Raw genomic sequence first — 56646 nt, forward strand, 5'->3', positions numbered from 1 at the left:
CTCTGCGAATCACCGTCACCTGAGCACAACCGCATCGCCCGACGCCTCGCAGGCGCCATGGAAGACCTGCCGAGCACCGAACCGTGCATCCGCGCCGAGACCGACATCGACGTGGTGCTCTGGCGGGTTCTGAAGTTCACCTTCCGCCGTCCCGATGTCACGGTATACCGATGCCTGCAACAGCCGGGAGACAAGCCGGAGGCAGGCGACGCACTGATCGTGGTCGAGGTGTCGTCGCCGTCGACAGCGGCCGAGGACTTGCTCGACAAGAAGGCGCAGTACGCGCGAGTCGGTATTCCGCTCTACCTCGTCGTCATGCTCGACCCGAAATTCGCGATAGCGGAGGTGCTCGAGTTCCGGCTCGACGCGCACGCCCGCGAGTATCGGCTCCACCAGATCCACCGCGACGGGTTACTCCGGCTCGAACACGTGATCGTCGGGGACATCGCCTTCGCCGAGCTCACTCGCTGAACCAACGCGGCCCGGTCGGTTTCGACCGGGCCGCAGGGGTTTTCAGGGTCAGGGCAGGACCTGCGGGATGATGTGCGGTGCGGCCACGCCGACCACGGCGCCGATCAACGCGCCGATCAACGCGTTCGGGAGACCTACCAGGCCGACGCACGGCAGGTAGAGGATCATCGTGGTGATCATCGGGATGCACACGACGGCGGCGACGAGCGCGCCGATGCCTGCGCCGATGGCGGCGGCGTTCTGGACCGGGTCGGGGAATTGCGCGGTGGGGGTGGTCGCGATGGTCTTCAGTTCGTCGCTCGCCTCCGCGGTGGGCCGCGGTGTCACCGTCATGCTTCGCCCGTCGGCCGCGATCTCGGTCGCCAGGGCGATCACATTGCCGCTGACCGTGGTGAACGAGGTGGGGACCTCCCCGATCGGATCGCCGGTCGCGGACTCGACGATGACCCGGGCCCGGTCGGGTGCGAGCAGGAACCGGCCCTCCTCCACCGAGGCGGCTACGGTGCGCAGGTCCGGTGCGACCGTGGTGCGGTAGCCCTGCCCCGCACTCGACAATCCCGCCGCGTACTGCGTCTGCTGGTCGACCTCCGCAGACGCGACCCCGGCCACGCTCACCGCCACGGCGATGGGCAGCGCCACGGCCAGCGCACGGCGAACAACCTTGTGTTGGAACATGATCGAGAATCTCCCTCCCGAAACTCCCGAAGAACCCGGCCCCGGGCGAATCGAACAAGTCACTGTCATGGACAACGCATTGGAAACGAATCACACGGGAGCCGTTGGGCTCCGTCATACGCGGGGCACATTACCCCGCGGCTCGCGAGGCGGGTGCCTTACCCCTGAAACAGCAACGGCCCGTGCCTCCCTGAGGAGGCACGGGCCGAAATGCGGTGAGATCAGTTCGCGTTGAGCAGGTCGATCACGAAGACCAGCGTCTTGCCGGAGAGCGCGTGGCCCGCGCCCGCGGCACCGTAGGCGAGGTCCGGCGGGATCACCAGCTGACGACGGCCGCCGACCTTCATGCCGGGGATGCCGTCCTGCCAGCCCTGGATCAGGCCGCGCAGCGGGAAGGTGAGGGACTCGCCGCGATCCCAGGAGGAGTCGAACTGCTCACCGTTGTCGAACTCGACGCCGACGTAGTGCACCTCGACGGTGCCACCGGCCACCGCTTCTTTGCCTTCGCCCTCGATGAGGTCGGTAATGACGAGCTCGGTGGGCGCGGGGCCCTCCTGGAATTCGATCTCCGGCTTGGTCATGCGGGCTATCCCCTTCGATAGATTGCTGTACCCAACAAAGTTGCCGACAACGGCGGATCGAAACTAGCGGTTGTCGATCGCGCGGTAGTCGCGTTCACCGTAACCGGTGTAGATCTGGCGCGGGCGGCCGATCTTCAGCGGCTCGGAGTGCATCTCACGCCAGTGCGCGATCCAGCCGGGCAGCCGGCCCATCGCGAACAGCACGGTGAACATGCGGGTCGGGAAGCCCATGGCCCGGTAGATGACGCCGGTGTAGAAGTCGACGTTCGGGTACAGACGACGCGACACGAAGTAGTCGTCGGTGAGGGCGGCCTCTTCGAGCTGCTTGGCGATGTCGAGCAGCTGGTCGTCGCCGCCGATCTTCGACAGGATCTTGTCGGCGGCCTGCTTGACCAGCGTCGCGCGCGGGTCGTAGTTGCGGTAGACGCGGTGCCCGAAGCCCATGAGCTTCACGCCGTCTTCCTTGTTCTTGACCTTGCGGATGAATTCCTTGACGTCGCCGCCGTTGGCCTTGATCTCGTCGAGCATCTCGAGCACGGCCTGGTTGGCGCCGCCGTGCAGCGGGCCCCAGAGCGCGTTGATGCCACCGGACACCGAGGTGAACAGGTTGGCGTCGGAGGAGCCGACGAGGCGCACGGTCGAGGTGGAGCAGTTCTGCTCGTGGTCGGCGTGCAGGATCAGCAGCATGTCGAGCGCGGCGGCGACCTCGGGGTCGACCTCGTAGGGCTCGGCCGGGAAACCGAAGGTCATCCGCAGGAAGTTCTCGACCAGCGACAGCGAGTTGTCGGGGTAGAGGAACGGCTGACCGACCGACTTCTTGTACGAGTACGCCGCGATGGTCGGCAGCTTCGCCAGCAGGCGGATGGTCGACAGCTCGACCTGCTCGGGATCGCGCGGGTCCAGCGAGTCCTGGTAGTACGCCGACAGCGCGTTCACCGCGGACGACAGCACCGGCATCGGGTGCGCGTTGCGCGGGAAGCCGTCGAAGAACCGCTTCAGGTCCTCGTGCAGCAGGGTGTGGCGACGGATGCGATCGGTGAAGTCGTCGAGCTGGGCCTGGGTCGGCAGCTCGCCGTAGATGAGCAGGTAGCTGACCTCGATGAAGGTCGAGCGGCCCGCCAGCTGGTCGATCGGGTAGCCGCGGTAGCGCAGGATGCCCGCTTCACCGTCGATGTAGGTGATGGCCGACTTGGTCGACGCGGTGTTCATGAAACCGGGGTCATAGGTGACGTAACCGGTGCTGGCCAGCAGCTTGCCCAAGTCGAGCCCGTCGTTACCCTCCGCGGCCTTGGTGACCGAGATCGGGAACTCGCCACCGGGGTACTGGAGTACCGCCTTGGCGTCTTCGGTGACGTTGGTGATGTTCTCAGCGGGCACGGAAGGATCCCTCTCAGGCTAGAACCGTAGGCACCGGTGCGGTCGGCACAGGTGCGCTTGCGCTAACGCTAGCTGTTGTTCGGTCAGGACGAGCAATCAGGGTTGTCCTGTCCTGTTCTCACACCGGTCACGTGCGGCGGTGAGGTCGGCGCAGGGCCGGGGACCTGCGCCGATCCCGTTTTCCACACCATCAGCGCGGCGGTGCCCGACGATTGCCGAGCACACGGATCCGGTTCCCGAATCCCCTTGCCGCGCAAGTCAATTCACAGCCACGGCGGAGTGCGCACGAGTGACCCGGTAGCGCACGAAGGCGGGGAAGGCCAGCGCGGCGAGCACCACGCCGATCACCACCAGTACGCCGCCACCGGCAGCCGCTACAGCAGTACCCATGCTCGCCGCGGCGAAACCGTGGGCAACGTCACCGATCCGCGGCCCACCTGCGACGACCACGATGAACACGCCCTGCAACCGTCCCCGCATCTCGTCGGTGGACACATTGAGCAACATGGCCGTGCGGAACGCCGCCGAGACCATGTCGACCGCGCCGCCGAACGCCAGGAAGGCCACCGCGATCCACAGCCACACGCCCAGTCCGAACCAGTGCCCGGCCAACCCCACCGCGAGCCCGAAGCCGACCATCGCCACACCCCACAGCGCGATGCACACGATCACCGCCAGCCCCTGCCTGCGCACCCGCGGTATCCACCCGGAGAACACGCCGCCGATCACCGATCCCGCCGCGATGGCCGCGAACAACAGGCCCAGCGCCACCCCGCCTTCGGCCGGATCGTGGAACGTCTCGTGCGCGATCTGCGGGAACAGCGCGCGCGGCATGCCGAACACCATGGCGATGATGTCGACGACGAACGACGCGAGCAGGATGCGCTGACCCGCGAGATAGCGGAATCCGTCGAGTACGGCGCGCAGCCCGGCCCGGCGCTGCTCGCCAGTCGGCGGGAAGGCGGGCAGCCGCCACACCGCCCACAGCGTCGCGAGCAGGGCGATCGAGTCGATCAGATACAGCATCGGCAACCCGATCACGGGGATCAGGACACCGGCCAGCACCGGTCCCGCGATCATGCCGACGTTCTGCACCGTCATGCTCAGCGAACTGGCCGAGGCCATCAGCTCCGGCGGCAGCAACCGGGCGATCAGGGCGCTACGAGTGGGCTGATTGACCGCGAAGAACGCCTGCTGGGTGGCGAACAGCCCGAGGACGAGCCACACATTGTTCACCCCGAGCGCGGCCTGCACCCAGAACGCGACCGCGGTCAGGCCCGTGCCCGCCGTGGTGATGACGAGCAGGGTGCGCCGGTCCATCACATCGGCGAGCGCGCCGCCCCAGAGCCCGAACACCACCAGCGGAACCAGTCCGAACAAACCGGCCAGCCCGACGTAGCCGGAACTGCCGGTGATCTGGAAGATCTGCTGCGGTACCGCGACCACCGAGAGCTGAGCGCCGATGACGGTGACGATATTGGTCGTCCACAGTCTGCGATAGTCGCGATTACGCAGGGGTTCGGTGTCGGCGAGCAGCTTCACTCAGCGCAGATTAGCCACTGCGGCCCGGTCATCCCATGTTTAGGCGCAGTGACATAGGCCACCGCGCGTTACGGCTGCAAACGTTGGACCGTTGTGGTGTTCCCGTCGATCCGCAGCACGATGCGGTTGTGCAGCCTGCCGCGCCGACCCTGCCAGAACTCCACCTCGTCGGGTCGCAGCAGGTAACCGCCCCAGAACGGGGGCACGGGAATGTCGTCGACATCGGCGAAACGGGCCGTCGTCTCGGCCAGCACGCGATCGAGTTCGGCCCGCGTGGCCACCGGCTGCGACTGCTGCGAAGCCCACGCGCCCAGCCGCGACTCCCGCGGCCGCGCCGCCCAGTACGCCGCGGTCACCGCGGCGGACACCCGCTCGGTCACGCCGCGCACGTGCACCTGCCTGGCGAGCGCGGGCCAGACGAAACTCGCCGCCGCGTACGGGTCGGCGGCGAGCTGGGCGCCCTTGGCCGAGTCGTAGTTCGTATAGAAGGTGACGCCCTCGGGCGAGAGTCCTTTGCACAGGACCGTGCGCGCCACCGGTCGCGGGGCGGGGCCGGTGAGCGAGACCGTGGCCAGCACCATCGCGTTGGGTTCGGCGACTCCGGCGCCGCGCGCCTGCTCGATCCAGCTGCGCAGCAACGGTTCCCAGCCACCGGCCACCCAGGTCTCGTCGAGATCGGGTTCGGTGGCAGCGACGATCAGGGGATTGCCGTAGTCGACACGCATCGCGGCGAGGTCGGGCGCGGTGGTCGCGGCGGGGTCCAGGTCACGCATAGGGGCGAGATTACTCCGCGGTATGTCCGGGTCTAGGGTTCAGAAATATCGGCATGCCCCTGCAAGGAGAGTCACCATGACTACCAGCTCGGTACCACAGGATTTCGTCAGCGGATTGGAAGGCGTGGTGGCCTTCACCACCGACATCGCCGAGCCGGACAAGGACGGTGGCGCCCTGCGATATCGCGGCGTCGACATCCAGGATCTGGTCACCGATCAGGTGACGTTCGGCGACGTGTGGGCCCTGCTGGTCGACGGTGAGTTCGGTCGCGGCCTGCCGCCCGCCGAGCCCTTCCCGCTGCCGGTACACACCGGTGACGTGCGCGTCGACGTGCAGGCCGGCCTCGCGATGCTCGCCCCGATCTGGGGCTACGAGCCGCTGCTCGACATCGACGACGAGACCGCCCGCGAGAACCTCGCCCGCGCCTCGGTGATGGCGCTGTCGTATGTGGCGCAGTCCGCCCGCGGCATCTACCAGCCCGCCGTTCCGCAGCGCAAGATCGACGAGTGCGACACCGTCACCGAGCGGTTCATGACCCGCTGGAAGGGTGACCCGGACCCGCGCCACACCGAGGCCATCGACGCTTACTGGGTGTCCGCGGCCGAGCACGGCATGAACGCTTCCACTTTCACCGCCCGCGTCATCGCCTCCACCGGCGCCGATGTGGCGGCGTCGCTGTCCGGCGCGATCGGCGCCATGTCCGGCCCGCTGCACGGCGGCGCCCCGGCGCGCGTGCTGCCGATGATCGAGGCCGTCGAGCAATCCGGTGACGCCCGGGCGCTGGTCAAGGGCATCCTGGACCGCAAAGAGAAGCTGATGGGCTTCGGCCACCGCGTGTACCGCGCCGAGGACCCGCGCGCCCGCGTGCTCCGCGCCACCGCCCAGCGCCTCGACGCCCCCCGCTTCGAGGTGGCCGCCGCGCTGGAGCAGGCCGCACTGGCCGAGCTGCGCGAGCGTCGCCCGGATCGCGCCATCGAGACCAATGTCGAGTTCTGGGCCGCGGTCATCCTCGACTTCGCCGAGGTTCCGGCGCACATGATGCCCGCGATGTTCACCTGTGGCCGGACCGCCGGTTGGTGTGCCCACATCCTCGAGCAGAAGCAGCTGGGCAAGCTGGTCCGCCCCGCCGCGATCTACACCGGGCCCGGCCCGCGCACCCCGGACGAGGTTCCGGGCTGGTCCACCATCTCGCAGCACTGAGTCGTCGAACCGGGCGCCGCGATCTCGGCGCCCGGTTCATTCTCAGCTATTTGCGGTGTCTAATGATTCACCTGCTAGAACGTGTTCGACGAGCACCGCGACAGGTTCGGCGATAACATCCCAGCGAACATGTTCGTGAGGGGTGGATCGTGCACAGCAATGGTTTGTCGCGGCGTCGGCTGTTCGGCGCCTGCGCTGCTCTCACCACCGCGGCTGCCACAGGATGCGCTGTCGCACAAGGCGATTCGACCGCGCCCGAGTCAACCGGTCGCACCGATGGGCTGTCTGTCGCACCGGTGAGCGCGCACCCGATCGCCACCCCGGAGGCGTTGCCGACCCCCTTTCCCGCCCAGGTGGCCGCCCGGCACGCGGGCGCCGTCCCGCATCAGTGGGGCGTCGATCTGCCCGGCATCACCAGCGGCTTCCCCGCGGGCGGCAAGCGGTTCGCGCTCACGTTCGACGCGTGCGGCGGTCCCGGCAACAGTGACCTCGACCAGGCCCTGATCGACCTGCTGATCGCCGAACAGATCCCGGCCACCCTGTTCCTCAACAAACGCTGGGTCGACGCCGATCCGGCTCGGGTCCAGCGACTGGCGGCGAATCCGCTGTTCGAACTGGCCAATCACGGTGGCGCGCACAAGCCGCTCTCGGTGTCGGGCCGGTCCGCCTACAAGGTTGCGGGCACCGCCTCCGCCGAGGAGGCCGCGTACGAGGTCTGGGACAACCACCAGCGGATCATCGAGCTCACCGGCCGCGCGCCGCGGTTCTTTCGCGCGGGCACCGCGCACTACGACGAGGTGGCGGTCGCGATCGTGAACGAATTGGGCGAGACCCCACTGGGTTTCACCGTCAATGCCGACTTCGGGGCAACCGCATCGGCGGCACAGGTGCAGCGGGCGATGAGCGCGGCCACTCCCGGCGGTATCGCGCTCGCGCATCTGCACCGTCCCCGATCGGGGACCGCGGCCGGAATGGCCGCGGCGCTACCGGCCCTGCGCGCAGCGGGTTTCACGTTCGTCCACTTGTAGCGGACGCCGCCCGCGCAGCGTCACGCGGCCGGCGCGCTCAGCGCGTCAACGCCGCGAAATCGATCGCGACAGAGGCCCCTCGGTCGACGGTGAAGAACGCCGCCTCCAAGCGCGTTCCGAGTTCGATCTGGCCGACCGCCGCGAGCGGCACCGGCTGAATCAACCGCACCCGCCACGGCAACGGCTCGTCCCAGGCCCGCATCTCGAGATCGAGCCGGAGCACCGGATCGTCGCGTCCGGTGTAATCCGCCGCGATGGGCGCCACCGCGAGCACGATGGCCTCCGCTCGCCGCCCATTGGCCAGAATCTTGGCCGCGGCCTTGCGCCCCGACTCCGGCGCCTCTGGCACGAACAGCACCACTCGCTCCCGGTCCCCCGGGTCCACCCGGCAGCCGACCACGTCGCCGGTCTGCATCCACTCCAGGTCCTGGCTACGCACCCGCTGCCGGACCCGCGCGTCGTAGGCCAGCTCCCCCGGCACCGACACCCGCACGCTGAACCGATAGCCACCCTCCCCCCGGCGCGTCCGTATCGACAGCACGCTCGCCATCGCGGGCAGCCCCCTGATCAGTAGTTCCCGCCGCGCTCCCTCGGACAGCAACCCCGGCCGCCGGCCGAAGGCCCACACACACCGGTCGAGCAGGGTCCGACCCGAGTCGGCCACAACGAGGCTCATGGCAGAAGGGTAATGCGAACGCCCTTCGCACAAGGGCAAATTCCTCGCACTCACCGCATCCACGCGGTCAGCCGAGGGCGGCGATCCCGGCGAGAACGAAGTCGATTCCGGCGAGGAATTGTTCGCGGTCGTCGTGCTCGCGCAGCTGCTCGGCGATCTGATGGGCGAACGGGAATTCCGCCGGGTCGTGCTGTGTCCAGCGGGCGGCGACGGACCGCAGGAACGCCGAGCGGTCGCCCTCGTGCACAGCGAGTCGAGCGTTCGCCGCGTTCTGCCCGGCGACGCCGAGGATGTAGTTCACCAGCGCCGACGCGGCAGTGAACAGCGACGGTTCGGGGACGCCGAGTATCCGCAACTGCGCGCCGACGCGCTCGTAGATCTGCACCATCGCCAGCTGCCACGGCTCCTGGACGAGCTGGGCGCCCACCCACGGATGGGCGTCGATCGCGTCGAACATCCCGAGCGCGACGGCACGGATCGCGGTGAAGGGCTCCGCGCTGTCGTCCGAGCTCGCCAGGACCCGGGCGATGACGCCGCCGGACGCGGCGGCGAGCAGATCGCTCTTGTTCTCGACATGCCAGTAGATCGCCCCGCTGCCGGTCTCCAGACGCGAAGCCAGTGCACGGAACGTGAGCGCGCGCTCGCCACCGGCGTCGAGGATCTCGATCGCGGCGTCCACGATCCGCTGCTTCGACAGCGCGTCGCTGCGTCGGGTGGCCCGTGGGGGACGTGTCGCCATGCACACCATCTTGACACTTCTGGAACATCGTTCCAAACTAGGTTGATGGAACGCCGTTCCAGAATCGGAAAGGAAATCGCTATGACGACACCGGTCACGATCATCGGCGCCGGCCTCGGCGGCCTCACGCTCGCCAGAGTCCTCCACGTCCACGGCATCGCCGCGACGGTCTACGAGGCCGAGCCGTCGGCGGGCGCTCGCACCCAGGGCGGCCAGCTCGACATCCACGAACACGACGGCCAATTCGCACTCGCCGCGGCGGGCCTCACCGCCGAGTTCCGCGCGATCATCCACGAGGGCGGCGCGGCCTCCCGGATCCTCGACCGCCACGGGGAGCTGCTCCTCGACGAGCCCGACGACGGCGGCACCGGACGGCCCGAAGTCCTGCGCGGCGATCTGCGACGCGTCCTGCTCGACAGCCTGCCCGCGGGCACGGTCGAGTGGGGCCGGAAACTGACCGAAGTCGCCGCTCTCGGCGACGGCCACCACGAGCTGACGTTCGCCGACGGTTCGATCGTGCGCACCGAGCTGCTCGTCGGCGCCGACGGCGTCTGGTCCAGGATCCGCCCGCTGCTCTCGACGGCGCGACCCGAATACGCGGGCGCCGTCTTCGTCGAGACCTACCTCTACGACGTGGACAACCGGCACCCGGCGGCGGCAGCGGTGGTCGGCGACGGTGGCATGTTCGCGCTCGCACCGGGCAACGGCATCTCCGCGCACCGCGAGGCGGGCGATGTCATCCACACCTACGCCGAACTCGCCCGCCCCGCCGACTGGCTCGACGGCATCGACTTCACCGACCCCACCGCCGCGCTCGCTCGGGTAGCGGACGAATTCGACGGATGGGCGCCCGAGCTCACCGCACTGATCACCGACGGCGACACCCCGCCGGTCGCGCGCACGATCAACACGCTCCCCACCGGCCACCGCTGGGACCGTGTGCCCGGCGTGACCCTGCTCGGCGATGCCGCGCACCTGGCGCCACCCGCGGGCGAGGGCGCCAATCTCGCCATGTTCGACGGTGCCGAACTCGCCGCGGCGCTCGCCGCGCACCCCGGCGACCGGGAAGCGGCACTCACCGCCTACGAAGCGGCCCTGTTCCCCCGCAGCGCGAGGGCGGCCTCGGACGCGCACCGCATCCTCGACCTGTGCATCGGCGACAGCGCGCCGTTCGGGCTGGTCGACTTCATGACCGGCGTGTCCTGAGGATCCCCCGGCGAACACGAGTGGGCCGTCTCACAGCCGGTTCCCGACCCCGCCCCCGTGCGCGTACGGGCTTCGGCCGACCACTAAACTCGCCCCCATGACCAGTGCGTTCCCGACCATTCCCGCCGACCTCAAGCCCGCCGACGGACGGTTCGGCTGCGGCCCGTCCAAGGTCCGCCCGGAGCAGCTGCAGTCCCTGGTGACTGTCGGCGCCTCGGTGTTCGGTACCTCGCACCGCCAGAAGCCGGTCAAGGACGTCGTCGCGCGCGTGCGCAACGGCCTGCGCGAGCTGTTCTCCCTGCCCGACGGCTACGAGGTCGTGCTCGGCAACGGTGGCACCACCGCGTTCTGGGATGCCGCCGCCTTCGGCCTGATCCGCGAGCGTTCGCTGCACCTGACCAACGGCGAGTTCTCCTCGAAGTTCGCCTCGGTGGCCAAGGGCAACCCCTTCATCGGCGACCCGATCGTCGTCAAGGCCGAGCCGGGCAGCGCGCCCGAGCCCGTGTCCGACCCCTCGGTCGACCTCATCGGCTGGGCCCACAACGAGACCTCCACCGGTGTGTCCATCCCCGTGTCGCGTCCGGTCGGTTCGGAGAACGCCCTCATCGCCATCGACGCCACCTCGGGCGCGGGCGGTCTGCCGGTGAACATCGCCGACTCCGACGTGTACTACTTCGCCCCGCAGAAGTGCTTCGCCGCCGACGGTGGCCTGTGGATCGCGATCATGAGCCCGGCCGCGCTGGCCCGCGTCGCCGAGATCAAGGAATCGGGTCGCTGGACCCCGGAGTTCCTGTCGCTGCCGATCGCGGTCGACAACTCCTCCAAGGACCAGACCTACAACACTCCGGCGCTGGCGACCCTGCTGCTGTTCGCCGACCAGATCGAGTGGATGAACGCCAACGGCGGCCTCGACTGGACCGTGAAGCGCACCCTGGATTCGTCCTCGCGGCTGTACTCGTGGGCCGAGTCGAGCTCCTTCGCCACCCCGTACGTGTCGAACCCGGCGCACCGCTCGCAGGTCGTGGGCACCATCGACTTCGACGACGCGATCGACGCGGCCCAGGTGGCCAAGATCCTGCGCGCCAACGGCATCGTCGACACCGAGCCCTACCGCAAGCTGGGCCGTAACCAGCTGCGCGTCGGCATGTTCCCGGCGATCGACCCGGAAGATGTTTCGCAGCTGACCCGTTCGATCGACTGGGTCGTGGGTCAGCTCTGAGATAAGACCGCGATAGGGCCGGTGCCCGGTGAACCCATTCGGTTCGCCGCGCACCGGCCCTTCTTGTTCGGACTGCACACATTCGCAATATTCGCCGAGTTTCGACAGATCTCGGTATCGATATTTGATGTTGATCTATCACCAAAACCCCTGCACACAAGCTGAATTCGGGTGGTGAGCCGCTCAGATTAGCCCCCTGGGCACGGCTGGTGCGCGATTTAAGTCGTGCGTGTCTGCTGCGGCGGCCAAGTAATGTGCACTACTGTCTAGGAAAGTGGGCGGTGTCGTAGCCGACGCGATAGGGAGGTAACGGTGCGTGAACTTCGAGTGATCGGGGTGACGCCCGACTCCACGCACATCGTGTGCAGCGACACCGAGTCCGGTACCAAGTTCCGGTTGCCCGCCGACGACAAGCTCCGCGCGGCGGCGCGCGGCGACCTCGCACGATTCGGCCAGATCGAGATCGAAACGGAGGCGACTATGCGTCCTCGCGATATCCAGGCCCGTATTCGCGCTGGAGCGTCCGTCGAGCAGGTCACGGCAGAGTCCGGCATGCCGGAATCCAAAGTCGAACGATTCGCCTACCCCGTCTTGCTCGAGCGTGCGCGCGCCGCCGAATTGGCGCAAAAGGCGCACCCGGTGCGTCCCGACGGCCCCTCGGTGGAAACGCTGCACGAGATCGTCACGGCGGCCTTCGCCGAGCGCGGCCACACCATCGAACAGGCTGAGTGGGATGCCTGGAAAGACGAGAAGGGTTTCTGGGTCGCCCAATTGCAGTGGCGCCACGGTCACTCCGAGATCGCCGCGCACTGGCGCTACCAGCCCGACGCGCACGGCGGCTCGGTGTCGCCGCTCGACGACCCGGCCAACGACCTGATCGATCCCGACTTCGGCCGCGCGCTGCGTGGGCTGGCGACGATCCTGCCCACGCCGGTTCCCGCCGCCTCGCCGGTGCTCGAACCGCCGACCCCGGTGGAGCCGCGTCCGCGCGAGCAGATCGCCGCGCCCGCGGCGCGTCCGCAGAGCCGGCCCGCACCGAACGTGGACGAGTACTACGAGCAGCGTCAGGTCGCCGCAGGCGGTGGCACGGCGGCGATTCCGGCCGCACCCATCCCCGCCGCACCGATCCCCGCCGCGCCCAAGCCCGCCGCCCCGAAGCCCGCTGTTCCCGCCACGCCGAGCCAGCCCGCGGCGCAAGCGGACAAGCCCGCCGAGGAACCGGTAGCCGAGAAGCCCGCACCGAAGCCCGCGCGCACCAAGCGCGGCAAGGCGCCCATGCCGTCCTGGGAAGACGTTCTGCTCGGCGTCCGTAGCTCCGGCAACTGAAAGCTTGCGGACGGTCACGGGCCCGGTCGCCATATCTCGCAAGAACATGGGTAACTCGCCGGGAACGAACTGACGTACCACGTCCGCCAACCGTCAGCCGCCGACGCCATCGAGCCACCCACCTGAGTCTGGCTTGAATACACGGAGAGGCGGGAAGCGAGGCGGGACAGCGAGGCGGGACAGGGAGGCGGGACAGTGGCTTCTACGCTCTGGTATGTCGATACGCCTGATCCGGTGGCGGTGCTGACCGGAACTATCGAGTCCGATCCTGTCGCGGCGGCGGCGTTGGCCGGGCAGTTGTACGGCGACCACGACGTTCGGCCGCACATGGTCGGGACGCTCGCCGGGTGCGCCGCACCGGATCGGGACGAGGTCTATATCGGGTGCTATCCCGGATTGACCGTGGTGTGTACGGCCGAGGCCGCGCTGGTCCATCCGACGAAGCTGCCCGATCTGCTGGTGCGCCCGCTCGCTTCCGAGCACACCTACCTGGTGTCCTACGACACGACACTGCACTGGGGCGCGTTCGCGCATTGGGAACGTGGCGAATTCCGGCGGTCGTTCAGTTCCACGCGGGTGGACATTCTCGAGAACGAAGGACTCCCGATGGTGTGGGAGCGCACCTTCTGGGCGGGAGAGCATCCGGTGCCGTGGCGGGGTTCGGACCATCCCGAACCCCAGTCGCTGCCGTTCGATCCACCGGATTTCGCCGATGCCGCCAATGACGAATGGCTCGGTTTCCGCTACCTGACCCCGGCCGCTTCCGGCCGACTCACCCCCGGCGACCTGCCGGTCTGCGGTTTCACGCTGTATCCGAAAGGCCAGGCACCGGAGCAGAAGCGCGTGCCGGTCGGTCGTCCCGGGGCGGCGACGCGGCGCAAGCGCGGGCTCTTCGGGTGGTTGCGCGGTGCCGATCGGGTGCTGTGAGCGTCAGCTGAGCTGGTAGACGATCACGGCGATCCAGCCGAGCACCACCGCCGCGGCCGCACCGGCCAGCACCCACCGCACCACCGGCGTGAACCGCCACCGCCACGCGGTCGGCGCCACCCCGATCGCCGCCACCACGTTCACCCCGATCGCCAGCAGCGGATTGACCGCGGCCAGCGCGCAGCCGAAGGCGTAGACCGCGACCCCGCCGAGCAGCGCGACCAGCACGACCACGGTGCAGCCGGCCGCCCATGGCACCGAATCCGCTTGCGCCCGATACGGTCCCTCACATTCCTTGCTCATGACGTGCGCACTCGTTCGTAGAACGCCATCGCCGCCGCGGTCGCGACGTTGAGCGAATCGGTTCCGGGTGACATCGGGATGCGCGCGCGAACATCGGTGGCGCGCATGGCTTCTTCGGTCAGGCCGGGCCCTTCGGCGCCGAGCAGCAGCGCCACCTTCTCCCCCGTCATCGCCGTCGCCAGGTTCACCGCCGCGGGGTTCGGCGTCAACGCGATGATCTGGAAACCCTTGTCCCGCACGAGGTCCAGGCTCGCCGGCCACTGCGGCAGTTGCGCGAAGGGCACCCGGAGCACATGCCCCATCGACACCCGTACCGCCCGCCGATAGAGCGGATCGGCGCACCGGTCGCCGAACAGCACCGCGTCCGCGCCGAGCCCGGCGGCGTTGCGAAACATCGAACCCAGGTTCTCGTGGTCGTTGACGCCCTCCAGGACCGCCACCGTGCGGGCGCCGTCGAGCACCTCGTCGACGGTGAGCTCCGCCGGACGCGGCGCCACGGCGAGTACGCCGCGATTGAGATGGAAGCCGACCACCTCGGCCATCACCTCCGCGCTCGCGCGGTAGTACGGCAGATCGCGATCGGCCAGATCGCCTTCGAGGGTCTCGAAGCGCTTCCCGACGCCGAGCAGGGCGCTGGGCGCGAAACGCGAGTCGAGCATCCGCTGCACGACCACTACGCCCTCGGCGATGACCAGGCCTTTTCGGCCCGGCAGATCCGGCCTGCGGTCGGCATTGGACAGGTCACGGAAGTCGTCGACGCGCGGGTCGGTGGGGTCGTCGATATCGATCACTTCGGCCACCGGCTAATCCTGGCATGCTGGAAGCATGAAGATTGTCCAGTTGATCTTGAACGTGCTCTGGGTGGTGCTGTGCGGGTTCTGGATGGCACTGGGGTACCTGCTCGCGGCACTGATCTGTTTCATCCTGATCGTCACCATCCCGTTCGGGATCGCCTCGCTACGCCTGGCCGGGTACGTGCTGTGGCCGTTCGGCCGCACCGTCGTCGACAAACCCGGTGCGGGCGCGGGCTCGCTGATCGGCAACGTGATCTGGTTCGTCTTTGCGGGCTGGTGGCTGGCGCTGGGCCATGTGTTCACCAGCATCGCGCTGGCGGTGACGATCATCGGTCTGCCGTTCGCCTGGGCGAATCTCAAGCTGGTGCCGCTGTCGCTGTTCCCGCTCGGCCATGACGTGGTCTCGGCCGACGCGGCGCGGCAATCGAGCTGATCACTCCGATTCGGCGACGATCTGGTTCATGATGCCGACGGCTTCCCCGAGCACGGCGATCTGCTCGGGGCGCAGTCCGGCGAGCTGACCGGTCATCCACACCTCGCGGGCATTGGTCTCGTCGGCGATCAGCGCGCGACCGGCGGGCGAGAGCGAGACGATGATCTGCCTGCCGTCGGTCGGATGCGGGCGGCGCTGGACCAGGGCGAGGTCGGCGAGCGAGGCGATGACACGGGTCATCGACGGTGGTTGCACGCGTTCTTTGCCTGCCAGCGCGCCGGGCGTCATCGCGCCATCACGAGCCAGCGTCGCCAGAGCCGACAGCTGAGTAAGCGAGATCTGCGCGTCGGAACGGCGTCCGCGCAGGTGTCTCGTGAGCCGCACGACGGCCAGTGAAAGGTCACCGGCCAGGGCACGGACGTCCGATGGCATTGTCACAGTGCAGAACTCTACGGTAAATCCGGCTGTGCTGACGGGTTTCACACGGCTACTGTTTGGGTATGGACGCCGGACCTGTCAGTCCCGAGATACCGCAACTGCCCCGATTCCTGGTCGACCCACGCCCCGTGGTGCTGGGTGGCTTCGCCCTGTGGGTCATCGCGACCGCGGCCGTGTGGATGAACGCGAGCTGGGCCGATGCCCGCCCGGTGTGCCTGATGGGGCTCGTGGTGGGCGTGCTGGGGTCGTCGATCTTCCTGTTGCAGCGGCGTTCCGCGCGGCGCGGTGACAAGGGCGCCCAGGTGGGCCTCGACACCGACTAACTCACCGCGAATTCGTCGCTGGTCCCGATAACCGGGCGAAGCGTGCCGTCGGCGCCCAGCGCGTCGGCGTAGTGCACGAATCGGTGCACGCCGGGTTCGGCCGTCGCGGGGATATCCCAGGTGAAGCGGGCGATCGAGACCGAGGCGCCCGCTGTGCGCCAGTGGAAGCGGACGTCCCATTCACCTTCGTTGGCCACCCGATCCCAGCCCGTCGCGGTCTTTCGCTGCACGTGCAGGAAGGTGTCACCGCGGCGCGGATTGTGTTTCGGATGGGCCGAGACGAACTCGACAGCCGCCTGTTCGCCGCGTCGACAGGCTGCCGGCTGGATCAGGACGTCACCGAAACCACGGCCGGGCGGGGTCGCGTCGGGCCCTGGCGCGGCGGCGAAGTTCGGTTGCAGCGCGGAGACATCGCGCGGCGCCGGACCGCGCCCGACCTGCTGACCCGCGGCGAACGCCGCAGCCAGTCTGGTGAATTCCTGCACATACCCGCACAGCGTGTAGCGGCCGAACAGCGTCGAAGCGCCCTCGTACTGCTGCGAGTCGTATTCCTCGGGGGTGGTGACGTATTCGTGGTAGCTGTTCGAATAGCCCTGTAGCAGCACCTGTTCCAGCTCGACGCCGAGCGCTGCCGCCACCGCGCGGCGCACCCGCAGCCCGGCGACGATCGTGAATTCCGCGCCCGCGGCGGCCAGATACAGGTCACCGATGCGAATCAGCTGGATCGGCACCACATTCGGAACCCACGGTACGGGCGGCATCAGCCCGAGCGGGGCGAAGATCGCCTTGGGCGCCTGGGCGTCGGCGAGCCAGGCGGGGTGCGGGTGGTCGATGCCGCCGAGGAAGTCGACCATCGGATTGCGCACGCCTTCGGGGATCGGGCCGCCGGGCAGGCCGGGACCGTCCTCGACGCTGCCCGCCGCCAGCGAGACGCCCGCCGCGGCCGGGGAGGTGCGTCGCGGGGCGCCGTCGGGGGTGAAGCGGCCGTCGATCGTGAGCGCGGCGAGATCGATGTAGCAGAGCATCGAGGCGACCTCGGCCTGCTGTACGGCGGCCTGCGCCGCCGCCTCTTTCGCCGCGTGATGCTGGCGTTCGCCCAGGATCCTGGTGTTGTCGAACTCGTCGGTGGTCGGTCCGTTGCCGGGCGTGAGGCCGAGATTGGGCGACATGTCACCGGCATTGGTCTGCGCGAACGCGGCGAGGAAGCCGGCGCCGTCGAGGTGGCGGACGCCGTGCTCGAGGTGCTCGGCGGCGTAGCTCGCGTAGCCCTTGTTGTCGGAGCTGATCAGGCGGTTCGCGTTGGTCATCGAGGTGTTGTGGGTGGCGAACCAGCTGAGCGCGCCGACCTGACGACCTTGTCTGGCGAACACCAACGTGGTCACCGCGGGGTCGATCGCGTCGGGGAAGACCGCGCGATCGGCGGCCGGATTGCGCTCGAAGGCCACGCGCGAGCGGTTGACACTGGCGTCGTGGAGTTCTGCGCGCCCCAGGCTGATGGCGCCCGGGGCGAAGTCCGCGTCGGCCGCCACGATCGCCTCGACGATTCCGTCGACCTCGGCGTCGAAGACCTGCTGCTGAAATCCCAGCGTCGCCAGCGTGTAGGCGTAGTCGTGCGCGGAACCGCCACAACTGGCGTGGGTGTGCGTGGAGGTGAGAACGACATTCCGCTCGGAATACCGGTCACCGAAACGGCGGGCGAGCGCGAGCAGCACCGCGCCGTGCACCGAGGCGAACACCGCGCCGTTCTCCACCGCGACGAACGCGATCCGAAATCCGCGCGCACCGATGACGAACGCACGCGCGCGGGGGCGCAGATGAATTCCCGCGGTTGTCTGTTCGAGTTGGGAGTAGCCCATCATGCCGCATTCCGCGGCCGGGCCCGTGAGATCGGCGCTACCGAGCCCGAATTCGAATCCCTCGGGATTCGCGTGGGCGACCGGCATTCCCCTCTGCGAGATGACGGGCAGTGCCGTGGCACCCAGTGCCGAGACAGTGAGCATAGTGCGGCGGGACAGGGACATCGGGCGACTCCTTCGCAACTTCCATTTCGGAGACAACCACATCAACTGGTCAAATGTCCAGGATTTTCTGGCGGACCGGCGAATTGACTGTTCGTGGCGTGAGCGCTTAACTCGCACAGTGTCCTCCCGATTGAGCGTCGAAGAACGACGAGCCCACCTGATCGAGGCAGCGATCGGTCTCGCCGAGAAAAAGGGCGTGGCGGGCGTGACCACGCGCGATGTCGCCCAAGCGGCAGGCGTCTCGCTAGGTGTGGTGCATTACTGTTTCGAAAACAAGGACGCGCTGATGACCGAGCTGGTCAAAGCGCTCTCGATGGAATTGCGCGATTCCGTCGATGCCGATGAAACGGTATGGGAAGACGCAGGAACAGGAAAAGAAGCACTTCAGAAATTGGTGCGCCGCGGTTTGGAACTGATGTGGCGCAACATCGAAGCCACTCCCGAACGGCAGTTGCTGACCTACGAGACCACCACCTACGCGCTGCGCGAGGGCGAATCGACGCCGGCCAAGCTGGCGATCGCCCGCGAGCAGTACGGGTTCAACGACAGCACCGTCGCCGATGTGATCAACCATTGCAGCGAGGCGACCGAGACGCGATGGAACACCCCGGTGGCGACGCTGAGCCGGTTCATCCTCAATGTGATCGACGGGATCGTGCTGCGGTGGCTGGTCGATGACGACAGCGAGTCCGTGCAGGTTCAGCTCGATCTGCTCGCCGAGATGGTCGCCACGCACGCGGAATAGATCAGCCGCGCGGCGCCTGTACGTGGGTCACGTCGCCCTCGCACCACCACGGGACGTGGACAGTGCCCGAGATCGCCCCGCGCAGATGCACTTCGAGGGTTTCGTGCAGCACCAGCTCGCCGGTGACGTCCTGCGGCGACCACAGCTGACGCAGCACCACACCCAAAGGCTCCGCGGCCCAGGTACTTCGGCGCCCGGTGCCGAGCACCTCGGCACTGACCTCCGCCGAAACCAGCGGAAGGTCGAGCAGGGAGGCCAACGCGTCCGCGTGTGCCGTGTCGCCGACCACGAGGCGTTCCGGGGGGACAACGAGGCCGAAGCAGGGCTGGTCGAGAACCATGGCGGTACTCGCGTCGACGACGTCGCCGGACAGTGCGCGGATCTGCTCGGGCAGATCCAGTTCGCGCGGATCGAGGACGCCGGACGCGACCGCGGCGGCCAGACGGGCATTGGTTCGGGCGATCACCTCGGGGGCAGGGGATTTCGACGGATCGGCCAGCGCGTCGAGGAGTTCCTCGGCCAGCGCGGCGGACATGATGTCCGGGCGCACGAGAACGGGGCGCAGCGCATCGAGATCGGGGCCTTCGATGCCGACAGCCGCGAATACCGGTAGAAGTCCGTCGAATTCGTCGTCGTCGGGGTGGTGGAGCCGACCCAACGGAATGCCGTCGATCTGGGCGTGGCGGTGCAACCACCAGGCGGTGTAGCCGTCGCGATCGGCCAGCAGGGCACGGGTGCGCGGCTCGGACAGCAAGTGGCGCAGCGCTTGCGGCCAGCGGTCTTCGTCGACCAGGTCGAGATCGCGGACCGCGACGAGCTCGCGGGGGTCTTCGGAAAGGCTGTCCCACCAGGACTGTTCGGCGTCGAGGTCGTGATCGGGGCCGACCGGTTCCGGATCGGTGAGCACCGCGAAACCCCAGCCGACACCGATCGCGCGCAAGGCCTGCTCGCCGTACTCGGCGACGGCGGCGTCGGCGACGGTGCCGAAGGGGGCGTCGGATGCCAGAACCTCGGCGAGCGGGGCGCCGGGCAGCAGCAGTTCGTCGGCGGGGCTCAGCTCGCCTGTTTCGTCGGGCAATTCGAGTAGGCCGAGCCAGTCGGGCAGCGAGCCGTGGGAGGCGAAGGGCGCCAGCTGGAGCACCGCGGCGACCGTGTCCGGGTCGGCCGGATCCTGCTCGAGCAGATCGCGCAGGGCCGGATCGGTGAGCAGGTCATCCGAACTCGCGCTGCGGGCCCCCAGCCGACCGAGCAGCGGGTGCGTGGCGTCCGGGTGCACCAGGCGCGCCCAGTGCACCGGCACGGCCACCGTGAGCTGATCATCGAGCACCACGGTCCGCGGACCGGTGACCAGCCGCCCGTCGGTCAGCGGCACGGCCAGCGCGCCGAATTCCTCGGCGGTCCTGGTATCGACGACGAACGGTTCCAGGGCGGCGTAGAACCGCCGCCACCACCGTGGTTCACGTTCCAGTCCGCTCGTCCGCTCGGCCACCGCGGCCGGTCCGAGCCGATGGACGTCGAGCACCGCCAGCTTGTCCTGACCGGCACGGCCGGACAGCTCCGGAATCACCAGCGGTCCGGTGATCTCGGCGAGGATCGCGGCCAATTCCGGTGTGAGATCGGGAAATACGCTCGCGCGGGTGGGTGTGCTGCACGGCGCGTCCGCTGCGACCGGTTCGTAGGTGGGCTCTTCCGGGGCGAAAGGATCGCTGTGCGGTGCGGATTCACCCGAGGCGAGAGGGGATCCATCGCCGCCGGTCGCTTCGGCATCGTCGGATGCGAAGAGAGCCGCCAGATCCGGGAGGTCATCCGAAGCCGACGCGCCGCGCCCTGATCGTGTCGTGACGCCATGGCCGGATGTGCCTGGTTCGTCCGACGCGAAGAGGTCCCCGAGGTCGGGAGCGCTGTTCTGCCCGGCATCGTCGGTTCCGAAGTGTCCTGGCGGGTGGCGATTCTCAGATGAAACCGGCGAGCCGGGCTCCGGGAAGTCCGACGGATCGGCTGTGGCCTGCTCGCGCGTGGCGCACACCGGGAGCCAAGGGTTGGTACGAAGCTCGGCGATCACGGCTTCGCGGAGGATCGCGTCCGCTTCGCTGCGGGCGAAGCCGGGCGTGGGGACCAGGACGAGACGGTCCCGGGGTGGGAGCGCGCGGGCGAAATCCGCGTATCCGGAGGCCAATTCGGTGATGCGGGCGCCGGGAAGGAGGCGGCGGCGGTCGGGCTGCATCGGGATATCGGCGACCAGGATCGCGGGGAGAGAGAGTTCCTCGTCGGATCGAGTCGGGGCGCGCAGGACATCCGGGGCAGTCGCGACGGGGCGACCGTGACGGAGTGGGAGTAGCCAGCGGGCTCGGGGAGTGCGGTACTGCCACCACACTCGGCGCGCGCCGGACGGGAGGGTGATCGTCAGCTGGGAGAGGGTGCCGGGGCGGTCGGCGTGGGACACGTTGGCGTCGAGCTCGCGTGGGGCGTCACGTCCGTCGGCTGCGGCTGCGGCTGCGGCTGCGGCGTCCGCGGCTGTGGCTGTGGCTGTGGCGTCGACGGCAGCGGCTGTAGCGGTCGCATCGACGGCAGCGTCAGCGGCGGCGGCGTCTGTGGAGGCGGCGGCAGTAGCGTCGGTTGTCTGGGCGGCGTTGGAACGAATAGCGTCAGCAGGTTGGGCGTTGGTGGCGAGAACAGTTACCGCGCTGGTGAATTCGTCCGTGTCGATACGGATGCGCTGCAGGGCCGGTAGTTCCAGGAGGAGGTCGGGGGCCTCGGCTCGCATGGCGTCGAGTAGGGCCGCGAGGTCGATGTCGTCGCGCAGGTGTACGACGATCTCGGTGTCGGTGCCCGCGAGTGGGGTGGTCGGCACCGGCCAGGCCAGGCGCAGGACCGGGGGCGCGATTGTCGTCAGGTTGTCGGGGATGCCGATGCCCGTGTCGTGCAAGGCGTTCAGCGTGGCGACGCGGGAGAAGCGCAGGGATCCGGTCGTCGAGCGGACCTCGATCTCGTCGCCCACGGACCGCACCGCGGTGAAGCCGACACCGAAGCGACCGACCTGGGCGGCGCCCGCCTTTCCGGAGGCACGCAGTGCCGTCAGCGCGTGCACGCCGGAAACACTCAGCGGCGCACCGGTGTTCGCGACGTGCAGCCGCCCGTCCAGCACCCGCACGATCAGCTCACCCGCGACACCGGCCTTCGCCGCGGCGTCGGCCGCGTTCTGCGCGAGCTCGGTGAGCAGCCGGTCCCGGTAGCCCGCGGCCACCAGATCCGCCTCGCTGGCACTGTCCTCGCGTAACCGCGTCGGCGAATCCCGCCACGCGGCAAGTACTCCGGCCCGCAGCTCCGCGGTACCGAACGGGTCACCCGCTCCGTTCAGCGCGACACCGACGATCCGTGCTCGCTCAGATCAGCCGACTCCGCCGCTTCACCGGATCCCGCATCGCCCGAAACCGCAGCCTCGCCTTCAGCGGAAGCCTCCGCATCCGACACAGCAGCCTCACCCTCGACGGAAGCCTCCGCGCCCGACACCGCAGCCTCACCCTCGACGGAAGCCTCCGCGCCCGACACCGCAGCCTCACCCTCGGCGGAAGCCTCCGCGCCCGACACAGTCTCGGCGGCAGGTGCAGCCTCCGCGACCGCGTCGGCAGCAGTCGCTACCTCGTCCGATACGCCCGAAGAGCTCTCGGCATCCGAAGCGGCCGAGGTCTCAGCGGTGGCTGATTCGTCGCCGACGGCGAGTTCGGCCTCGGCGGCAGGTTCGGCCGAAACAGTCTCGGTCAGAACCCCGGTGTCCGAGGCGATTTCGGCGGTGACGACCTCATCGGCCGACTCCGGCAGGGCGCCTTCGGTGAGCGCGTGACGCTCAGCGTCCGCGGCGGCGACCGCTTCGGCCTCGGCGGTTTCCTGCCGGTCGCCTGCCTGCTCCGCCGCGGCTTCGCCGACCTCGGTCAGCGAGTCCGCGGAACTCGGCTCGGTCTCGGGGTCCGAGGTGGGCGGGACGGCGGCGACCGTTTCGGCCGCTACCTCCACGACCTCGATCGCCGGGTCGGCGGAAGTCTCGGCGACAACCTCCACGACCGTCGTCGCGGGGTCGGCGCCGGCAGGCTCGGCCTCGACCTGGTCGACCACTTCGGCCGTCGCCTGGGACGCGGTCTCCGACGCGGAGTCTTCACCGGTCGCCGGGGCCGCAGCCGCTGATGCCGAGTCCGCGCCGGTCGTCGGGACCGCTGATGCCGGGGCGTCGGCAGACATCTCCGCCGCGGCCTCTGTTGCCGAGTCCGCGCCAGCGGCCTGGGATGTGGCCTTGTCGATCGCGTCCTCGACAGCCGGGCGGACGATCTCGACGAAATCCACCGCGTGGTCGTCGAATGCCTCGTACAGCGGGGATCCGTTGCCGCTGGGTGCCACCACGTCGGAGTGGGCGCCGCAGCCGTATTCGATGTGGACGACGTGGCCGTCGGCACCCATCGCGTTGCCACAGACACCGAAGGACTCGCGCAGGGCGCCGGCCAGCGGCAGGTAGAAGCCGCACATGCCGCAGGTGCCGGGGGCGGCCTTGGCCATCTCGGTGTCGGGGCCGAACTCGGTGAACCAGCGCTGGGCGGCGTCGGCGCGGCCTTCGAGGCTGAGCACCTGGACGCGGCCGAGGCCCACCTCGCGGGCCACCTCGTCGATCACCGGATCGCCGGTGGCGACGTAGCCGGGAACGAGACGGGGGTCGTCGGCGGGGGCGGCGAGCAGGTCGCCGGGGCCGAGGTCGCCGGGGCGGACCCGCTGTTCCCACGGGACGAAGTCGGGGGCGATCAGGGCGTCGAGGGCAGGCAGCAACGCCGACTCGCTCACCGTCGCGTGGTCGGCGCCGGGGGGCGCGGCGACCACGACGGCCCACTGCCAGCCGCGGTAGCCGGGCAGGGTCGCCTCGAACCGGTGGGTGGCCGCGGTGTCGTCCTCGGCGCTCACCCCCAGATGGACTCCTACCCCGTCGGGTTCCAACGCGACGAGCGCACGACGTGCGACCTCGGCCGCGTCGGCCAGAACGGGACGCACGCCGGACTCCGAAACAGATACTGCGCTCACGGCATACATTTTGCCGTATGAAGTGCAATCGCAGTTCGTTGGCCGTCGCAGTGCTGGTCAGTGTGCTCGGCGCGGGGGCTTGTAGCGGTCCAGAGGAGCCCGGACCGACGCGGTTACGAGTCGAAGTGATCGGCTCGTCACCGCACGATCCGCAGGCCTTCACCCAGGGTCTGGAAGTGGTCGACGGCGTCCGTTACGAGAGCACCGGAATGTGGGGCGTGTCGACCGCGCGGGCCGCCGACCAGCGCACGGGCGCCGAAACAGCGCGCGTCGACCTGCCTGGTCGCGTGTTCGGCGAGGGCCTGACCAGGGCGGGCGCGATCGTGTGGCAGTTGACCTGGCAGGACGGTTTCGCCATCGCCCGCGACCCGGTCACCTTGGCCGAGACCGGTCGCGCCGACTATCAGGGTGAGGGCTGGGGATTGTGCGCACAGCCACAGCGGCTGGTGATGAGCGACGGCACCGGCACGCTCACCTTCCGCGACCCGGTGACCTTCGCGCAGACCGGTTCGGTGACGCTGTCCGGCTACCGCGATCCGAAGCCGAACGAATTGGACTGCGCGGAAGACGGCACGGTCTACGCGAACAACTACCCGACGGACGAGATTCTGCACATCGATCCCGAGACCGGCCGGATTCTCGCCGTCATCGAGGCGGGCGGACTGCTCACCCCCGCCGAACGGGCGGGCACCGATGTGCTCAACGGCATCGCTCACCTGCCCGGCACCGATCGGTTCCTGCTGACCGGCAAGTACTGGCCGCGCATGTTCGAAGTGCGTTTCGTCGGGAAATAACCCGGGTGTGGCCGACATTGCCGCGGCGCGAGTGAACACGCGCCGCCCGAGTGCGACAGAATTGGACTTGTGACTACGCCCCGCGATCCATCCGGTCCTGACCGTGGTCGCCGGGACGGTACTGCCGCCGACCCACACCCCGGCTACGGGCAGTACCCGCCGCGCGCACCGCGCAAGGTCTTCCCCCGGCCCGAACGACCGCTGCCCGCCGAGCCGCCGACGGTCCGGTCGAAAAGCCTGTTCCGACGCCACCGCCCCGTCGACCCGGCCGCCCCGACCACGCCCGTGCCGAACGCGGCGCCCGCCGGACGCACACCGGACGACTACCCCAAGCGGCGTCCGCCCTTCGACGATCGGGGCCGACCGGCCGCACCACGCGCCGAGCATCCGCACGACGGGCCGCCGGTCGACGATCGGGGCCGACCCCCTGCCCCCGGCGACGAGCAAGGACGCTCCGACCTCCCCGGGGACGACACCGGCCCGGCGGGTACCCGTCCCTTTCCTCGCGACGAAGGCGTCGACGACCAGGTCAACCAGCGCGTCCCCCGGAAACTCACCGTCACCCGCGTAGCCGCCATGCGCAGCCGCGAACTCACCGAACGCGGCATCGCCACCTTCCAGCGCGCCGCCAAGGCCGACGGCGCCGACCAGTCCGGCCTGACCGCGCTCACCTACGCCACCATGGCGAACTTCGCGCTCGACGCCGCGATCGCGGTCGCCCTGGCCAACACCCTGTTCTTCGCCAGCGCCACCGCCGAATCCAAAACCAAGGTGGCCCTGTACCTGCTGATCACCATCGCGCCGTTCGCGCTGATCGCGCCGCTGATCGGCCCGCTGCTCGACCGGCTGCAACGCGGACGCAGGCTCGCGCTGGCGACAACCTTCGGCCTGCGCGCGGGCTTCGCGCTGCTGTTGATCTTCAACATCGACACCTGGGGCCTGTATCCGCTGGCCCTGTGCATGATGGTCGGCTCGAAATCCTTCGCCGTGCTCAAGAGCGCGGTGACGCCACGCGTGCTCCCACCGGATATCGACCTGGTGCGTACCAATTCCCGGCTGACCGTGTTCGGCCTGGTCGGCGGCACCATCGGCGCGGGCGCCCTGGCCGCGCTCACCGCCCTGATCGCGGGTTCCACCGGCGCGTTGATCTTCGCCACCGGCATCGCCGTCGCGGGGGTGTTCCTCAGCTTGCGTATTCCGCGCTGGGTCGAGGTGACCGAGGGAGAGGTCCCCGCGACGCTGACCTACCACGGCCCCGACGCGCACACCGAGGTTATCCACCGCGGCGAGCAGTCCGCGGTGCCGCCGCGCAAACGGCGTCAGCCGCTGGGCCGCGCCGTGGTGACCGGCCTGTGGGGCAACAGCTCGATTCGCGTGCTCACCGGCTTCCTCACCTTCTACATCGCCTTCGTCGCCAAGGGATCGGGCGGCAGTCCCAGCGAACAGGCGGCGATGCTCGGCCTGGTCGGCGCCGCGGCGGCCATCGGCAACTTCGGCGGCAACGCGACCGGCGCCCGGCTGCAATTGGGCAGGCCGTCGCCGGTGGTGCTCGGCTGCACCGGCGCGTGCGCGGTGGTCGCGCTGTTCGCCGCGTTCACCGGGAATCTGTTCGGCGCCGCCGTAGCCGCACTGGTGGCCTCCGCGGCCAGCGCGCTCGCGAAGGTCTCCCTCGATGCCGCCATCCAGGACGATCTCCCGCCGGAATCGATCGCGTCCGGGTTCGGACGCTCGGAGACCGTGCTGCAACTGAGCTGGGTCGTCGGCGGGGCGGCCGGCGTGCTGATGCCGATCGAATACTGGAAGGGTTTCGCCTTGATCAGCGTGATCCTGCTGGCCGGACTGCTCCAGACGTTCGTCAGCTATACCGGGCACTCGCTGCTGCCGGGTCTGGGCGGCAACCGCCCCCAGCACGTCGAGCAGGAAGTGCCCAACACCCATCCGAGAGGGACAGGAGACCCCACCTGGTGAGCAAGCTCAACGCTCGAACGATCGTCGCGCTGGTCGCGGCCGGACTGTTCGCGGTCGTCGCGGTGACCGCGGTGTGGGTGGGGGTGGCGGTATCGAAGGCGCCCGCGCACACCCCGCAGCTCACCGCGTACGCGCACGGCACGACCATCACTGTCGACCCGTTCATGTACTGCACGGTGCGGATGGAGAATTGCCGGTACGGCGAGACCACGCCGCTGGAGGTCCCCGCCGGTGAACCCGTACAGCTCTCGCTGCCCGACGCGGTCGCCGAATCGCCCTGGCTCATCCAGCTGATCTACCAGCGCCCCAGCGGCGAGCAGCTGGACCGGGTGCTCAGCTTCGCCGACTACCCGGACCGCGCCAGGGCACTCACCATCGAGTCGAAGCCGGAACCGGACCTGCGCCTGATCGGCATCGAAGTGCAGCTGCCGATCCTGGCCCGTGACATCGCCACCGGGCAGGAAAGCTATATCCCGCACGCCGCCTGGTCGATCGTCACTCCCGAGCCCGAACCTCGCGAGTCCTGAGCCCGAAACGGAACCGGCCCCGAACGACATTCGTTCGGGGCCGGTTTCGCGAAACCGTCAGTGGTCGAGTTCGCGAGCCACGGCCCGCACGACCTCGGAAATACGCTGGGACATCTTGCGATCCGGGTACTTGCCCCGCCGCAGATCCGGCTGCACGGTGCTCTCCAGCAGCGTGATCATGTCCTCGACCAGTCCGTGCAGTTCGTCGGGCGACTTGCGCGGCCCGGCGTCCTTGCGTGCGGGCGCCTGCCCACGGTCACGATCGCGGGCGACGGTCGGCGGCGCCTCGAGCACCGTCACGCTGAGCGCCTGCGGCCCACGGCGACCGGCGGCCATGCCGAATTCGACACGCTGTCCGGGCTTGAGTCCCTCGACGCCCTCGGGCAGCGCGGACGAGCGGACATAGACGTCCTCGCCCTCGTCTTGAGACAGGAAGCCGAAGCCCTTCTCGACGTCGTACCACTTCACCCGGCCGGTCGGCACTGCGCTCACCCGTTCATCATTCGGCACCCGAACCCTTGTGGCCCGGGTTACACAATCTTGCTTGTCGCGAAAAGAACGCGCCCCCCAACAAGGCGGGACGCGATGTGCTGCGAGTCTACCCCGGTGGCTATATCGCGAGCACATCAGTTTTACGGTTCATCGGTGACGAATTCACCAGATCCGGCCTCGCCCGGTCCGCGACGCTCCGGCGATCGCCTGCTGCACGTGGCCCTCGTCCTGTTCGGTACCGGAATTCTGGCGGTGATCGCGATCTTCGTGACGCCGATCGTGTCCGACAGCGATCCGGGGCTGTGGCTCTACGGCCTGGCGATGCTCGCACCCGTCGGCTTCCTGCTCGCGCTGGTTTTCGCGTTGTGGTCGGGCCGACGCGCGCGTTGACGCGTCAACCGAATACCCCACCGAATATCATCCAGCCAAACATGTGACCTTCGTCACATAACGGCGCGGTCACGAAGTGAGCGCACAGCTGTCGCGCACATTCGGCACCGCGACTACCTGCGCGGACACATCAGGGATCACCCTGAGACGACCCCGAGACCCACCGGGACCCGCCGGTTACCAAATAGTGACATTCGCCGCTGACCGTCGTACCGTTTCTCTCAGCCGGGGTAACCCCCGGAACCACCGGCCCGCCGCACCGAACCTCACCCCGCGGGTACCGGACCCCGATTGGAAACAAGGGATGAGGGCGGACCGGGAGACCTCTCAGTCCGGGCCACATGCAGGTGCGAACGAGAGGAAGAAACCCGATATGAGTGGACGCCACCGCAAGCCGACTTCCACCGGGCGCACTGCTGCCAAGGTCGCCGTCACCGGCGCGATCTTCGGCACCGCAGCCGCTGCCCTCGCAGGAAACGCCAGCGCGGCCCCTGACTCCGACTGGGATCGCCTCGCACAGTGTGAAGCCGGCGGCAACTGGGGTATCAACACCGGCAACGGTTTCCAGGGTGGGCTGCAGTTCTCGCCCTCCACCTGGACCGCACACGGCGGTGGCGAGTACGCCGCCTCCGCCAACCAGGCCACCCGCGAACAGCAGATCGTGGTCGCCGAAAAGGTTCTCGCTTCCCAGGGTTGGGGCGCTTGGCCCTCCTGCTCCTCGCAGCTGGGTCTGAGCAGCGGACCGTCCGAGCGTGTCGCTCCCTCGGCGCCGAGCTGGGCTCCTCAGGTCACCGTGCCGCAGGTCCAGGATCCGAGCCAGGAAGTGTTCTCGGCCGTCGACCGCGCACTCACCGTCGTGCAGCAGCAGGGCATCGCCGTGCCGCAGCAGGCTCTCGACTTCGTCAACTCCGCCAAGGGTTCTCAGCTGGACCCGGCCGTGATCGACTTCTTCCAGGCGAACAAGGGTCTGCTGCCCTCCTGATCGCCCGCATACACAACAAGAGCCCGCATCCTCGAGGATGCGGGCTCTTGTCTTTCTCGTCCGAATTACACCCGGTTGATGGTGGTCTGGGGGTGTACGTACGGCAGCGTCGCGGCCGGGACGGGAAACTCGGTGTCCTCACCGAAAGGCGAGAGATTACCGGCGCGGGTCGACGACAGTTCGGTCACGGCGTGCTCGCCGTCGGCCACCTCGGGCCAGCCGTTGTCGACGTAGGGTTTCTTCGATTTGTTCACCACCGGCTCATTCTGGCATACCCAACCACGTAGGCTCGATCGGTGATCGCGACAGACTCTCTCGCCGATTGGCTCGGTGCGCGCACCGATGCCCAGCTGGTGAAATTGCTGCAGTTGCGGCCCGACCTGGCGGTACCACTGCCCGCGTCGATGTCGGTGCTCGCCGTGCGCGCTCAGCAGCGCGCATCGGTGTTGCGTGCCGCCGACGATCTGGACACCCTCGAGTTCGCGATCATCGAGGCGCTGACGGCCAACGAGGACGCCCGCACGATCGGCGCCGAACTCACGCCGCTGACTCGCACCACCCTGCACGCGCAGCTCAAGGATCGCGTCACCAAGACCGCGCTCACCGCCGCGCTGACCCGCCTGCTCGACCGCGCCCTCGTGTGGCAGATCGGCGACGACCTCGACCTCACACCCAGCGCCGCCGAAGCCCTGCCCTGGCCGCTGGGCGCGACGACAGCGCTGCCCGACGCGCTCACCGAGCCCGAGGTAGCGGCCGCGCTGGCTACGGCGAGCCCGCCCGAACGCGCGCTGCTGGACAAACTCGCCACCACCGGCCCCCGCGGTCGCACCAGGGACGCCGCACCCGGCACCGATCCTGCCCGGCCCGTGCCGCGCCTGCTCGCCGCCCGGCTGCTGCACCGGATCGACGACGAGACCGTGGAGTTGCCCGTCACCGTGGGCCAGATTCTGCGCGGCGAACCCGTCACCGACCCGCACGCGCTCGCCCCACCCAAACCCACGCTCGTCAAGAACGCCGCCACCGAGGTGAACGCCGTCGGCGCGGGTGAAGTCGGCGAACTGCTGCGCGATGCGGGCGACCTCATCGACGCGCTCGGCGCGCTGCCCGCCCCCGCCCTGCGCGCGGGCGGACTCGGCGTGCGCGAACTGCGCAGGCTGGCCAAGCAGACCGGCATCGACGAACAACGCACCGGCCTGCTGCTCGAATTGCTGGCCGCCGCGAAACTCGTCGAGAAGGGCCTGCCCGAACCGACCCCCGACCTCGACTCCACCGACGACTTCTGGGCCCCGACGCCCGCCGCGGATTCCTGGCTCGACGCCCCGCCCGCGACCCGCTGGGTGACACTCGCGCAGGCGTGGCTGGAGCTGGATCGGATGCCGTGGATGATCGGCCTGCGCGACGCCGCCGACAAGCCGATCGCGGCCCTGTCCGCGGAGCTGCGCGTGCCCCATGCGGTGCGCGATCGTGCGGCGATCCTCGGCCTGCTCGCCGAGTATCCGACCGGTACCGCGGTGACTCCCGCCGACATCGGCAAACTGCTGGCTTGGCGAATGCCACGCCGGCGCAGGCATTTCCGCCTCGATGCCGTCACCGCGACCCTCGCCGAGGCGGCAGTCGTCGGCCTGCTCGGCCGTGGCGCCCTCGACTCGGCGGGCCGGGCCCTGCTGCACGGTTCTGTCGCCGACGCCGAATCGGAAATGGCCGCGGCGCTGCCGAAACCGGTCGACCACGTCCTGGTCCAGGCCGACCTCACGGTGATCGCCCCCGGTCCGCTGGTACCGGAACTGCGCGCCAAGATCGCCTTGGTCGCCGATGTCGAATCAGCGGGCGCCGCAACCGTGTACCGGGTCAGCGACGCCACGGTCCGCCGCGCGCTCGACGCCGGCCTCACCGCCGCCGAACTGCACGCGTTGTTCGCCACCCACTCCCGCACTCCCGTGCCGCAGTCGCTGACCTATCTCATCGACGACGTCGCGCGTCGCCACGGCCAGCTCAGGGTGGGCATGGCCCAGTCGTTCCTGCGCAGCGACGACCCGGCGCTGCTGGCCCAGGTCCTCGCCGCACCCGTGGCCGAAACCCTGGCGCTGCGCGCTATCGCCCCCACCGTGGCGATTGCCCTGGCGCCCCTGGCCGAGATGCTCGACCAGCTCCGCAAGGCGGGCTTCGCCCCCGCGGGCGAGGATTCCGGCGGCACCATCGTCGACCTGCGTCCCCGCGGCGCGCGGATTTCGGTCCGCCCGCTGGCCCGCAGGCCTTACCGCCCGACCCCACCGAACGACGACCAGCTCGCCCAGCTGGTCACCGAACTCCGCGCGGGTGAACGCGCCGCGGGCGCCCGCACCGGTCGCTCGGTGCGCACCGACGGCACCCGCACCGGCACCGCGGCCACCCTCGCGCTGCTCCAGCTGGCGGCGAGGGTCGGCCGACCGGTGAACATCGGCTACGTGGACGCCCAGGGCGTGGCCACCCAGCGGGTGGTCGAGCCGCTGCGGGTAGGCAACGGCCAACTGGACGCGGTGGACCCGGTGAGCGGGGCGACCCGCCATTTCACCCTCCACCGCATCGCGTCGGTGGCCCTGCTCGATTAGGGCTTGGCCAGGCAGAAGGTCGTCTTCGGGTCGGGAACCGTCCGGAACTGCGTGGCGTCCGCGCCACACAGCAGTTCGTCGGTCTGCCCGTCGATCCGCTTGACCACCTTGAACGAAGCCTCGGCCGCCGTACAGTCGACCGACTCCGCGGGCCGCTTCCCCGCCTCCGCGTAGCAGCTGCCTTCGGCGAAATTCGGCGCCAGGCACAGCGTGCTCTTCGCGTCCCCGACCGTGCCGTTGAACGCGGCGTTGTCGGCGGCGCAGTCTGCCCCGACCTTCACGATCCGGTAGTTCGACTTCGCCGACGAGCAGTCGCCGACCGTCGCCTTCATCGCGTCGGCAGCGTTGTCACTGACCTCCACGCACGACCCCACCGCGACAGCACCGGCCGACGACGAATCATCGGAGGAGCACGAAACCACCGCTCCGACCAGGGCCATCGCGGCCACCGGCCCGAGCACGATCCGCGCCAACAGCCGCTTCTCCGGGAAAATCACTGAAAACCTCACTCACCGAACGGTTCAGGGTGAACACAACCGCCGGTGACGATACCCAAGTGCCCCGCGCCCGCGCTCCCCCGTAGCGCAACCTGTCTACCATCACAAAGATGACCCTCGACGACAAGATGACCCTCGACGACGTCGCAGGCGAGCTGTACACCCTCGACCCCGGCGACTTCGTGTCGACCCGCGCCGAACGCGCCGCCCAGGCCCGCGCCGACGGCGACCGCGACCTGGCCAAAGCCATCACCGCCCTGCGCAAACCCACGGTCGCGGCCTGGACGGTGAACCTGCTGGCCCGGCACGCACCGCAGGAGATCGCCGCCCTGCTCGATCTGGGCGACGCCCTGCGGTCGGCCCAGCGTCAGCTCTCCGGCGACAAGCTGCGCGCTCTGGGCAGCCAGCGTCAACAGGTCGTGAACGCGATGACCAAGCGCGCCGCCGAACTGGCCGCCGAGCACGATCGCCCGGCGAGTGAACAGGTGCTGCGCGAGATCGGTCAGACCCTCACCGCGGCGCTGGCCGACCCCGATGTCGCCGATCTGGTTCGCGCCGGAGTGCTGCCCACCACGGTCACCTATGACGGCTTCGGCCCGGCCGGTCTGGTCGCGATCACCGGCGGCAAGGCCACCCCCAAGCGTGCGAGCAAACCCCGCTCGGCCCCGAAGGACACCGAAGCCGAGCGTCGCGCGCAGGCCCAGCAGGAACTCGACGACGCCGAATCCGGCCTGGCAGCCGCCCGCACCGATCGCGACGAGGCCGAAGCCGCTGCCACGCAGGCGAAGTCCGACCTCGACGAGATCGAAACCCGCATCGCCGAACTCCGCGCCGAACTCGAGCACGCGGAGCAGCAACGCCACTTCGCCCACACCGCCGAACATCGAGCGCGCGGCGAATTCACCGCCGCGCGTAGTCAATTCGATCGCATGCAGCGCTGGGTCGAGCGCGCCCGCGCTCGGCTCACCGACGACTAGGGGTGCAGGGTGCCCGGGTAGAGGAACGCGTCGCGCGGCGGTCTCGTCCCGTCCAGCCATTCGGCCAGGAACTCGCCCAGCGGCATCGAGGTCCGGCTCTGCAGGAACTCCCGGAACTCCGGCATCGAGGCGTGGCCGTCGCGATGCGCGTTCACGAAATCCTTGATCGCGGCGAAGAACACGTCCTCACCGAGCAACTTGCGAAGGGCGTGCAGGAACAGCGGCCCGCGATAGTAGACGGACGTGAATTCGTCGCCCGCGCCCGGCGCGGCCAGCGCGATCTTCCAGAACTTGGGATCGTCGAGGTGTTGCGCGATGGTCTCGCGATACTCGGTGTCCACATCGGCATGGTCGATCCGCTCCGGCCACAGGTAGTCGGCGGTGTAGCTGGCGAAGCATTCGTTGAGACAGATGTCGGACCAGTGCCGCACCGACATGGTGTCGCCCCACCACTGATGGGCCAGCTCGTGCACCACGGTGTTCAGATCGGTCCACGGCGCGTAGGTCGGCCGGGTCTGGGTCTCCAGCGAGAACGGCAGCTCGGTATCCACATAGATCCCACCGGCCACATCGAACGGGTATGGACCGTAGAGACTTTCGAGGAAGTCGAGGATTTCGGGCAGCCGCTGCTCGTCTTCGCGATTGCCGTCGGATTCCGGCGCGAACGCGCTCAGCACCGCGGTGCCGTTCGCGCGCCGCTGTTCGAGGAAGGTGAAGTGGTCCACCGCGACCGTGGTCAGGTAGCCGATCGTGGGCTGTCGTGTCTCCCACGTGGTGTGCAACCGACCGTCGCGCACCACGTGCTCGGTGCGGTCGCCGATCGACATGACCTCCCAGTCGGCGGGCACCGTGGCGTGCAGCGTGAAGGTCGCCTTGTCCAAGGGGGTGTCGTTGAGCGGGTACCAGGTGCTCGCGCTGTGCGGCTCGCCGACGGCGAACGCACCACCGTTGGGCGCGTGCGTCCACCCTTCGCCCTCGGTGTCGGCGGCCGCGCCGGCGTAGTCGACGATGACCCGCATCGGCAGACCCGGCGGCAGCGGTAGCAGTGGCGTGACCACGAGCTCGTGCTCACCGTCGTGCGCGAACCCCGCGGGCTGACCGTTGACGGTCACCATCAGCACCTCGGGTCCGCTGTAGTCGAGGTTGAACTGTGCCAGCGGCTGGGTGACGCGGCCGTCGATGCGGGCCGTGCCGCGCAGATGGTGAGCACCGGGTTCGTAGTCGATCGACACGTCGTAGTGGGTGACGTCGTAGCCGCCGTTCCCATCCAGCGGATAGTACGGATCACCCAGCCCCGGAGCCCCGATCAGGGCCGAATCCGCCGCTACCGGCGGAACTCCCAGCGCCACCAGCGCGAACACCACGCACAACCCGGCCGACCAGCGCATGTCGCGGACACCTTTCGTCGACCGGATCGCACGAACCGAACCATCGTCGCAGGTGCGCGGCTAGCCCAGGTCGGAGGGCAGGTGCTGTGGGTCGAGCAGCAGGCGCTTGGTCGCGGTGCGTTTCACCCGCGATGCCAGCGCCAGGTTCTGTGTGAGCAGCCGCCATTCGACCTCGTTGATGGCGTCGCACGCCCGCTCGATCACCGCGTCGTCGCGCGTGCCCCAGGCGATCGGCATGGCGGTGACCAGCTGCCAGCGTTCGCCGACCTGGCGCGGAGCACGGTCGGTGCGCACCGCGACGGCGGGCACCCGTTCACCCGGCCGCGGCGCGTGTCCGGGCAGCGTGCGCACCTTGCGGGTGATCAGGGCCCAACTGCGCTCCGGCGCAGCGGGTTCGGCGATATCGACCAGGGCGAGCAACACGATGGCGCCCGGTTCGGCATCGCTGACGACGGCGGGGACGAGCACACCGTCGTGGTAGAGCTTTTCGATGCTGGAGCGATGCGGCGTCCACAACGCCACCCACAGCGCGATGCCCGCGATGAGCACGCACACCACCGCGAGCAGAAATCCCCACGCCTGTCCGCTCCACACCAGCGCCACCGTGGCCGCGACGGCGAGACCGGCGACCAGCAGGGCCACCAGGCGCAACCTGCGTAATCCGGTGAACGTCTCGTTCACCGCATGAGCGTGTTCACGGTCGACCACGAATTCGAAGCGGCGCACGCCTTCCTTCCTAGCACAAGTTGCGGAGGAATTGCCTCCACTTATCTGCCGAGGGGATCACACACCGCACGCTACCCCCCTTTGACCTGGCGAACAGTGCTACACGCCGTCCCCGATCGGCGGGCCGAGCAGGTCGTCGGCGTCGACGATGCGGTAGGCATAGCCCTGTTCGGCCAGGAAGCGCTGCCGGTGCGCGGCGTATTCGGCGTCGAGCGTGTCGCGCGCTACCACCGAATAGAAATGCGCCTGTCCCCCATCCTGTTTCGGCCGCAACAGCCGGCCGAGGCGCTGGGCCTCTTCCTGCCGGGAACCGAAGGTGCCCGAAACCTGCACCGCCACCGAGGCTTCCGGCAGATCGATGGAGAAGTTGGCGACCTTGCTCACCACCAGCACGGGGATCTCACCGGAGCGGAAGGCGTCGAACAGCGCCTCGCGTTCCCTGTTCTTGGTGGCGCCGGTGATGACCGGGGCGTTCAGGTCGACGCCCAGCTCGTCGAGCTGATCCAGGTAGGCGCCGATCACCAGGGTCGGCGCACCCTGGTGCCGGGCCAGGATGGACTCGACCACCGGGATCTTGGTGCGCGCGGTGGAACACAGCTTGTAGCGTTCCTCGGGCTCGGCGGTGGCGTAGGCCATCCGCTCCGCGTCGGTGAGCGTCACCCGCACCTCGACGCAGTCGGCCGGTGCGATCCAGCCCTGCGCCTCGATGTCCTTCCACGGCGCGTCGTAGCGCTTCGGGCCGATCAGCGAGAACACATCGCCCTCGCGACCGTCCTCACGCACGAGCGTGGCGGTGAGACCGAGCCTGCGGCGCGACTGGAGGTCGGCGGTCATCCGGAAGACCGGCGCGGGCAGCAGGTGCACCTCGTCGTAGATCACCAGGCCCCAGTCGCGGCTGTCGAACAGCTCGAGGTGCTTGTACTCGCCTTTCGACTTGCGCGTGATGACCTGGTAGGTGGCGATGGTGACCGGACGGATCTCCTTGCGCTCGCCGGAGTATTCGCCGATCTCCTCCTCGGTGAGCGTGGTCCGCGCCAGCAGCTCGCGCCGCCACTGCCTGCCCGCCACGGTATTGGTGACCAGGATCAGCGTCGTCGCCTTGGCTTTGGCCATCGCGGCCGCGCCGACCATCGTCTTGCCCGCGCCGCACGGCAGCACGACCACGCCGGAACCGCCCGCCCAGAACGAATCGGCGGCCATCTCCTGGTAGTCGCGCAGGTGCCACTTGCCCTCGGTGTAGTCGAGGCCGATGTCGTGCGCCTCGCCGTCCACATAACCGGCCAGGTCCTCCGCGGGCCAGCCGATCTTCAGCAGCATCTGCTTGATGTGGCCGCGCTCGGACGGGTGCACGATCACGGTGTCGTCGTCGATGCGGGCGCCGAGCATGGGTGCGATCTTCTTGTGCCGCAGCACTTCCGCGAGGACCGCGCGATCCAGGCTGACCAGGCACAACCCGTGCGCGGGATGTTTGACCAGCTGCAACCGGCCGTAGCGGCCCATCGTGTCGACGATGTCGACCAGCAGCGGCTGGGGCACGGCGTACCGCGAGAAGTTCACCAGCGCGTCGACGACCTGCTCGGCATCGTGGCCCGCCGCGCGGGCGTTCCAGAGCGCCAGCGGCGTGATCCGGTAGGTGTGCACATGCTCGGGTGCGCGTTCCAGCTCCGCGAACGGCGCGATGGCCTGCCGGGCGTTACCTGCCAGCTCGTGGTCGACCTCGAGCAGCAGAGTCTTGTCACTTTGCACGATCAGCGGACCGTCGGTCACTGGACTCCTTTGCGGCCGGGGCCGCGGGTTCGGGGCGCCTGTATCCCCTCGATTCAGCACTCGAGACTCGCGCCTGCGGCGCATGCGCTTCGAGCGCTGATCGAGGGGGCGGCCCCGAACGGGCTCGTAAGACTCGCCCTGTGCGGGGTTGCGTTCGGCCTTGATGCTCTGAGTTGGTGTGCCGTGCCCTGATGGGCGGCTCGTTCGATTGTACGGACCCGGTCCGACATGGTCGGTACGGCGATTGCGCGCGAGCGGTGAGACGGGTCCAGCAGGTGCCGACTGGACCGCGACACAGCATCGCTGACCGGGGCAAACTCGGTGCATGCTTCAGACAACGGCGGTTCTCGGGGTCGCGGCGGCGGCGCTCGGCATGGTGCTGACGCCGGGACCGAACATGATGTATCTGGTCTCGCGCACCGTCGCGCAGGGTCGCCGGGCGGGGATGATCTCGCTGATGGGGGTCGCGGCGGGCTTCGGTGTGTACCTGATGGCGGCCGCGGCGGGGATCACGGCGGTGTTCGCTGTTGTTCCCGGGTTGTATCTGGTGGTGAAGCTGGCGGGGGCGGCGTATCTGCTGTGGCTGGCCTGGCAGGCGATCCGGCCGGGTGGGGTGTCGGTGTTCGCGCCCGCCGACCTGCCGCACGACCCCGCACGGCGCCTGTTCACGATGGGGTTGGCCACCAACCTGCTCAATCCGAAGATCGCGATCATGTACATGGCGCTGATCCCCCAGTTCGTCGACCCCGCTCGCGGCGCCCTCTGGTTGCAGAGCCTGTCGCTGGGCGCCATCCAGATCACGGTCGCCCTCACGGTCAACGCCATGATCGTGCTCGGCGCCGCGGGCCTGGCCACCTTCCTCACCGCCCGCCCCCTCTGGCTGCGCACCCAGCGCTACCTCATGGGCACCGCTCTCGGCACCATCGCCGTCCTGCTCGCCACCGACAAGGCCCGCCCCACCCCCGCCTGAGGTGCGTGCCGCCGCCGCATCCCCACGCGAAATCGGATCGCCACCAGCGGGTGGGCCGGTCGCCGTCGCCGAGCGCCTGCGTGTCACGCTGCTTCGGAGCAGCGAGGCGGAAGGATTGCGTGGTGAGCGTTGGTGTGCTGGTGACGGCGTTGGCCGGGCCTTCGGTCAGCGAGCTGGACTCGGCCGTGAACGCGGTGCATCGGGGCGGCGAGATGATGGGGGTGATCTCCTTCGCCGCGTCGGGTGCGCTGGTCGCGGTGCGCAAGCGGCTCGATCTGTTCGGGATGGTGGTGCTGGCGTGTGCGACCGCGCTCGGCGGCGGCATCGTGCGTGACCTGCTGATCGGGCGGACTCCCCCGGCCGCGTTCACCGACCTGACCTATCTGTCCGCGTCGATAGTCACCGCGCTGGTCCTGTACTTCATCGCGCCCTCGCGCCGGCTCACCAAGGGACCGCTCGAGATCGCCGACGCGATCGGGCTCGGGCTGTTCTGCGTCACCGGGACCGTGATCGCCGACTCGGCCGGGCTCGGCGCCCCCACCGCCGCCCTGCTCGGCATGACGACCGCCATCGGTGGCGGCGTGATCCGCGATGTGCTCAGTGGCGAGGTGCCCACCGTCCTACGCCCGGACCAGGACCTCTACGCGATTCCGGCCCTGTTCGGCGCGGCCGCGACCGCCGCGCTGCTCTCGTTCGACCTGTACCGAGCCTGGACCGGGCTCCTCGCCGCAGCGGCGGCGGTGGGGTTCCGGCTGCTGGCCCGCCGCTATCGGTGGCACGCACCGCTGGCCCGCCACGCGCGCGACTGACCCGTCCCGTCGGCCGGTCGTTTCCCGGTGGAGCGGCTCATCGACGGCACCGGGTCAGGGCACCGTGGTGTCGGCGCGGAGCCGGCGGATGCCTTCGTCGATCGTCTCGTCGCGCTTGCTGAAGGTGAAGCGCACCAGGTGTTTCCAGTCCGCCGGGCGATCGGCGAAGACGCTCACCGGCACGGCGGCGACGCCGAGCCGGGCCGGGAGTTCGCGGCAGAACGCCAGTCCATCGTCGGCGCCGAGCGCTCGGATGTCGGCGCAGACGAAGTAGCCGCCGTCGCTGGCCGAGACCGTGAAACCGGTGTCGCGCAACGCCCGCGAAAGCCGCGTTCGCTTGTCCGCCAACCCGGCACGCTGGGCGAGCACCCAGTCCGATTCCTCGTTGATCGCGTACGCGACGGCGGGCTGGAACGGCCCGCCGCCGACGAAGGTGAGGAACTGTTTGGCCGCGAGCACACCGTCGAGCAGCGGCGCGGGCGCGCACGCCCACCCGATCTTCCACCCCGTGACATTGAACGTCTTCGCCGCGCTGGACACCACCACCGTCCGCTCACGCATCCCGGGCAGCGTGGAGATGCTGATGTGCTCGGTGCCGTCGTAGACGAGGTGCTCGTACACCTCGTCGGCCAGCACGAGCAGATCGTGCTCGACAGCCAACTCTGCGATCGCGGTGAGGTCGGCGCGGTCGAGCACGGCGCCGGTGGGATTGTGCGGCGAATTGATCATCAACATGCGGGTTTTCGAGGTGAACGCGGCCCGCAGACTGTCCAGGTCGAGCACGAATCGGTCGCCGTCGGGCACCAGGCGAGCTGTTCGTCGCCGCGCGCCCGCGAGCGCGATCGCGGCGGCGTAGGAGTCGTAGTACGGCTCGATCAGCACCACCTCTTGATCGGGCTCGACCAGACCGAGCACGGCGGCGCTGATCGCCTCGGTCGCGCCGACGGTCACCAGAATCTCGGTGGCCGGGTCGTAGGCGGTGCCGAAGCGGCGCGCTCGGTCGTCGGCGATCGCCTGCCGCAGCACCGGCATCCCGCGGCCGGGCGGGTACTGATTGAGGCCGTCGGCGATGGCCGCGCGCGCCACCTCGAGCATGCCGGCGGGTCCGTCGGTATCGGGAAAGCCCTGGCCCAGATTCACCGCGTCGTGGCGGACGGCCAGTTCGGTCATCTCGGCGAAGATGGTCGATCCGAAGGGGCGCAGGCGGGCGACGGTGGGCGGCACAGGCGGCATCTCCGCAGCGTATCCCACTATTCGGCGACGTTGCCCAGCGATAGCGAACACGTATGTTTCACAAACGTTTTCCTGCTTTGACCTGCGCTATTGTGCGTTTCCCCAACCTCAGCTAGCCTCGCCGTGTTCTACCTCACACACCACTGCGTGGTGGTATATCGAAAGGGGCTCGCATGGCCTCACCTCTGCTCGACTTCATCCTGCAACCGGCTGCGTCGGAGGTAGCCGGTTCGGCGTGGCAATTCATCCACGATCACCTCGTCGCCAGTCCGATCGTCGATTGGTTCACCGGTTCGGCGACGCCGGACAACAACATGGGTTCCTCGACGGGGGACTTCAACCTCGGATCGTCGACCGGCGATCACAACTGGGGCTCCACCTACCCGTAGAACGTCCGCGATGCACGCTGGTCCGCATCGCTACGCCGATCAGCTCAGCGCTGTGAAGTGAACCGCTGACCTCGCAGGGCCTCGACGGTGCTGTGGGGTCAGCGGAGGCGGGCGCCCGACAGTTTCGCCACGTTGGCGAAATCGTAAGTCGCCCAGATCTTTCCGTCTCGCACTGCGAAGGCGAGGACGCGCACGGGTCGTCCGAACGGCGAGTTCGGGTCGGTGATCACCAGCCCCGATTGCCCGTTCACCGTGGCGGCGCCCAATTCCAGCCCGGATTCTTCCTGATGCCTGCGCCAGAGGCCGAGCGCCAGTCGGGCGACCTTCTCCTGTCCGGCAACGATATTCAGCGCGGTCTTGGTGGTGCCGCCCGCGTCGGCGGTGAATGTCGTGTCCGGATGCAGCGTGGCGGCTACCGCGGCGACATCACCGGTGGCCAGTGCGGCGAGGAACCGCCGCACCGCCTGATCGTGCACATCGTCGGCGACCGGTTCCGGCGCTCTGGCCACCGCCCGGCGCGCGCGGACCGCCAATTGTCTTGCGGCATCGGCGGAGACGCCGAGGATCTCGGCGATCTCGTCGAAGGGCACCGACAATCCCTCGTGGAGCACCAGCGCCACCCGCTGCTGCGGCGTCAACGCGTCGAGCACCACCATCGCCGCCATCCGGCTGTCCTGATCGCGCACCACCACGTCCAGGGGATCGGGAGTGCGTGACGACGAGGCCGCCGAGACGATCGGTTCCGGAAGCCACTGCCCCACGTAGGTTTCGCGGCGCACGGCGGCGCTTCGCAAGTGGTCGAGGCAGATTCGGCTGACCACGGTCGTCAGCCAGGCGCGCAGATCGTCGATCTCGGACTGGTGCACGCCGGCCATCCGCAGCCAGCTCTCCTGCACCGCGTCCTCGGCATCGCCGACACTTCCGGTGAGCCGGTAGGCGACCGAAAGCAAGTGCGGTCGATGCGATTCGAACAGGTCGGCGAGAAACGGGGAAAACATCGAGTCAGATCCTACGGAGTACCCACTCGCGCTCCGCCCCACGGGTCGGCGCCGGTGATTTCGCACACGATTTCCCCGGTGGGAAGTTCGTGCCCGGCTTCATCGCGCGCGTCGCACCTGCCGGTGAGGTGCGGCGGGTCGCCGACCGGCTCGACGCGGGCGGGCCGTGAAAATCCGGCGAGATTCTCGGCGTCGACTGTCAGGATGGCCGGATGTACGAGCACACGCTCACCGACGGAACCGTCTGGCTCACCCGCCCGACCGGGGCCGATATCGACCGCATCGTCGAGTGCTGTCAGGACCCTGATGTGCAGCGCTGGACCACGGTCCCCGTCCCGTATCACCGCTGCGATACCGAGGAATTCCTCGACCGGGTCGTGGCCCCCGGCTGGGCGGACAACGCGCCGGTCTGGGCGATCCGCACCGCCGAGGACGGCCGGGTCGAGGGCATGGTCGGCCTGCATACGCGCGGGCCCGGCACCTGTGAGATCGGCTTCTGGCTCACCCCAGCGCACCGTGGCCGCGGGCTGATGTCGCGGACGATCAACCTGGTCTGCGACTTCGGTTTCGACGCCGACGGTCTCGCCCTCGACCGGATCACGTGGCGCGCGATCGTGGGCAACGTCGCCTCGGCCGCCGCCGTCCGCCGCAACGGCTTCCACTACGAGGGGATGGCTCGATCGGGCGGGGTGCAGCGCGGAGCGCGGGTCGACGAATGGGTCGCGGCGCGCCTGCCCACCGACCCCGCCGTGCCGGTCGACGGGTGGCCCACCGAGGCCGGTGCCGACGGCCGATAACGCGCGGTTCGACCGGTTCGCCGACACCCTGCCCACCGCGCAACTCACCGAACGCCGCCGGCTACCAACCGCCCGAGCCCTGTGGTGAACGGTCAGTTCGAGCGGTCGGTGACTCGGCGAGCCGTTCCCCGGTGAGCGGAGATCGTGGTGGGGTCTTCGGGCCAAGCGTGTTTGGGGTAGCGGCCGCGAAGGTCGGCGCGGACCTGTGGCCAGCCGTTTTTCCAGAAGGAGGCCAGGTCGGCGGTGACGGCGACGGGGCGCTGAGCTGGGGACAGCAGGTGCAGCAGGATGGGGGCTCGGCCGTCGGCGAGGGTGGGCGGGTCGGTCCAGCCGAAGATCTCCTGGACCTTGACCGCGAGGATCGGCTGATCCGCGGAGTAGTCGAGACGAACGCGGCTGCCGGAGGGGACTTCCAGGCGTTCGGGGGCCAGTTCGTCCAGGCGGGTGGCGGCGGGCCACGGGAGCAGGCGGCGCAGCGCGGTGCCCGCGTCGAGGCGGGCGAGGTCGGCACGGCGGCGGGCGGTGGACAATTCGGGGCCGAGCCAGACGTCGAGGTCGGCGAGGAGTGCGCCGTCGTCGACGGCGGGCCACGGCGCGCCGAGGGCGCGGTGCAGGAAGTCGAGACGCTGACGCAGACCGCGCGCGTCCTCGCTCCAGCGCAGCAGGCCCAATCCTTCGGCCTGAATCCCCTGCCGCACAGCCTGTTCCACCAGCGCCTGCTCGGGCTGACGTATTGGCTTCTCCGACAGGATGATCGCGCCCAATCGCTCCACCCGCCGGGCCACCACATCACCGCCGTCCCACCGCACCTCATCGGCCACGACCACCAACCCCGGCGCGGCTTCCCGAGCGAGATCCTCATCGGCGACGGCCGCCAGCCGGATTCGGCCTTCGGCCCGCCCGGGATCACGATCGGCCACCGCCACCGCCAGCCACTCCGCCGCCGCCAGCCCCGACCCCGGCGGCAGCGTCACCGCGGTACCGCCCGCCATGAGAAAGGTGGACGACCCGCTCGCCCGCCGTCGAGCCAACCGCTCCGGCTGCGCCAGCGCGATCAACAGCGCCGCGACCTCCGTTCCGGAGTCACCATCACCCGGTCGATCGGCCACCGAGCCCGAGTTCGATACCTCTGACGAGGCATCGACCCGCGCCCCGCCGGAGCTCGACCCCGCGCGCCGACCTGCCCCACGCGAGCCGTCAGCCTGTGTGCCGCCGGCAAGCGGTTGGCGGGTCTCGTCGCCGGATGACGTGTTCGTGACGAGTCGAGTCAGGCGCTGAACTTCGCGGGTCCAGCGGGGTGGGCGTCCCCTGCGGAGGGTACGCAGGGCTGCCGCCGCGTCGGCGGTGTCGGCGAGGGAGTCGTCGTCCATCAGCACGACCATTTCCGCGGCGGCTTTCGCACCGACTCGGGCGGCGCCGTCGAGGAGCGCGCGGGCGAGGCGGGGGTGAAGGCCGAGCTCGGCCATGGCCTTGCCGCGCGCAGTGATGTGGTCGGCATCATCGAGGGCGCCGAGGGCGCGCAGGACGGCGCGGGCGGCCGCGAGGCCACCTTCGGGCGGGGCGTCCCACCAGGCGAGGCCGGCGCCGTCGGGGGTGCCCCAGCAGGCCAATTCCAGTGCGAGACGGGTGAGTTCGGCGGTCCGGATCTCGGGTTCGGGATAGGCGGGCAGGGTTTGGTGTTCGTATTCGGGCCAGCAACGCCACGCGTGGCCGGGTGCTTCGCGGCCGGCGCGGCCCGCGCGCTGCTCGGCCACGGCAGCCGAGACACGCACTGTCGCAAGACCGGAAAGGCCGCGCCGGTGATCGACACGGGAGACGCGGGACAGGCCCGAATCGACGACAGCCCGCACGCCGGGAACGGTGAGGCTGGATTCGGCTACGGCAGTGGACAAGACCACTCGCCGCCGCGCTCCCGGCCGGAGCGCGAGGTCCTGGGCCGCGCCCGCGAGTCTGCCGTGCAGCGGGACTACGTCGACCCCGTCGAGCTCGCGCAAGAGCCCTGCCGTGCGGTTGATCTCGCCGACACCGGGCAGGAAGACGAGCACATCTCCGTCGATGGTGGCCAGCGCCGTGCGGGTAGCCCGCGCGACCTGCGCTTCGATCCGCTCGCGGGGCAGGACGGGCAGGTAGTCCACCTCGACCGGATAGGTCCGCCCGTGTACTTCCAGAACCGGGGCACGCGAATCTCCGGGCCCGGTCTCCCCGGTGCCGAGCAGCTGTGCCAGACGATCCGCGGCCACTGTCGCCGACGTTGCCAGCACCCGCAGATCCGGCCGCAACCCCGACCGCGCGTCGAGCAGCAGCGCCAACAGCAGATCGGCGTCCAGATGCCGCTCGTGACATTCGTCGAGCACCACCGTGGCGACCCCCACCAACTCCGGGTCGCTCTGCAACCGTCGCACCAACAACCCCGAGGTCACCACTTCGATCCGCGTCCGCGCGCCGACCTTCCGATCCCCGCGGACCGCGTACCCCACGGTCTCTCCCACCCGCTCCCCCAGCAATGCCGCCATCCGCGCCGCGGCCGCCCGTGCCGCCAACCGTCGCGGCTCGGCCACCACGATCTTCCCCGCCGACCCGGCCGCCAGCGCCAACGGCACCAATGTGGTCTTGCCGGTGCCGGGCGGCGCGACCAGCACCGCGACACCGCGCTCGGCCAGCGTCGACGTGATCCGGTCCAGCGCCGGTCGCACCGGAAGGTCAGGCAGTTCGGGAAGCTTCATCACCGACCAGTCTGCCGGAAAGGTATTTCCCGATCCGCGATCGCTGGTTACCCTGCGGGAGATGAGCATCGAGTTCGCGTTGACCACGCTCGTCATCGTCGCCACGCCCGGTACCGGCGTTCTGTTCACCCTGGCGGCGGGGCTTTCCCGAGGGACGAGGGCGAGCGTGATCGCTGCCTTCGGGTGCACGTTGGGGATCGTTCCGCACATGATCGCGGCGGTCACGGGGCTGGCCGCGCTGTTGAACACCAGCGCGGTCGCGTTCCAGACCTTGAAGTACCTGGGTGTCGCGTATCTGCTGTACATGGCGTGGAATACGTTGCGGGACAAGGGCGCACTGGCGATTCCGGAGCAGCGCACTGCGGTGGAGCCCTCGGCGCGGCAGGTCGTCACCTCGGCGGTGTTGCTCAATATCCTGAACCCGAAGCTGACGATCTTCTTCTTCGCGTTCCTGCCGCAGTTCGTGCCGACCGGCGCACCGAACGCGCTGGGCCGCATGCTCGAGCTCAGCGGACTGTTCATGCTGGCCACGTTCGTGGTGTTCGCGGGCTACGGGGCAGTCGCCGCCGCGATGCGCACCTATGTGCTGTCGCGACCGGTGGTGGTCCGGTGGATGCGGCGGGTGTTCGGTGTCTCCTTCGTCGCCCTCGCGGGACGCCTCGCGGTACAGAACCAGTAGACACAGCAGTGCGGGCCCCGGAATCCGAGGCCCGCACTGTCGGTCGACGGTATTACCCGCGGCGCGTGGCCACCGCGTCGGCCAAACGGTCGAGCTGGGTAGCGGTGGTGTTCCAGTCGATGCACGCGTCGGTGATGGACTGGCCGTAGGTCAGGTCGGCGGCCTTGCCGAGGGTCAGGTCCTGGCGACCCGCGACGAGGAACGACTCCAGCATCACGCCGACCACGCCCTGCTCGCCCGCGGCGATCCGGTCGGCGATGTCGGTGACGACGTCGACCTGCTTGTTGTGGTCCTTGTTGCTGTTGCCGTGGCTGGCGTCGACGACCAGGCGCTGGGCCAGCGACGACTTCTCCAGGCGCAGCTTGGCCTCGGCGCAGGACGCGGCGTCGAAGTTGGTGCCGTTGCTGCCGCCGCGCAGGATGACGTGGCAGTCGGGGTTGCCCGAGGTGCGGATCAGCGCGGAGCGGCCGTCGAGGTCGGTGCCGGGGAAGACGTGGCTGGCGGCGGCGGCGCGCACACCGTCGACCGCGACCTGCACGTCACCGTCGGTGCCGTTCTTGATGCCGACCGGCATCGACAGCGCCGAGGACAGCTGCCGGTGCACCTGGCTGGCGGCGGTGCGGGCACCGATCGCGCCGTAGGAGACCAGGTCGGCGATGTACTGCGGAGTGATCGGGTCGAGGAACTCACACGCGACCGGCAGGCCGAGGGCGGTGATGTCGACGAGCACCTTGCGGCCGATGCCGAGGCCGGTGTTCACGTCGAACGAGCCGTCCAGGTGGGGATCGTTGATCAGCCCCTTCCAGCCCAGCGTGGTGCGCGGCTTCTCGAAGTACACGCGCATCACGATGTGCAGCCGGTCGCTCAGCTCGGCGGCCTTCTCGGCCAGCTTGCGGGCGTATTCCAGCGCGGCGGCGGGGTCGTGCACCGAACACGGGCCGACGATCACCATGAGGCGGTCGTCGTCGCCGTTGAGCACGTCGACGGTGGCCTTGCGGCCCGAACGGACGGTGTCGGCGAGGGCGTCGGTGATCTGGTGGACCATGCGGACCTCGGCGGGCGAGCGCAGAGGGCTCACGCTGAGGGTGCGCTGGTCGTCGAGATCAGAATGCCGCGAGTCGACATCGGCTGCGGTGGTCATGAGATGTGGGTCCTTTTCGTTAAGAGGCCGACCCACGGAAATCGCTACCGTCGAGCCGGGCGTTATCCGGCTCGAGGTGGAGGAAGTCAGCGCGCAGGGTCGCAGACCGGCCCACCCAGGGCCGGATAGCTAAACCAGAAATATGCGCGCTGCATGCCGTGGACTGTACCACCGGTAAAACGCCGAAAGGTGAGCCATGGTTGCCCGACGTGTGGACCATCACATCGCGCCCCTCCGCCGAACCGGCGCGAAGCCCTTGACCTCTACCTTGCTCGAGCTTCTAGCGTCGGTGGTCGAGGAAAGGAAAACGACTGTGACAACACTGGTTACGGGCGCGACCGGCAACACCGGCCGCCAGGTGGTGCGGGAACTCGTCAGCCGTGGCGAGAAGGTCAGGGCGGTGACCCGCGACGCCGACGCCGCACGCGCACTCCTCGGCCCGGAGGTGGAACTGTTCACCGGGACCCACAACGTGCCGTCGACGCTCGACGATGCGTGGCACGGCGTCGACCGATTGCATGTGACGGTGACCAACGGTCTCGCCGACGTGGGGGCCGAGCTGATCGGCAAGGCCATCGACGCCGGCGTGCGCCGCATCACCGTCGTCTGGGGTGGCGGGGTCGGCCCGGTCGAGCAGGCGATCGCGGAGTCCGGCGTGGAGTGGACGCGGCTCGAGCCGCAGGAGTTCATGTCGAACACGCTGACCTGGCTCGAGCCGATCCGGACCGACGGCGTGGTGCGGGAGCCGTACGCCCATCCGAGCGCGCTGGTGCACGAAGCCGATATCGGCGCGGTGGCCGCCGTCGCACTGCTGGAAGACGGGCACGCGGGCCGCGCGTATAACCTCACCGGCCCCCAGGCGCTCACACCGCCGGAGCGGCTCGCGATTCTGGGGCACGCGGCGGACCGCGAGATCGCCTTCGCCACGATCACCCATCGGCAAGCGGTCGAACGGCTGATTGCGACCGGGGTCTCGCAGGCCGACGCCGATTATGTGATCGGCTGGTACGCCGAGTCGAGTCCTGAGTCGTACACGGTCGACCCGACGGTGGAACAGGTACTCGGCCGACCCGCGCGCACCTTCGCGCAGTGGGCGGCCGAGCACGGGCACCGGTTCGCTTGATCAGCTCCACTGACCGGGGACGTAGTCACCGGCCGGGGTGTGGGCGATGGCGTTGAGCCGGTTCCAGGCGTTGATCATCGCGATGGCGGCGATCAGACCCGCGATCTGGTCGTCGTCGTAGTGCTTGCGGACCTGGGCGAAGGTGTCGTCGGAGACGTGGCCGCCGTCGGCGGTGCGGGTCGCTTCCTCGGTGAGGGCGAGGGCGGCCCGCTCCGCCTCGGTGAAGACATTGGTCTCCCGCCAGGCGGCGACCAGGTTGATCCGCACCGCGGTCTCGCCCGCGTGGGCGGCGTCCTTGGTGTGCATGTCGACGCAGTAGCTGCAGCCGTTGATCTGCGAAGCCCGGATCTTCACCAGTTCATAGGTGGCCTTGGGCAGCGGTGAATCGTCGATGACCTTGCCCGCCATGACCATTCGCTTGCTGAAGCTCGCGGTGATGGCGTTGCCGTAGAGGTTGAAGCGCGCTTCCATGATGACTCCTTCGTCGTGGGGTTCACAGAGACGACGAGGCAGCCGCGCACGGTGTGACATCGGCGCGTGTGACGCCGATCACCGAATCAGATCAGGCCGCAGAGCTTCTCGGAGAGCTCCCACAGTTCGGAGGCGACCGTGCGATCCTTCGCCGAGCGCGCACTGCCCGCGAGGGCAGGGTTGCCGCGCAGCCCGAGGAAGCCGTCGGGGCCGTAGAACGCGCCGGGCGTTACATCGGCGGTGGCGGCGAACAGCGTGGGCAGCGCACCCTCTTGCGCAGTGGGAGCGAGCGTGCGGTTACCCAGCCACATGATCGCGTCCTGGATGGACTCGGTGTGGGACATGAGTTCGGTCGCGGCGTAACCGGGATGCGCGGCCACCGAGATCACCGCGGCGCCCTCACCGGCCAGGCGGCGCTGCAACTCGAAGGCGAACATCAGATTGGCCAGCTTGGACTGGCCGTACGCGAGCCAGCGGTCGTAGCGGCGCTGCTCCCAGTTGGGATCGGCCAGATCGATCCTGCCGATACGGTGCGCGACGCTCGACACCGTCACCACCCGATCGGTGAGGCGATCCAGCAACAGGTTGGTGAGCGCGAAGTGGCCGAGATGGTTGGTGCCGAACTGCATTTCGAAACCGTCGGCGGTACGACGCAACGGCAGAGCCATGACACCGGCGTTGTTGATCAGCACGTCCACGCGCTCGATCGAATCGGCGAAGGCGCGCACCGAGTTCAGGTTCGCCAGGTCGAGCTCACGGACTTCGGTCGCACCGCGCAGCCCCGCGGCCACCCGCTCGGCCTTGGCGGTATCGCGACAGGCCAGGATCACGCGCGCACCCGCCTCGGACAGCGCCCGCGCGGTGGCGGCGCCCAGACCGCTGTTGGCACCGGTGACGATAATCGTGCGGCCGGTCTGGTCCGGCAGGTTCGCGGTAGTCCACTTGCTCACTGGTGAAAGTCTAACGACGCTGGGGAAATGCGCGAATCGGCAAGGGCCGGTGCGGGGTTCGCCCCAGCGTCACGTGTCGGCATCAGGACTGCGCGAGGATCTCGTCGTCGGTCATCGCGGCGACTTCCAGATACATGCCGGCGACCGCGTCCAGCCTGCCGGCGGCACCGGATTCCGCTTCCCGCCGCGACATCCGTGCCGCGAGACCTTCGATGGTGCGGGCGGTGAACAGGTCGGCGACGATGGTGTCGGGGGCATCGAGCCATTCGCGGATGCGGGCCACCGCGGTGGTGGCGAGCACCGAATCGCCGCCGAGGGCGAAGAAGTCGTCGGTGACACCGATCTGGTCGGTGACCAGCACCTCGGCGACGACCGCGGCGAGCGCGCGCTCGAGATCGGTGCGCGGCGCCACGAATTCCTCGGTGCCCTCGCCCTTGTCGAGGACCGCGCGGATGGCCTTGCGGTCCGGCTTGGCGTTCGAGGTGAGCGGCAGCTCGGCCAGCAGTTCGAGCCGGGTCGGCACCATGTAGACCGGGACCAGCTCGGCGGTCGCGGCGAGCACCGTGTCGACGTCGAGGACCGTGCCCGGGGTCGGCACCACCAGCGCGACCAGTTTCGGGGCGGCCGTTCCGACCACCGCGGCGACCGCGTGGCGAACACCGGGCACGGCGCGCAGTGCGCTCTCCACCTCACCCAGCTCCACCCGGTAGCCCCGGATCTTCACCTGGTGGTCGGCGCGGCCGAGGAACTCCAGGCCGCCGTCGGGCAGGTAGCGGGCCAGGTCGCCGGTGCGGTACCAGCGCAGACCCTCGTGGGTGACGAAACGGTCGGCGGTGCGATCCGGGTCGCCGCGATAACCCGTGGCCACACCGTCCCCACCGATCCACAGCTCGCCGCTGACCCAATCGGGGCAGTCGTTGCCCGCCGGGCCGACGACGCGGCACTGCACGTTGCGCAACGGAGTGCCGTAGGGGACGGCGGTCCATTCGACGGGAACCCGCGCGTCGACGACCTCGCAGATGGTGGAGTGGATCGCGGTTTCGGTGGCGCCGCCGAGACCGGCGAAACGACTGTTCGGGGCCACTGCGGACAGACGTGCGGGGAGGGCGACGTCAACCCAGTCACCGCCGAGGATCACCGCGCGAAGTGAGGTGAGGGGCCCGGACGGCGTGGTGGTAGTGGATCCGGTGCCCGGGTCGAGCTGCGACGCCGGGGCGGCGGTGAGCAGCATGTCGAGCAGGCTCGGTACACAGTTGAGCAGCGAAATCTGGTGGCGGCGAGCGAGTTCGACCCATACGGCGGGATCGGTGCGCTGCGCGTCGTCGACGGTGACCACCGCGCCACCTGCGGCGAGCAGACCGAAGATGTCGTAGACGGAGAGGTCGAATTCGAGCGCCGAGAGGGCCAGCGCCCGGTCGGCCGGGCCGAGGTCGAAGCGCTCGTTGAGGTCGTCGATCGTGTTCATCGCGGCGCGATGCGGCACCTCGACGCCCTTGGGCTTGCCGGTGGAGCCGGACGTGAACAGCACGTAGGCGGTGTTCTCCGGATCGCCGAAGACGGGGCGCGCCAACGGTTCCGCGTGCGTGCGAGCCTCGGCGAGGTCGATCGCGCGGGCGTCGGGAATCCGCGCACCGCCGACCGTGAGCACGGCGACAGCGTCTGCGGTGCTGAGTATTTCGGCGCGACGAGCGGCGGGCTGATCGAACCCGATCGGCACGTACACCGCACCCGCCGCGAGCACCCCGAGCACCGCGACGACCTGGTCGGGGCCCTTCGGCAGCTGTACCGCGACCGAATCACCGGGCGTCACACCGGCTTCCCGCAACGCACCGGCCACCGCCAGCGCGTCGGCGGCCAGCTCGCCATAGGTCAGCTGCCCGGTCGGCTCCCACAGCACGGCGGGCGCGGACGGATTCGTGGCCGCGTTCGCGAAGAACCCGGTGTGCAGCAGCCCGCCGCTCACCGGCCCCGCGGTGGCGTTCACACGGGCCCGAGTAGCGGCCTGCTCCACCGGAATCCGTACACCGGCCTCGGCCTGCCACCCCGCTCCCCCGGCGAATCGCGTACGCCCGGCCGACACCGCGGCAGCGTCCGCGGGCACCACCGGCGAGGTCTCCTCGGCCCCAGCGGGCTCGACTGCTGTCGGCTGCGCACCGCCGGACTCCGACGAATCGGCCGATGCCTCGGCGAGTTCGGAAGGCCGGCCGCCGAGACGTTCGATCGCTTCGATGTAGCGGGCGAACATAGCGTCGACGACGCCGGCGGGGAAGGCGGATTCGCGAATGTCCCAGTTCAGCAGCAGACCGCCGCGGACCTCGGTGATCTGGGCGTCGAGGAGGACCTGTGGGCCCTGGGAGATGATCCAGACGGGGTCGCCGAAGGTGTCGGTGACGGTGTCGGGGAAGAGTTCGCCGAGGTTGAGGGCACTGGTGTAGACGATGGGAGCCAGGACCGGTTCCCCGCGATGACGGCCGAGGTCGCGCAGGACCTCCAGGCCGGAGTACGCGGAGTGCGCGCCTGCCTCGTGCAGGCGTTGCTGCAGGGCGCGGGCACGGTCGGCGACGGTGGCGGGCGCGGTGACATCGACTTCCAGCAGGACCGAGGAGGTGAAGTCGCCGACGACACCGTCGACCTGCGGGTGCACCGGTTCACGGTGGAACAGTGGCAGATTCAGCAGGAAGCGGCGCTGGGCCGACCAGCCGCCGATGGTTTCGGCGAACACCGAGGCCAGGGCCATCGCCGGGGTGATGCCGCGGGCGTGGGCGGCGTCGAAGACCTGCGCTTTGGCCTGGGGGGAGAGCCAGCGGTGCAGGCGGATCGTGCGGTTGGGATCCGAGATGTGCTGGGCCGACGGCAGTTCCGGCGCACCCGGCAGCTCGCTCAGGCGATCCTGCCACCAGGCGCGGTCGCGGGCCCGCTCGTCGGCGAGGGCGCGCGCACCCTGCCCCTGGCCCGCGGCCGCGCCGGGCTGCTGTGCGGCGGCGTTGTCCGAACCGTGGGTCGCGGCGCTGTCGCGCCGGTGCTCGGCCAGGTACTGGCGGAAGGTGTAGTCCTGCGGCGGAAGCTGTTCGCCGTGGTAGAGCCGGGCGAGGTCGGTGATGAGGATGCGGTAGCTCATTGCGTCGGCGGCGAGCATGTCGACATCGAGGTGCAGGCGGGTGCGGCCGTCGGCGAGGCGCGTCAGCGCGATATCGATCACCTGGCCGTCTTCCACCGCCATCCGCTGATGCGTCCGCGCGCTGCGCAACTGCGCCAGCCGCTGCTCGGCTTCGTCGGCGGAGGCCTCGCGCAGATCGGTCACGCCGAACACGGCGCGGCCGGGCCGGTCGAGAGTCTGCTGGGTGCCGTCGGGCAGGAACCTGGTGCGCAGCATGGGATGACGAGACAGCAGTTGCTCGACCGCCTGCTCGAGCCGCTCGGGATACACGTCGGCGCCGTCGAATTCGACGTAGAGATGTGCCGCCACACCGCCGAGTTCCTGCGCGTCGGAGCGCCCGATCCAGTACGCGTGCTGCATCGGCGCGAGCGCGAACGGCGTGCCGTCGTCGGGAACGATCTGGGGTTCGCTCGCGGACGTGTCGAGCTCGCGGGCGGATTCCCCGGTGGCCGGTTCGACGGCGTCCGGCATGCCGCCACTTGCCGCGAGGTTCTCGGGGTCCGCCCCGTTGAGCAGGGCGTGCCAGGCGTCGACCGTGGGGTGGGCGGCCAGCAGGGCGAAGTTCACGGCGATGCCGCGCTTGCGCCAGGCGCCCGCGAGCTTCATGGTGCGGATGGAGTCGAGGCCGAGCTGGATCAGGTCGTCGGCCTCGGCGACGGCCTCGGGGGTGATGTCGAGATGGCGGGCGATCGCGGCACGGATCTCGGCGCGGTCGATCCCGGCGCCGCCTGCGGGTGCTGTCTCCATCTGCCGATCACTCCTTGCTCGCCGCCCAGCCGGGACGGATTCGGTACTGCCCGGCGGCAGCCTACTCCATTGAGATAGGGTTGCCTAACCTATGCAGCATTCTATGCGGTCGGACCCGCGGCACCAGCCGCCGAGAATTCAGTGAGGCAGTACGTGACGTCGACATCGGCAACCGGCCACCACGAGGGCTACGTCCCCTTTCCCGAAGCCGCCGCGCAGGAGTACCGGGCCGCGGGCTATTGGACCGGGCGAACGCTCGGCGACCTCCTCCGCGACACCGCACGGACCCAGCCACAGCGACCCGCGGTGCTCAGCGACGCCGGTGCGCAGACCTACGCCGAACTCGATGCCGCCGCCGATCGGATGGCGCACGGCTTGCTGGCCCTCGGCATCGCTCCCGGTGACCGCGTGATCGTGCAGCTGCCGAACATCCCCGAGTTCGCGACGGCCCTGTTCGGTGTGCTGCGCGCGGGGATCATCCCCGTCCTCACCCTGCCCGCGCACCGCCGCGCCGAGATCGAGCACCTGGCCGCGCTGTCCGAAGCGGTCGCCTACCTCATCCCCGACCACCTCGGCGACTTCGACTACCGCGAGCTGGCCACCACCGTGCAGCAAGCGGTGCCGAGCCTGCGCCACGTACTGGTAGCAGGAGATCCTGACAACGGGGACGGCACGGCATCCGGATTCGTCGCGCTGGATTCGGTTGCTCGCGACGGTGATTCGCTGCCCGAGATCGATCCGTCCGACATCGCGGTGATGCTGGTCTCCGGCGGCACCACCGGCTTGCCGAAGCTGATCGCGCGCACCCACGACGACTACGTCTACAACGCGACCGCCAGCGCGCAGGTCTGCGAGCTCACCCCCGACGACGTCTACCTCACGACACTGCCCGCGGCGCACAACTTTCCGCTGGCCTGCCCCGGCATCCTCGGCACCGTCGCGACCGGCGGCGCCATCGCCTTCACCCTCGACCCCAGCCCCGAGGCCGCCTTCGCCGCGATCGAGAAGCACCGGGTGAGCGTCACCGGCGTCGTGCCGCCGCTGGCCCAATTGTGGAGTGCGGCCGTGGATTGGGAAGACGCCGACCTGAGCTCGTTGCGCTTGCTCCAGGTGGGCGGCGCGCGACTGGCCGAGGTGAACGCCCGCGATGTCGAGCCCGCACTGGGCTGCACCCTGCAGCAGGTGTTCGGGATGGCCGAGGGGCTGCTCAACTACACCCGTCTCGACGATGACAAAGAGCTGGTGTACACCACCCAGGGCCGCCCGCTCTCCCCCGCCGACGAACTGCGCGTCGTCGACGCCGACGGCAACGACGTCGCCCAGGGCGAAGAGGGCGAACTGCTCACCCGTGGTCCCTACACGCTGCGCGGGTATTACCGTGCGCCCGAGCACAACGCGCGCGCCTTCACTCCCGACGGCTTCTACCGCAGCGGCGACCTCGTCCGCCGACTGCCCAGCGGCCACCTCGTCGTGAGCGGCCGGATCAAGGACGTGATCAACCGCGGTGGCGAGAACATCTCCTGCGATGAGCTCGAGGAGCACCTGCTCGCCCACCCCGCCGTCCGCCATGCCGCCGCGGTCGGCCTGCCCGACGCCTCGCTGGGCGAAAAGGCCTGCGTGGTCCTGGTAGTCACCGGCGAGCTACCCGCCCTCGGGGAGATCAAGTCCTTCCTCACCGAACGCGGCCTGGCCACCTACAAGCTCCCCGACCTGGTCCGGCAGGCGGACGCCCTGCCGATCACCGCGGTCGGCAAGATCGACAAGAAGGCGCTGCGAGCCCTGCACGGCTGATACGCGAAACGGCGGCCCACCCCGCGAAGGGTGGGCCGCCGTTCGGCTCCGAGGATCAGGCTTTGTAAGCCTTGACCACGTAAGGCGCGACGCTGCCCAGCTTCTCGCAGGTCTCCTCGAACTCACGCTCGGGGCGCGACTGCCCCACGATTCCGGCACCGGCGCGCAACCACGCACCCTCACCGGTCTGGTAGATCGCCCGCAGTACCAGCGTCGCCTCGAGCGCGCCGGTCGGCGAAACACAGACCACCGCACCGGAATACAGCCCACGCGGGTCGTGATCGTTGCGGAACACCGAGTCGACGCCCGCGCGCTTGGGGATACCGGAGGCGGTCACCGACGGGAACAGCACCTCGAGCGCGTCCCACGCGGTGCGGTCGGCGGCCAGGGTGCCACGCACGGTGGACGCCAGGTGCTGCACGCTGCCGCGCTCGCGCACGGCCATGAAATCGGAGACCGCCGACGTGCCCGGCACGGCCACCTCCGCGATCTCGGCGAAGGAGGTCTGCACCGAGATCGCGTGCTCCACGATCTCCTTCGGGTCCGCGAGCAGGTCGGCGCGGGCGGCATCATCGGCTTCGGCACCGAGCCCGAATGCCCGCGTACCCGCCAGCGGTTCGGTGGTGACGATGCGATCGTCGTCGACCGAGGCCACCAACTCGGGGCTGAACCCGGCCGCTTCGAGCCCGCCCAGCCGCAGCAGGAACGAGCGGGCGGGCGTGTTGCTGGCCCGGCCGAGGCGATAGGTCGCCGGCACGTCCACCGGGAACGGCAGCTCGACCTTGCGCGACAGAATCACCTTCTGATAGCTGCCGGAACGGATTTCGGCGACCGCCGTGGCCACGCGCTGTTCGTAGTTCGTCGAGTCGGATCGCACGTCGACCGGCGTCGGCACCGGCAGGTCTACGCCCTGCGAGCCGGCGATCAGATCGTGGATGTCGCACGCCTCGCTCGGGGTGGCGCCGCTGATCCGCACGCCGGTGGCGTCGACCCGCACCTCGATTCGCGGAATCATCAGGTGCGCCAGCGAGGTGAGCGGATTGAGATAGTGCGTCGCCGACAGCGAGTAGGCGCAGAATTCGAAGCCGATCCAGCCGTAGGCATTGCGGCCGTCGAGCGGCAGGTCGGCCAGCGCGGTATCGATGGCGGTGGCCGGGCTGCCGGTCCAGGCGCGAGCGGTGGTCTCACCACCCCAGACAGTGCGCAGCTCACCGGCGTCGAGCTCTACGCTGCCGAGCGGATCGGCGGCAAACACCCACACACCGGGCTGTTCGTACATCACGTACTCACCGAATCGATCAGAGACGGCCAGACGTGACATCGCTGCCGCCGGGTCGGTCACATACTCCACCCGTACGGGTTGTTCCGTCGACGACAACGATCCTCCAAGGTAAAGCTGACCTAACTTTGCTTGGTTAGGTTAGCATTACCTCGCCGTTTGACCAGACCCGTGTTGGGTATTCTTCGCCACTTCCGTTCCACCGAGCAAACCGCCGGCACTGTCGCACCCCACCGGACATCCCCCGCTGTTCGCGCGTCGCGCAACGCGCTGTGGACCGAGTTCGGTGCGCCGAAGCAGATCTGCGGCTTGAATGGAGCAATGATCGACAAAGGTGGGCGGCGCGGCCCGCAGGCAGACTCGGTGGTCGCCCTGGTCGACGCGGCCTCCGGCGTCGAACGCGCGGTGATCGGCGACTGGATCGCCCAGGGCGGTCT

Annotated in this window: 51 protein-coding genes and 1 pseudogene (2 of these 52 only partly in view); 25 read left to right on the forward strand and 27 right to left on the reverse strand. The window is 69.3% G+C overall.

The features are described from left to right. Nucleotides 1-471 carry the 3' portion of a Uma2 family endonuclease gene (locus ACFQ9R_RS12105; protein ID WP_378990488.1) on the forward strand. 111 nt of this gene lie to the left of the window's left edge, so 471 of the gene's 582 nt are visible here — the last part of the coding sequence; the start codon falls outside the window, past its left edge; it ends in the stop codon at nt 469-471. 48 nt (nt 472-519) lie between these two features. Here the strand turns inward: ACFQ9R_RS12105 and ACFQ9R_RS12110 are convergent, their stop codons facing one another. From ACFQ9R_RS12110 to pdxH, 5 genes are all read right to left on the reverse strand, one after another. Then, nucleotides 520-1146 carry a hypothetical protein gene (locus tag ACFQ9R_RS12110; RefSeq protein ID WP_378656463.1) on the reverse strand — a complete coding sequence of 209 codons (627 nt, stop codon included), beginning with the start codon at nt 1144-1146 and terminating at the stop codon, nt 520-522. Between the two features lie 221 nt (nt 1147-1367). Next, nucleotides 1368-1727 carry an FKBP-type peptidyl-prolyl cis-trans isomerase gene (locus tag ACFQ9R_RS12115; protein WP_378990490.1) on the reverse strand — a complete coding sequence of 120 codons (360 nt, stop codon included), beginning with the start codon at nt 1725-1727 and terminating at the stop codon, nt 1368-1370. Nucleotides 1728-1790: 63 nt separating this feature from the next. Then, the gene (locus ACFQ9R_RS12120) at nt 1791-3104 is read right to left on the reverse strand and encodes a citrate synthase (RefSeq protein ID WP_101464504.1); all 1314 of its coding nucleotides are present in this window, start codon (nt 3102-3104) and stop codon (nt 1791-1793) included. Between the two features lie 258 nt (nt 3105-3362). After that, nucleotides 3363-4646 carry an MFS transporter gene (locus tag ACFQ9R_RS12125; RefSeq protein ID WP_378990491.1) on the reverse strand — a complete coding sequence of 428 codons (1284 nt, stop codon included), beginning with the start codon at nt 4644-4646 and terminating at the stop codon, nt 3363-3365. Nucleotides 4647-4714: 68 nt separating this feature from the next. Continuing rightward, the gene (gene pdxH, locus ACFQ9R_RS12130; protein WP_378990492.1) at nt 4715-5419 is read right to left on the reverse strand and encodes a pyridoxamine 5'-phosphate oxidase; all 705 of its coding nucleotides are present in this window, start codon (nt 5417-5419) and stop codon (nt 4715-4717) included. A gap of 76 nt (nt 5420-5495) precedes the next feature. Here pdxH and ACFQ9R_RS12135 point away from each other — a divergent pair, with 76 nt between their 5' ends. Together ACFQ9R_RS12135 and ACFQ9R_RS12140 are read left to right on the forward strand one after the other, a co-directional pair. After that, nucleotides 5496-6620, forward strand: a complete 1125-nt coding sequence (locus ACFQ9R_RS12135; RefSeq protein WP_378990493.1) for a citrate synthase 2 — start codon at nt 5496-5498, stop codon at nt 6618-6620. A gap of 296 nt (nt 6621-6916) precedes the next feature. Next, nucleotides 6917-7648, forward strand: coding sequence for a polysaccharide deacetylase family protein (locus tag ACFQ9R_RS12140; RefSeq protein ID WP_378990495.1), 732 nt, complete (start codon nt 6917-6919; stop codon nt 7646-7648). A gap of 37 nt (nt 7649-7685) precedes the next feature. Here the strand turns inward: ACFQ9R_RS12140 and ACFQ9R_RS12145 are convergent, their stop codons facing one another. Together ACFQ9R_RS12145 and ACFQ9R_RS12150 are read right to left on the reverse strand one after the other, a co-directional pair. Then, on the reverse strand, nt 7686-8324 hold the full coding sequence (locus ACFQ9R_RS12145) for a hypothetical protein (RefSeq protein WP_378990496.1): 639 nt from the start codon (nt 8322-8324) through the stop codon (nt 7686-7688). Nucleotides 8325-8391: 67 nt separating this feature from the next. Then, the gene (locus ACFQ9R_RS12150) at nt 8392-9063 is read right to left on the reverse strand and encodes a TetR/AcrR family transcriptional regulator (protein WP_378990497.1); all 672 of its coding nucleotides are present in this window, start codon (nt 9061-9063) and stop codon (nt 8392-8394) included. An 81-nt stretch (nt 9064-9144) separates the two neighbouring features. Between ACFQ9R_RS12150 and ACFQ9R_RS12155 the strand changes: the two genes are divergently transcribed. The 4 genes from ACFQ9R_RS12155 to ACFQ9R_RS12170 all read left to right on the forward strand — a co-directional run bounded on the left by ACFQ9R_RS12155 (nt 9145) and on the right by ACFQ9R_RS12170 (nt 13741). After that, a complete protein-coding gene (locus ACFQ9R_RS12155) occupies nt 9145-10269 on the forward strand; it encodes an FAD-dependent oxidoreductase (protein WP_378990498.1) in 1125 nt (374 codons plus the stop codon). Between the two features lie 97 nt (nt 10270-10366). Then, a complete protein-coding gene (gene serC, locus ACFQ9R_RS12160) occupies nt 10367-11488 on the forward strand; it encodes a phosphoserine transaminase (RefSeq protein WP_378990499.1) in 1122 nt (373 codons plus the stop codon). Between the two features lie 312 nt (nt 11489-11800). Further along, entirely contained in the window at nt 11801-12814 is a 1014-nt protein-coding gene (sepH, locus tag ACFQ9R_RS12165; protein ID WP_378990500.1) for a septation protein SepH, read from the forward strand. A 195-nt stretch (nt 12815-13009) separates the two neighbouring features. Continuing rightward, nucleotides 13010-13741 (forward strand): DUF6928 family protein, encoded by a 732-nt coding sequence (locus ACFQ9R_RS12170; protein WP_378990501.1) that lies wholly within the window; start codon nt 13010-13012, stop codon nt 13739-13741. 3 nt (nt 13742-13744) lie between these two features. Here the strand turns inward: ACFQ9R_RS12170 and ACFQ9R_RS12175 are convergent, their stop codons facing one another. Together ACFQ9R_RS12175 and ACFQ9R_RS12180 are read right to left on the reverse strand one after the other, a co-directional pair. Continuing rightward, nucleotides 13745-14044, reverse strand: a complete 300-nt coding sequence (locus ACFQ9R_RS12175; RefSeq protein WP_378990502.1) for a DUF2537 domain-containing protein — start codon at nt 14042-14044, stop codon at nt 13745-13747. Beyond that, the gene (locus tag ACFQ9R_RS12180) at nt 14041-14844 is read right to left on the reverse strand and encodes a TrmH family RNA methyltransferase (protein ID WP_378990503.1); all 804 of its coding nucleotides are present in this window, start codon (nt 14842-14844) and stop codon (nt 14041-14043) included. Before ACFQ9R_RS12180 ends, ACFQ9R_RS12175 begins: the two co-directional genes overlap by 4 nt. Before the next feature lie 25 nt (nt 14845-14869). On the opposite strand from ACFQ9R_RS12180, the gene ACFQ9R_RS12185 reads away from it, so the two are divergent. Beyond that, nucleotides 14870-15271: a YccF domain-containing protein gene (locus ACFQ9R_RS12185; protein WP_378631982.1), complete on the forward strand. Its 402-nt coding sequence runs from the start codon at nt 14870-14872 to the stop codon at nt 15269-15271. On the opposite strand, the gene ACFQ9R_RS12190 is transcribed toward ACFQ9R_RS12185, so the two are convergent. Then, nucleotides 15272-15703, reverse strand: coding sequence for a MarR family winged helix-turn-helix transcriptional regulator (locus ACFQ9R_RS12190; protein ID WP_378990790.1), 432 nt, complete (start codon nt 15701-15703; stop codon nt 15272-15274). It abuts the gene before it with no gap. 68 nt (nt 15704-15771) lie between these two features. Here ACFQ9R_RS12190 and ACFQ9R_RS12195 point away from each other — a divergent pair, with 68 nt between their 5' ends. After that, the gene (locus ACFQ9R_RS12195; protein WP_378990504.1) at nt 15772-16032 is read left to right on the forward strand and encodes a DUF2530 domain-containing protein; all 261 of its coding nucleotides are present in this window, start codon (nt 15772-15774) and stop codon (nt 16030-16032) included. Here ACFQ9R_RS12195 and ACFQ9R_RS12200 read toward each other — a convergent pair. Next, nucleotides 16029-18053, reverse strand: coding sequence for a neutral/alkaline non-lysosomal ceramidase N-terminal domain-containing protein (locus tag ACFQ9R_RS12200; RefSeq protein WP_378990506.1), 2025 nt, complete (start codon nt 18051-18053; stop codon nt 16029-16031). The genes ACFQ9R_RS12195 and ACFQ9R_RS12200 overlap by 4 nt on opposite strands. On the opposite strand from ACFQ9R_RS12200, the gene ACFQ9R_RS12205 reads away from it, so the two are divergent. Further along, a complete protein-coding gene (locus ACFQ9R_RS12205; protein WP_378990507.1) occupies nt 18034-18798 on the forward strand; it encodes a TetR/AcrR family transcriptional regulator in 765 nt (254 codons plus the stop codon). The genes ACFQ9R_RS12200 and ACFQ9R_RS12205 overlap by 20 nt on opposite strands. A gap of 1 nt (nt 18799) precedes the next feature. Here the strand turns inward: ACFQ9R_RS12205 and ACFQ9R_RS12210 are convergent, their stop codons facing one another. Together ACFQ9R_RS12210 and ACFQ9R_RS12215 are read right to left on the reverse strand one after the other, a co-directional pair. Then, nucleotides 18800-22156 carry a sacsin N-terminal ATP-binding-like domain-containing protein gene (locus ACFQ9R_RS12210; RefSeq protein ID WP_378990792.1) on the reverse strand — a complete coding sequence of 1119 codons (3357 nt, stop codon included), beginning with the start codon at nt 22154-22156 and terminating at the stop codon, nt 18800-18802. Between the two features lie 812 nt (nt 22157-22968). Beyond that, nucleotides 22969-23865 (reverse strand): annotated as a pseudogene (locus tag ACFQ9R_RS12215) (DUF3027 domain-containing protein); the annotation flags it as partial. 8 nt (nt 23866-23873) lie between these two features. Between ACFQ9R_RS12215 and ACFQ9R_RS12220 the strand changes: the two are divergent. The 3 genes from ACFQ9R_RS12220 (at nt 23874) to ACFQ9R_RS12230 (ending at nt 27145) form a co-directional block, all read left to right on the forward strand. Further along, nucleotides 23874-24650 carry a glutaminyl-peptide cyclotransferase gene (locus ACFQ9R_RS12220; RefSeq protein ID WP_378990508.1) on the forward strand — a complete coding sequence of 259 codons (777 nt, stop codon included), beginning with the start codon at nt 23874-23876 and terminating at the stop codon, nt 24648-24650. A gap of 69 nt (nt 24651-24719) precedes the next feature. Then, nucleotides 24720-26618: an MFS transporter gene (locus tag ACFQ9R_RS12225; protein ID WP_378990509.1), complete on the forward strand. Its 1899-nt coding sequence runs from the start codon at nt 24720-24722 to the stop codon at nt 26616-26618. After that, nucleotides 26615-27145, forward strand: coding sequence for a DUF2771 domain-containing protein (locus tag ACFQ9R_RS12230; protein ID WP_378990510.1), 531 nt, complete (start codon nt 26615-26617; stop codon nt 27143-27145). Before ACFQ9R_RS12225 ends, ACFQ9R_RS12230 begins: the two co-directional genes overlap by 4 nt. A 57-nt stretch (nt 27146-27202) precedes the next feature. On the opposite strand, the gene ACFQ9R_RS12235 is transcribed toward ACFQ9R_RS12230, so the two are convergent. Continuing rightward, entirely contained in the window at nt 27203-27628 is a 426-nt protein-coding gene (locus ACFQ9R_RS12235; RefSeq protein WP_358071059.1) for a cold-shock protein, read from the reverse strand. 162 nt (nt 27629-27790) lie between these two features. Between ACFQ9R_RS12235 and ACFQ9R_RS12240 the strand changes: the two genes are divergently transcribed. Next, nucleotides 27791-28027: a hypothetical protein gene (locus ACFQ9R_RS12240; RefSeq protein WP_378990511.1), complete on the forward strand. Its 237-nt coding sequence runs from the start codon at nt 27791-27793 to the stop codon at nt 28025-28027. A 373-nt stretch (nt 28028-28400) separates the two neighbouring features. Beyond that, nucleotides 28401-29009 carry a transglycosylase family protein gene (locus ACFQ9R_RS12245; RefSeq protein ID WP_378708683.1) on the forward strand — a complete coding sequence of 203 codons (609 nt, stop codon included), beginning with the start codon at nt 28401-28403 and terminating at the stop codon, nt 29007-29009. A gap of 65 nt (nt 29010-29074) precedes the next feature. Here ACFQ9R_RS12245 and ACFQ9R_RS12250 read toward each other — a convergent pair whose 3' ends face one another. Then, a complete protein-coding gene (locus ACFQ9R_RS12250) occupies nt 29075-29266 on the reverse strand; it encodes a hypothetical protein (protein ID WP_056818634.1) in 192 nt (63 codons plus the stop codon). A gap of 39 nt (nt 29267-29305) precedes the next feature. Between ACFQ9R_RS12250 and ACFQ9R_RS12255 the strand changes: the two genes are divergently transcribed. Continuing rightward, nucleotides 29306-31597 (forward strand): helicase-associated domain-containing protein, encoded by a 2292-nt coding sequence (locus ACFQ9R_RS12255; RefSeq protein ID WP_378990512.1) that lies wholly within the window; start codon nt 29306-29308, stop codon nt 31595-31597. Here ACFQ9R_RS12255 and ACFQ9R_RS12260 read toward each other — a convergent pair. Further along, nucleotides 31594-32106 (reverse strand): hypothetical protein, encoded by a 513-nt coding sequence (locus tag ACFQ9R_RS12260; RefSeq protein WP_378990514.1) that lies wholly within the window; start codon nt 32104-32106, stop codon nt 31594-31596. The genes ACFQ9R_RS12255 and ACFQ9R_RS12260 overlap by 4 nt on opposite strands. A 116-nt stretch (nt 32107-32222) precedes the next feature. On the opposite strand from ACFQ9R_RS12260, the gene ACFQ9R_RS12265 reads away from it, so the two are divergent. Then, nucleotides 32223-33071, forward strand: a complete 849-nt coding sequence (locus tag ACFQ9R_RS12265; RefSeq protein ID WP_378990793.1) for a hypothetical protein — start codon at nt 32223-32225, stop codon at nt 33069-33071. Here ACFQ9R_RS12265 and ACFQ9R_RS12270 read toward each other — a convergent pair. From ACFQ9R_RS12270 to ACFQ9R_RS12280, 3 genes are all read right to left on the reverse strand, one after another. After that, nucleotides 33068-34459 (reverse strand): M1 family metallopeptidase, encoded by a 1392-nt coding sequence (locus ACFQ9R_RS12270; RefSeq protein ID WP_378990515.1) that lies wholly within the window; start codon nt 34457-34459, stop codon nt 33068-33070. The two genes, ACFQ9R_RS12265 and ACFQ9R_RS12270, sit on opposite strands and share 4 nt — an antisense overlap. Before the next feature lie 60 nt (nt 34460-34519). Then, complete coding sequence (locus tag ACFQ9R_RS12275; protein WP_378990516.1) at nt 34520-35185, reverse strand: DUF3239 domain-containing protein; 666 nt, start codon at nt 35183-35185, stop codon at nt 34520-34522. 99 nt (nt 35186-35284) lie between these two features. Then, complete coding sequence (locus tag ACFQ9R_RS12280; RefSeq protein WP_378990517.1) at nt 35285-36952, reverse strand: DNA repair helicase XPB; 1668 nt, start codon at nt 36950-36952, stop codon at nt 35285-35287. 325 nt (nt 36953-37277) lie between these two features. On the opposite strand from ACFQ9R_RS12280, the gene ACFQ9R_RS12285 reads away from it, so the two are divergent. Then, a complete protein-coding gene (locus tag ACFQ9R_RS12285) occupies nt 37278-37922 on the forward strand; it encodes a LysE family translocator (RefSeq protein WP_378990519.1) in 645 nt (214 codons plus the stop codon). A 212-nt stretch (nt 37923-38134) separates the two neighbouring features. After that, a complete protein-coding gene (locus ACFQ9R_RS12290) occupies nt 38135-38731 on the forward strand; it encodes a trimeric intracellular cation channel family protein (RefSeq protein WP_378990795.1) in 597 nt (198 codons plus the stop codon). A gap of 54 nt (nt 38732-38785) precedes the next feature. On the opposite strand, the gene ACFQ9R_RS12295 is transcribed toward ACFQ9R_RS12290, so the two are convergent. Further along, entirely contained in the window at nt 38786-39964 is a 1179-nt protein-coding gene (locus tag ACFQ9R_RS12295) for a pyridoxal phosphate-dependent aminotransferase (RefSeq protein WP_378990520.1), read from the reverse strand. A 173-nt stretch (nt 39965-40137) separates the two neighbouring features. On the opposite strand from ACFQ9R_RS12295, the gene ACFQ9R_RS12300 reads away from it, so the two are divergent. Then, nucleotides 40138-40353, forward strand: a complete 216-nt coding sequence (locus tag ACFQ9R_RS12300; protein WP_378990522.1) for a hypothetical protein — start codon at nt 40138-40140, stop codon at nt 40351-40353. A gap of 98 nt (nt 40354-40451) precedes the next feature. On the opposite strand, the gene sigJ is transcribed toward ACFQ9R_RS12300, so the two are convergent. Beyond that, complete coding sequence (gene sigJ / locus ACFQ9R_RS12305) at nt 40452-41351, reverse strand: RNA polymerase sigma factor SigJ (RefSeq protein WP_378990523.1); 900 nt, start codon at nt 41349-41351, stop codon at nt 40452-40454. 212 nt (nt 41352-41563) lie between these two features. Between sigJ and ACFQ9R_RS12310 the strand changes: the two genes are divergently transcribed. After that, a complete protein-coding gene (locus ACFQ9R_RS12310) occupies nt 41564-42148 on the forward strand; it encodes a GNAT family N-acetyltransferase (RefSeq protein WP_378990525.1) in 585 nt (194 codons plus the stop codon). Nucleotides 42149-42240: 92 nt separating this feature from the next. Here ACFQ9R_RS12310 and ACFQ9R_RS12315 read toward each other — a convergent pair whose 3' ends face one another. Then, the gene (locus ACFQ9R_RS12315; RefSeq protein ID WP_378990527.1) at nt 42241-44871 is read right to left on the reverse strand and encodes an ATP-dependent RNA helicase; all 2631 of its coding nucleotides are present in this window, start codon (nt 44869-44871) and stop codon (nt 42241-42243) included. A gap of 61 nt (nt 44872-44932) precedes the next feature. On the opposite strand from ACFQ9R_RS12315, the gene ACFQ9R_RS12320 reads away from it, so the two are divergent. Continuing rightward, a complete protein-coding gene (locus ACFQ9R_RS12320; RefSeq protein ID WP_378990528.1) occupies nt 44933-45550 on the forward strand; it encodes a LysE family translocator in 618 nt (205 codons plus the stop codon). Nucleotides 45551-45602: 52 nt separating this feature from the next. On the opposite strand, the gene ACFQ9R_RS12325 is transcribed toward ACFQ9R_RS12320, so the two are convergent. Next, nucleotides 45603-46691, reverse strand: coding sequence for a 3-deoxy-7-phosphoheptulonate synthase (locus ACFQ9R_RS12325; RefSeq protein ID WP_378990529.1), 1089 nt, complete (start codon nt 46689-46691; stop codon nt 45603-45605). 313 nt (nt 46692-47004) lie between these two features. Between ACFQ9R_RS12325 and ACFQ9R_RS12330 the strand changes: the two genes are divergently transcribed. Beyond that, nucleotides 47005-47814 (forward strand): NAD(P)H-binding protein, encoded by an 810-nt coding sequence (locus ACFQ9R_RS12330; protein WP_378990530.1) that lies wholly within the window; start codon nt 47005-47007, stop codon nt 47812-47814. Here ACFQ9R_RS12330 and ACFQ9R_RS12335 read toward each other — a convergent pair whose 3' ends face one another. From ACFQ9R_RS12335 to ACFQ9R_RS12345, 3 genes are all read right to left on the reverse strand, one after another. Beyond that, nucleotides 47815-48285: a carboxymuconolactone decarboxylase family protein gene (locus tag ACFQ9R_RS12335; RefSeq protein WP_378990531.1), complete on the reverse strand. Its 471-nt coding sequence runs from the start codon at nt 48283-48285 to the stop codon at nt 47815-47817. An 86-nt stretch (nt 48286-48371) separates the two neighbouring features. Beyond that, the gene (locus ACFQ9R_RS12340) at nt 48372-49235 is read right to left on the reverse strand and encodes an oxidoreductase (protein ID WP_378990532.1); all 864 of its coding nucleotides are present in this window, start codon (nt 49233-49235) and stop codon (nt 48372-48374) included. Between the two features lie 82 nt (nt 49236-49317). Continuing rightward, entirely contained in the window at nt 49318-53139 is a 3822-nt protein-coding gene (locus ACFQ9R_RS12345; RefSeq protein WP_378990533.1) for an amino acid adenylation domain-containing protein, read from the reverse strand. 153 nt (nt 53140-53292) lie between these two features. On the opposite strand from ACFQ9R_RS12345, the gene ACFQ9R_RS12350 reads away from it, so the two are divergent. Continuing rightward, nucleotides 53293-54930, forward strand: a complete 1638-nt coding sequence (locus tag ACFQ9R_RS12350; protein WP_378990534.1) for a (2,3-dihydroxybenzoyl)adenylate synthase — start codon at nt 53293-53295, stop codon at nt 54928-54930. A gap of 55 nt (nt 54931-54985) precedes the next feature. Here ACFQ9R_RS12350 and ACFQ9R_RS12355 read toward each other — a convergent pair whose 3' ends face one another. Next, the gene (locus tag ACFQ9R_RS12355) at nt 54986-56281 is read right to left on the reverse strand and encodes a salicylate synthase (protein ID WP_378990535.1); all 1296 of its coding nucleotides are present in this window, start codon (nt 56279-56281) and stop codon (nt 54986-54988) included. Between the two features lie 249 nt (nt 56282-56530). Between ACFQ9R_RS12355 and ACFQ9R_RS12360 the strand changes: the two genes are divergently transcribed. Continuing rightward, a protein-coding gene (locus tag ACFQ9R_RS12360; protein WP_378990536.1) for a glycerol-3-phosphate 1-O-acyltransferase crosses the window boundary here: on the forward strand, nt 56531-56646 show its 5' end (the start). It continues 2302 nt past the right edge of the window; 116 of the gene's 2418 nt are visible here — the first part of the coding sequence; its start codon is at nt 56531-56533; its stop codon lies beyond the right edge, outside the window.

The organism is Nocardia sp. NPDC056541, assembly GCF_042794235.1.
Lineage (GTDB): Bacteria > Actinomycetota > Actinomycetes > Mycobacteriales > Mycobacteriaceae > Nocardia.

Bases quoted from the DNA above. Each gene is read 5' to 3' on its own strand.
- ACFQ9R_RS12110 (WP_378656463.1), bottom strand. From the start codon at position 1,146: ATGTTCCAACACAAGGTTGTTCGCCGTGCGCTGGCCGTGGCGCTGCCC.
- ACFQ9R_RS12115 (WP_378990490.1), bottom strand. From the start codon at position 1,727: ATGACCAAGCCGGAGATCGAATTCCAGGAGGGCCCCGCGCCCACCGAG.
- pdxH (WP_378990492.1), bottom strand. From the start codon at position 5,419: ATGCGTGACCTGGACCCCGCCGCGACCACCGCGCCCGACCTCGCCGCG.
- ACFQ9R_RS12135 (WP_378990493.1), top strand. From the start codon at position 5,496: ATGACTACCAGCTCGGTACCACAGGATTTCGTCAGCGGATTGGAAGGC.
- ACFQ9R_RS12145 (WP_378990496.1), bottom strand. From the start codon at position 8,324: ATGAGCCTCGTTGTGGCCGACTCGGGTCGGACCCTGCTCGACCGGTGT.
- ACFQ9R_RS12150 (WP_378990497.1), bottom strand. From the start codon at position 9,063: ATGGCGACACGTCCCCCACGGGCCACCCGACGCAGCGACGCGCTGTCG.
- ACFQ9R_RS12155 (WP_378990498.1), top strand. From the start codon at position 9,145: ATGACGACACCGGTCACGATCATCGGCGCCGGCCTCGGCGGCCTCACG.
- serC (WP_378990499.1), top strand. From the start codon at position 10,367: ATGACCAGTGCGTTCCCGACCATTCCCGCCGACCTCAAGCCCGCCGAC.
- ACFQ9R_RS12175 (WP_378990502.1), bottom strand. From the start codon at position 14,044: ATGAGCAAGGAATGTGAGGGACCGTATCGGGCGCAAGCGGATTCGGTG.
- ACFQ9R_RS12185 (WP_378631982.1), top strand. From the start codon at position 14,870: ATGAAGATTGTCCAGTTGATCTTGAACGTGCTCTGGGTGGTGCTGTGC.
- ACFQ9R_RS12190 (WP_378990790.1), bottom strand. From the start codon at position 15,703: ATGCCATCGGACGTCCGTGCCCTGGCCGGTGACCTTTCACTGGCCGTC.
- ACFQ9R_RS12195 (WP_378990504.1), top strand. From the start codon at position 15,772: ATGGACGCCGGACCTGTCAGTCCCGAGATACCGCAACTGCCCCGATTC.
- ACFQ9R_RS12200 (WP_378990506.1), bottom strand. From the start codon at position 18,053: ATGTCCCTGTCCCGCCGCACTATGCTCACTGTCTCGGCACTGGGTGCC.
- ACFQ9R_RS12220 (WP_378990508.1), top strand. From the start codon at position 23,874: ATGAAGTGCAATCGCAGTTCGTTGGCCGTCGCAGTGCTGGTCAGTGTG.
- ACFQ9R_RS12245 (WP_378708683.1), top strand. From the start codon at position 28,401: ATGAGTGGACGCCACCGCAAGCCGACTTCCACCGGGCGCACTGCTGCC.
- ACFQ9R_RS12265 (WP_378990793.1), top strand. From the start codon at position 32,223: ATGACCCTCGACGACGTCGCAGGCGAGCTGTACACCCTCGACCCCGGC.
- ACFQ9R_RS12270 (WP_378990515.1), bottom strand. From the start codon at position 34,459: ATGCGCTGGTCGGCCGGGTTGTGCGTGGTGTTCGCGCTGGTGGCGCTG.
- ACFQ9R_RS12285 (WP_378990519.1), top strand. From the start codon at position 37,278: ATGCTTCAGACAACGGCGGTTCTCGGGGTCGCGGCGGCGGCGCTCGGC.
- ACFQ9R_RS12290 (WP_378990795.1), top strand. From the start codon at position 38,135: ATGATGGGGGTGATCTCCTTCGCCGCGTCGGGTGCGCTGGTCGCGGTG.
- ACFQ9R_RS12295 (WP_378990520.1), bottom strand. From the start codon at position 39,964: ATGCCGCCTGTGCCGCCCACCGTCGCCCGCCTGCGCCCCTTCGGATCG.
- ACFQ9R_RS12300 (WP_378990522.1), top strand. From the start codon at position 40,138: ATGGCCTCACCTCTGCTCGACTTCATCCTGCAACCGGCTGCGTCGGAG.
- sigJ (WP_378990523.1), bottom strand. From the start codon at position 41,351: ATGTTTTCCCCGTTTCTCGCCGACCTGTTCGAATCGCATCGACCGCAC.
- ACFQ9R_RS12310 (WP_378990525.1), top strand. From the start codon at position 41,564: ATGTACGAGCACACGCTCACCGACGGAACCGTCTGGCTCACCCGCCCG.
- ACFQ9R_RS12315 (WP_378990527.1), bottom strand. From the start codon at position 44,871: ATGAAGCTTCCCGAACTGCCTGACCTTCCGGTGCGACCGGCGCTGGAC.
- ACFQ9R_RS12320 (WP_378990528.1), top strand. From the start codon at position 44,933: ATGAGCATCGAGTTCGCGTTGACCACGCTCGTCATCGTCGCCACGCCC.
- ACFQ9R_RS12325 (WP_378990529.1), bottom strand. From the start codon at position 46,691: ATGACCACCGCAGCCGATGTCGACTCGCGGCATTCTGATCTCGACGAC.
- ACFQ9R_RS12335 (WP_378990531.1), bottom strand. From the start codon at position 48,285: ATGGAAGCGCGCTTCAACCTCTACGGCAACGCCATCACCGCGAGCTTC.
- ACFQ9R_RS12345 (WP_378990533.1), bottom strand. From the start codon at position 53,139: ATGGAGACAGCACCCGCAGGCGGCGCCGGGATCGACCGCGCCGAGATC.